Origin of the sequence: Loigolactobacillus coryniformis subsp. coryniformis KCTC 3167 = DSM 20001 (assembly GCF_002706425.1) — a bacterium.
Taxonomy (GTDB): Bacteria; Bacillota; Bacilli; order Lactobacillales; family Lactobacillaceae; genus Loigolactobacillus; species Loigolactobacillus coryniformis.
Map to the genome: position 1 here is coordinate 288,358 of NZ_CP017713.1, position 57,671 is coordinate 346,028.

58 protein-coding genes, 1 pseudogene and 1 riboswitch (1 of these 60 running past the window's edge) are annotated in these 57,671 nt (G+C 42.6%); of the genes and pseudogenes, 44 read left to right on the forward strand and 15 right to left on the reverse strand.

Annotated features, from left to right (window positions below; translation table 11 throughout):
- The first annotated feature begins 314 nt into the window (after window positions 1-314).
- The 3 genes from LC20001_RS01415 (at window position 315) to LC20001_RS01425 (ending at window position 3,468) form a co-directional block, all read left to right on the forward strand.
- The gene (locus tag LC20001_RS01415) at window positions 315-2,387 is read left to right on the forward strand and encodes an LTA synthase family protein (RefSeq protein WP_010011384.1); all 2,073 of its coding nucleotides are present in this window, start codon (window positions 315-317) and stop codon (window positions 2,385-2,387) included.
- 92 nt (window positions 2,388-2,479) lie between these two features.
- Window positions 2,480-3,040 carry a hypothetical protein gene (locus LC20001_RS01420; RefSeq protein ID WP_010011385.1) on the forward strand — a complete coding sequence of 187 codons (561 nt, stop codon included), beginning with the start codon at window positions 2,480-2,482 and terminating at the stop codon, window positions 3,038-3,040.
- 74 nt (window positions 3,041-3,114) lie between these two features.
- The gene (locus LC20001_RS01425) at window positions 3,115-3,468 is read left to right on the forward strand and encodes a YxeA family protein (protein ID WP_010011387.1); all 354 of its coding nucleotides are present in this window, start codon (window positions 3,115-3,117) and stop codon (window positions 3,466-3,468) included.
- Window positions 3,469-3,538: 70 nt separating this feature from the next.
- On the opposite strand, the gene LC20001_RS01430 is transcribed toward LC20001_RS01425, so the two are convergent.
- Window positions 3,539-4,492 (reverse strand): ketopantoate reductase family protein, encoded by a 954-nt coding sequence (locus tag LC20001_RS01430; protein ID WP_010011388.1) that lies wholly within the window; start codon window positions 4,490-4,492, stop codon window positions 3,539-3,541.
- Between the two features lie 474 nt (window positions 4,493-4,966).
- Window positions 4,967-5,998, reverse strand: a complete 1,032-nt coding sequence (locus LC20001_RS01435; protein ID WP_169925057.1) for an IS30 family transposase — start codon at window positions 5,996-5,998, stop codon at window positions 4,967-4,969.
- Window positions 5,999-6,143: 145 nt separating this feature from the next.
- Here LC20001_RS01435 and proS point away from each other — a divergent pair, with 145 nt between their 5' ends.
- The 4 genes from proS to LC20001_RS01455 all read left to right on the forward strand — a co-directional run bounded on the left by proS (window position 6,144) and on the right by LC20001_RS01455 (window position 10,967).
- Window positions 6,144-7,547 carry a proline--tRNA ligase gene (gene proS / locus LC20001_RS01440; protein WP_029508035.1) on the forward strand — a complete coding sequence of 468 codons (1,404 nt, stop codon included), beginning with the start codon at window positions 6,144-6,146 and terminating at the stop codon, window positions 7,545-7,547.
- Window positions 7,548-7,588: 41 nt separating this feature from the next.
- Window positions 7,589-9,292 (forward strand): FAD-dependent oxidoreductase, encoded by a 1,704-nt coding sequence (locus LC20001_RS01445; protein WP_010011390.1) that lies wholly within the window; start codon window positions 7,589-7,591, stop codon window positions 9,290-9,292.
- 230 nt (window positions 9,293-9,522) lie between these two features.
- Window positions 9,523-10,122: a helix-turn-helix domain-containing protein gene (locus LC20001_RS01450; protein ID WP_010011392.1), complete on the forward strand. Its 600-nt coding sequence runs from the start codon at window positions 9,523-9,525 to the stop codon at window positions 10,120-10,122.
- Window positions 10,059-10,967: an IS3 family transposase gene (locus LC20001_RS01455; protein ID WP_125552322.1), complete on the forward strand. Its 909-nt coding sequence runs from the start codon at window positions 10,059-10,061 to the stop codon at window positions 10,965-10,967. Before LC20001_RS01450 ends, LC20001_RS01455 begins: the two co-directional genes overlap by 64 nt.
- Before the next feature lie 417 nt (window positions 10,968-11,384).
- Here LC20001_RS01455 and LC20001_RS01460 read toward each other — a convergent pair whose 3' ends face one another.
- Entirely contained in the window at window positions 11,385-12,695 is a 1,311-nt protein-coding gene (locus LC20001_RS01460; protein WP_099267094.1) for an IS1380 family transposase, read from the reverse strand.
- Window positions 12,696-12,936: 241 nt separating this feature from the next.
- Entirely contained in the window at window positions 12,937-13,557 is a 621-nt protein-coding gene (locus LC20001_RS01465; RefSeq protein WP_010011393.1) for a GntR family transcriptional regulator, read from the reverse strand.
- Window positions 13,558-13,719: 162 nt separating this feature from the next.
- Here LC20001_RS01465 and garR point away from each other — a divergent pair, with 162 nt between their 5' ends.
- The 3 genes from garR to LC20001_RS01480 are packed head-to-tail and all read left to right on the forward strand — an operon-like array spanning window position 13,720 to window position 17,392.
- Window positions 13,720-14,619 carry a 2-hydroxy-3-oxopropionate reductase gene (gene garR / locus LC20001_RS01470; RefSeq protein ID WP_056943344.1) on the forward strand — a complete coding sequence of 300 codons (900 nt, stop codon included), beginning with the start codon at window positions 13,720-13,722 and terminating at the stop codon, window positions 14,617-14,619.
- Window positions 14,612-16,036: a four-carbon acid sugar kinase family protein gene (locus LC20001_RS01475; protein ID WP_010011395.1), complete on the forward strand. Its 1,425-nt coding sequence runs from the start codon at window positions 14,612-14,614 to the stop codon at window positions 16,034-16,036. Before garR ends, LC20001_RS01475 begins: the two co-directional genes overlap by 8 nt.
- A 27-nt stretch (window positions 16,037-16,063) precedes the next feature.
- Window positions 16,064-17,392 (forward strand): gluconate:H+ symporter, encoded by a 1,329-nt coding sequence (locus tag LC20001_RS01480; protein ID WP_010011396.1) that lies wholly within the window; start codon window positions 16,064-16,066, stop codon window positions 17,390-17,392.
- A 58-nt stretch (window positions 17,393-17,450) separates the two neighbouring features.
- On the opposite strand, the gene LC20001_RS01485 is transcribed toward LC20001_RS01480, so the two are convergent.
- The 3 genes and pseudogenes from LC20001_RS01485 to LC20001_RS01495 all read right to left on the reverse strand — a co-directional run bounded on the left by LC20001_RS01485 (window position 17,451) and on the right by LC20001_RS01495 (window position 22,253).
- Window positions 17,451-18,524, reverse strand: a complete 1,074-nt coding sequence (locus tag LC20001_RS01485) for an IS30 family transposase (RefSeq protein ID WP_003679977.1) — start codon at window positions 18,522-18,524, stop codon at window positions 17,451-17,453.
- 351 nt (window positions 18,525-18,875) lie between these two features.
- Entirely contained in the window at window positions 18,876-21,206 is a 2,331-nt protein-coding gene (locus LC20001_RS01490) for a phosphoketolase family protein (RefSeq protein WP_082602283.1), read from the reverse strand.
- Between the two features lie 16 nt (window positions 21,207-21,222).
- Window positions 21,223-22,253, reverse strand: a pseudogene (locus LC20001_RS01495) (IS30 family transposase).
- Window positions 22,254-22,516: 263 nt separating this feature from the next.
- Here LC20001_RS01495 and LC20001_RS01500 point away from each other — a divergent pair.
- The 3 genes from LC20001_RS01500 to LC20001_RS01510 all read left to right on the forward strand — a co-directional run bounded on the left by LC20001_RS01500 (window position 22,517) and on the right by LC20001_RS01510 (window position 24,749).
- Window positions 22,517-23,515, forward strand: coding sequence for an acyltransferase family protein (locus LC20001_RS01500; protein WP_010011398.1), 999 nt, complete (start codon window positions 22,517-22,519; stop codon window positions 23,513-23,515).
- A gap of 60 nt (window positions 23,516-23,575) precedes the next feature.
- Window positions 23,576-24,457, forward strand: a complete 882-nt coding sequence (locus LC20001_RS01505; RefSeq protein ID WP_010011399.1) for an alpha/beta hydrolase — start codon at window positions 23,576-23,578, stop codon at window positions 24,455-24,457.
- A gap of 97 nt (window positions 24,458-24,554) precedes the next feature.
- Complete coding sequence (locus LC20001_RS01510) at window positions 24,555-24,749, forward strand: hypothetical protein (protein ID WP_010011400.1); 195 nt, start codon at window positions 24,555-24,557, stop codon at window positions 24,747-24,749.
- Between the two features lie 70 nt (window positions 24,750-24,819).
- Here LC20001_RS01510 and LC20001_RS01515 read toward each other — a convergent pair whose 3' ends face one another.
- Window positions 24,820-25,296, reverse strand: a complete 477-nt coding sequence (locus LC20001_RS01515) for a universal stress protein (protein ID WP_003676809.1) — start codon at window positions 25,294-25,296, stop codon at window positions 24,820-24,822.
- A 343-nt stretch (window positions 25,297-25,639) separates the two neighbouring features.
- On the opposite strand from LC20001_RS01515, the gene LC20001_RS01520 reads away from it, so the two are divergent.
- The 18 genes from LC20001_RS01520 (at window position 25,640) to LC20001_RS14345 (ending at window position 40,818) form a co-directional block, all read left to right on the forward strand.
- On the forward strand, window positions 25,640-25,822 hold the full coding sequence (locus LC20001_RS01520) for a PspC domain-containing protein (protein WP_010011402.1): 183 nt from the start codon (window positions 25,640-25,642) through the stop codon (window positions 25,820-25,822).
- Between the two features lie 118 nt (window positions 25,823-25,940).
- The gene (locus LC20001_RS01525) at window positions 25,941-26,348 is read left to right on the forward strand and encodes an ArsC/Spx/MgsR family protein (RefSeq protein ID WP_010011404.1); all 408 of its coding nucleotides are present in this window, start codon (window positions 25,941-25,943) and stop codon (window positions 26,346-26,348) included.
- Window positions 26,349-26,538: 190 nt separating this feature from the next.
- On the forward strand, window positions 26,539-29,799 hold the full coding sequence (locus LC20001_RS01530; protein WP_010011405.1) for a YhgE/Pip domain-containing protein: 3,261 nt from the start codon (window positions 26,539-26,541) through the stop codon (window positions 29,797-29,799).
- Between the two features lie 225 nt (window positions 29,800-30,024).
- A complete protein-coding gene (gene fabZ / locus LC20001_RS01535) occupies window positions 30,025-30,465 on the forward strand; it encodes a 3-hydroxyacyl-ACP dehydratase FabZ (protein WP_003676806.1) in 441 nt (146 codons plus the stop codon).
- Window positions 30,466-30,528: 63 nt separating this feature from the next.
- Window positions 30,529-30,969, forward strand: a complete 441-nt coding sequence (locus LC20001_RS01540; RefSeq protein WP_003676804.1) for a MarR family winged helix-turn-helix transcriptional regulator — start codon at window positions 30,529-30,531, stop codon at window positions 30,967-30,969.
- 17 nt (window positions 30,970-30,986) lie between these two features.
- Window positions 30,987-31,955 (forward strand): beta-ketoacyl-ACP synthase III, encoded by a 969-nt coding sequence (locus LC20001_RS01545; protein ID WP_010011406.1) that lies wholly within the window; start codon window positions 30,987-30,989, stop codon window positions 31,953-31,955.
- 154 nt (window positions 31,956-32,109) lie between these two features.
- A complete protein-coding gene (gene acpP, locus LC20001_RS01550; RefSeq protein ID WP_010011407.1) occupies window positions 32,110-32,346 on the forward strand; it encodes an acyl carrier protein in 237 nt (78 codons plus the stop codon).
- A gap of 95 nt (window positions 32,347-32,441) precedes the next feature.
- The gene (gene fabK, locus LC20001_RS01555) at window positions 32,442-33,398 is read left to right on the forward strand and encodes an enoyl-[acyl-carrier-protein] reductase FabK (RefSeq protein ID WP_003676802.1); all 957 of its coding nucleotides are present in this window, start codon (window positions 32,442-32,444) and stop codon (window positions 33,396-33,398) included.
- Between the two features lie 42 nt (window positions 33,399-33,440).
- Window positions 33,441-34,385 (forward strand): ACP S-malonyltransferase, encoded by a 945-nt coding sequence (gene fabD / locus LC20001_RS01560; RefSeq protein WP_010011410.1) that lies wholly within the window; start codon window positions 33,441-33,443, stop codon window positions 34,383-34,385.
- Window positions 34,369-35,097, forward strand: a complete 729-nt coding sequence (locus LC20001_RS01565) for a 3-oxoacyl-ACP reductase family protein (RefSeq protein WP_010011412.1) — start codon at window positions 34,369-34,371, stop codon at window positions 35,095-35,097. Before fabD ends, LC20001_RS01565 begins: the two co-directional genes overlap by 17 nt.
- Before the next feature lie 27 nt (window positions 35,098-35,124).
- Entirely contained in the window at window positions 35,125-36,351 is a 1,227-nt protein-coding gene (fabF, locus tag LC20001_RS01570) for a beta-ketoacyl-ACP synthase II (protein WP_010011413.1), read from the forward strand.
- Window positions 36,352-36,355: 4 nt separating this feature from the next.
- On the forward strand, window positions 36,356-36,760 hold the full coding sequence (locus LC20001_RS01575; RefSeq protein ID WP_003676797.1) for an acetyl-CoA carboxylase biotin carboxyl carrier protein: 405 nt from the start codon (window positions 36,356-36,358) through the stop codon (window positions 36,758-36,760).
- A 34-nt stretch (window positions 36,761-36,794) separates the two neighbouring features.
- Window positions 36,795-37,217, forward strand: a complete 423-nt coding sequence (gene fabZ / locus LC20001_RS01580; RefSeq protein ID WP_010011414.1) for a 3-hydroxyacyl-ACP dehydratase FabZ — start codon at window positions 36,795-36,797, stop codon at window positions 37,215-37,217.
- Between the two features lie 8 nt (window positions 37,218-37,225).
- On the forward strand, window positions 37,226-38,620 hold the full coding sequence (locus LC20001_RS01585; RefSeq protein WP_010011416.1) for an acetyl-CoA carboxylase biotin carboxylase subunit: 1,395 nt from the start codon (window positions 37,226-37,228) through the stop codon (window positions 38,618-38,620).
- A complete protein-coding gene (accD, locus tag LC20001_RS01590) occupies window positions 38,607-39,461 on the forward strand; it encodes an acetyl-CoA carboxylase, carboxyltransferase subunit beta (RefSeq protein ID WP_010011417.1) in 855 nt (284 codons plus the stop codon). Before LC20001_RS01585 ends, accD begins: the two co-directional genes overlap by 14 nt.
- On the forward strand, window positions 39,448-40,233 hold the full coding sequence (accA, locus tag LC20001_RS01595) for a carboxyltransferase subunit alpha (protein WP_010011418.1): 786 nt from the start codon (window positions 39,448-39,450) through the stop codon (window positions 40,231-40,233). Before accD ends, accA begins: the two co-directional genes overlap by 14 nt.
- 104 nt (window positions 40,234-40,337) lie before the next feature.
- Window positions 40,338-40,559, forward strand: coding sequence for a hypothetical protein (locus LC20001_RS01600; RefSeq protein WP_010011419.1), 222 nt, complete (start codon window positions 40,338-40,340; stop codon window positions 40,557-40,559).
- A gap of 91 nt (window positions 40,560-40,650) precedes the next feature.
- The gene (locus LC20001_RS14345; RefSeq protein WP_010011420.1) at window positions 40,651-40,818 is read left to right on the forward strand and encodes a hypothetical protein; all 168 of its coding nucleotides are present in this window, start codon (window positions 40,651-40,653) and stop codon (window positions 40,816-40,818) included.
- Between the two features lie 57 nt (window positions 40,819-40,875).
- On the opposite strand, the gene LC20001_RS01605 is transcribed toward LC20001_RS14345, so the two are convergent.
- The 3 genes from LC20001_RS01605 to LC20001_RS01615 all read right to left on the reverse strand — a co-directional run bounded on the left by LC20001_RS01605 (window position 40,876) and on the right by LC20001_RS01615 (window position 42,681).
- Entirely contained in the window at window positions 40,876-41,334 is a 459-nt protein-coding gene (locus LC20001_RS01605) for a MarR family winged helix-turn-helix transcriptional regulator (RefSeq protein ID WP_010011421.1), read from the reverse strand.
- Between the two features lie 297 nt (window positions 41,335-41,631).
- Window positions 41,632-42,321, reverse strand: coding sequence for a helix-turn-helix domain-containing protein (locus tag LC20001_RS01610; protein WP_010011422.1), 690 nt, complete (start codon window positions 42,319-42,321; stop codon window positions 41,632-41,634).
- Window positions 42,322-42,441: 120 nt separating this feature from the next.
- Window positions 42,442-42,681 (reverse strand): hypothetical protein, encoded by a 240-nt coding sequence (locus LC20001_RS01615; protein ID WP_010011424.1) that lies wholly within the window; start codon window positions 42,679-42,681, stop codon window positions 42,442-42,444.
- 325 nt (window positions 42,682-43,006) lie between these two features.
- Here LC20001_RS01615 and LC20001_RS01620 point away from each other — a divergent pair, with 325 nt between their 5' ends.
- The 5 genes from LC20001_RS01620 to LC20001_RS01640 all read left to right on the forward strand — a co-directional run bounded on the left by LC20001_RS01620 (window position 43,007) and on the right by LC20001_RS01640 (window position 46,258).
- Window positions 43,007-43,531 carry a helix-turn-helix domain-containing protein gene (locus LC20001_RS01620; protein ID WP_010011426.1) on the forward strand — a complete coding sequence of 175 codons (525 nt, stop codon included), beginning with the start codon at window positions 43,007-43,009 and terminating at the stop codon, window positions 43,529-43,531.
- A 123-nt stretch (window positions 43,532-43,654) separates the two neighbouring features.
- Window positions 43,655-44,020, forward strand: a complete 366-nt coding sequence (locus tag LC20001_RS01625) for an iron-sulfur cluster biosynthesis family protein (RefSeq protein WP_056943253.1) — start codon at window positions 43,655-43,657, stop codon at window positions 44,018-44,020.
- A gap of 195 nt (window positions 44,021-44,215) precedes the next feature.
- Entirely contained in the window at window positions 44,216-44,437 is a 222-nt protein-coding gene (locus LC20001_RS01630) for a hypothetical protein (protein ID WP_010011428.1), read from the forward strand.
- 100 nt (window positions 44,438-44,537) lie between these two features.
- Window positions 44,538-45,356, forward strand: a complete 819-nt coding sequence (locus LC20001_RS01635; protein WP_010011430.1) for a Cof-type HAD-IIB family hydrolase — start codon at window positions 44,538-44,540, stop codon at window positions 45,354-45,356.
- A 53-nt stretch (window positions 45,357-45,409) separates the two neighbouring features.
- The gene (locus LC20001_RS01640; RefSeq protein WP_010011431.1) at window positions 45,410-46,258 is read left to right on the forward strand and encodes an aldo/keto reductase; all 849 of its coding nucleotides are present in this window, start codon (window positions 45,410-45,412) and stop codon (window positions 46,256-46,258) included.
- Window positions 46,259-46,297: 39 nt separating this feature from the next.
- Here LC20001_RS01640 and LC20001_RS01645 read toward each other — a convergent pair whose 3' ends face one another.
- The gene (locus LC20001_RS01645) at window positions 46,298-46,678 is read right to left on the reverse strand and encodes a DUF1634 domain-containing protein (RefSeq protein WP_003676787.1); all 381 of its coding nucleotides are present in this window, start codon (window positions 46,676-46,678) and stop codon (window positions 46,298-46,300) included.
- On the reverse strand, window positions 46,678-47,523 hold the full coding sequence (locus LC20001_RS01650) for a sulfite exporter TauE/SafE family protein (RefSeq protein WP_010011432.1): 846 nt from the start codon (window positions 47,521-47,523) through the stop codon (window positions 46,678-46,680). The genes LC20001_RS01645 and LC20001_RS01650 overlap by 1 nt, the downstream gene beginning before the upstream one ends.
- 347 nt (window positions 47,524-47,870) lie before the next feature.
- On the opposite strand from LC20001_RS01650, the gene LC20001_RS01655 reads away from it, so the two are divergent.
- The 3 genes from LC20001_RS01655 to LC20001_RS01665 all read left to right on the forward strand — a co-directional run bounded on the left by LC20001_RS01655 (window position 47,871) and on the right by LC20001_RS01665 (window position 49,807).
- Window positions 47,871-48,551 (forward strand): class A sortase, encoded by a 681-nt coding sequence (locus tag LC20001_RS01655; protein ID WP_010011433.1) that lies wholly within the window; start codon window positions 47,871-47,873, stop codon window positions 48,549-48,551.
- A gap of 44 nt (window positions 48,552-48,595) precedes the next feature.
- Window positions 48,596-49,540 carry a ferrochelatase gene (gene hemH / locus LC20001_RS01660; protein ID WP_010011434.1) on the forward strand — a complete coding sequence of 315 codons (945 nt, stop codon included), beginning with the start codon at window positions 48,596-48,598 and terminating at the stop codon, window positions 49,538-49,540.
- Between the two features lie 72 nt (window positions 49,541-49,612).
- Window positions 49,613-49,807: an LBP_cg2779 family protein gene (locus LC20001_RS01665; protein WP_010011435.1), complete on the forward strand. Its 195-nt coding sequence runs from the start codon at window positions 49,613-49,615 to the stop codon at window positions 49,805-49,807.
- A gap of 44 nt (window positions 49,808-49,851) precedes the next feature.
- Here the strand turns inward: LC20001_RS01665 and LC20001_RS14350 are convergent, their stop codons facing one another.
- Window positions 49,852-50,001, reverse strand: coding sequence for a hypothetical protein (locus LC20001_RS14350; protein ID WP_010011436.1), 150 nt, complete (start codon window positions 49,999-50,001; stop codon window positions 49,852-49,854).
- 87 nt (window positions 50,002-50,088) lie between these two features.
- Window positions 50,089-50,190, reverse strand: a riboswitch (SAM riboswitch).
- Window positions 50,191-50,382: 192 nt separating this feature from the next.
- On the opposite strand from LC20001_RS14350, the gene LC20001_RS01670 reads away from it, so the two are divergent.
- The 3 genes from LC20001_RS01670 (at window position 50,383) to pnuC (ending at window position 52,484) form a co-directional block, all read left to right on the forward strand.
- Entirely contained in the window at window positions 50,383-51,096 is a 714-nt protein-coding gene (locus LC20001_RS01670) for a hypothetical protein (RefSeq protein WP_373878848.1), read from the forward strand.
- Between the two features lie 171 nt (window positions 51,097-51,267).
- On the forward strand, window positions 51,268-51,468 hold the full coding sequence (locus tag LC20001_RS01675; protein WP_010011439.1) for a hypothetical protein: 201 nt from the start codon (window positions 51,268-51,270) through the stop codon (window positions 51,466-51,468).
- A 254-nt stretch (window positions 51,469-51,722) separates the two neighbouring features.
- Window positions 51,723-52,484 (forward strand): nicotinamide riboside transporter PnuC, encoded by a 762-nt coding sequence (gene pnuC, locus LC20001_RS01680; protein WP_010011440.1) that lies wholly within the window; start codon window positions 51,723-51,725, stop codon window positions 52,482-52,484.
- A 56-nt stretch (window positions 52,485-52,540) separates the two neighbouring features.
- Here the strand turns inward: pnuC and LC20001_RS01685 are convergent, their stop codons facing one another.
- Window positions 52,541-53,143 carry a CadD family cadmium resistance transporter gene (locus tag LC20001_RS01685; protein WP_003678238.1) on the reverse strand — a complete coding sequence of 201 codons (603 nt, stop codon included), beginning with the start codon at window positions 53,141-53,143 and terminating at the stop codon, window positions 52,541-52,543.
- A gap of 432 nt (window positions 53,144-53,575) precedes the next feature.
- Between LC20001_RS01685 and metE the strand changes: the two genes are divergently transcribed.
- Both metE and LC20001_RS01695 read left to right on the forward strand, forming a co-directional pair.
- Entirely contained in the window at window positions 53,576-55,864 is a 2,289-nt protein-coding gene (gene metE, locus LC20001_RS01690) for a 5-methyltetrahydropteroyltriglutamate--homocysteine S-methyltransferase (RefSeq protein ID WP_010011441.1), read from the forward strand.
- A 79-nt stretch (window positions 55,865-55,943) separates the two neighbouring features.
- Window positions 55,944-57,671: the 5' portion of a bifunctional homocysteine S-methyltransferase/methylenetetrahydrofolate reductase gene (locus LC20001_RS01695; protein WP_056943254.1), read on the forward strand. It continues 126 nt past the right edge of the window; 1,728 of the gene's 1,854 nt are visible here — the first part of the coding sequence; its start codon is at window positions 55,944-55,946; its stop codon lies beyond the right edge, outside the window.

Consider the following 57,671-nt stretch of genomic DNA (forward strand, 5'->3'; position numbering starts at 1 on the left):
AGAACGTGTTTAAAAAGGCGCTTAGATTTTTGAACGCTAAGTAGGTAATAAGCAACCTAGATTGATGTGTTTAACTTACGTCGCTAAGCAAAGCAATCGGCCTTTTAGACACGATTAGTTGAAATAAGATAAGCAAAAAAGCTTCAGAACCTATTTTTAGGGGCTTTTTTAAGAACACTTAGCTTAGTTTACTGGTAAAATTTATTTTGTCAAGTGATTTTGTTCTTGCTAAATCAACGAAATTCGACTTTGACTAAGCTTGAATAACTAATTTAGTTTCCTTGAAAACAATTAATTAAGAAAGTGTGAATGCTTTGTTAACAGCGATCAGGCACCGTGTAAATAGTCGGCTAGGCTTTTTTGGCCTCGTTGTGATTTTGTTTTGGCTAAAAACACTTTTAGCTTATACGCTTGATTTTTCATTAGGCGTCAGTGGCATTTACCAATATTTCATTTTGATCATCAATCCATTGGCGACTACGCTTATTTTTTTTGGCATTGCTTTGTATATCAAAAAACCGTGGTGGTCATACCTGACTCTGCTGGTTTTACACGCGGCCAACACGGCGCTGCTGTATTTTAATGTGATCTATTATCGTGAATTTACCGACTTTATGACGATCAACACGATCACCGGTTTTTCCAAAGTTTCTAATGGGATCAGTGGTAGTTCGTTGGCGCTAACTAAGGGTCACGACGTGTTTTATTGGCTAGATATCGTTGTGTTACTAGTTTTGCTTTTGGCGCGCTTGATCAAGGTTGATAAAAAGCCACTACCGCGTCGGTTACCTTGGGCGCTGACTTCGTTGGGCGTCGTTTTATTTGCGTTTAATCTGACTTTAGGTGAAATCGATCGGCCACAGTTGTTGACACGGACGTTTGATCGTAATTATATTGTTAAGTATTTAGGCATCGATGCTTATACGATCAATGATGCCTTCAAAACTGCCCGCAATGATCAGGTGCGCGCATCAGCTAGTACTTCGGATCTGGCTAGTGTGCAGCAGTATATTAAGCAGCACTACGCTGCAGCTGATCCGCAAATGTTTGGTTTGGCGAAAGGTAGAAACGTGATCGTGATCCATTTAGAGAGTTTTGAACAATTTTTGATCGATGATAAAATTGATGGTAAAGAAGTTACCCCGTTTTTGAATAGTCTCTATCATGACAAACAAACCTATGCCTTTGCTAATTTTTTCCATCAAGTCGGGCAGGGGAAAACTAGCGATGCGGAGAATTTGTTGGAGACCAGTACTTATGGCTTGCCGGAAGGCTCGCTATTTTCCCAATTAGGCAGCGATAATACGTTTCAAGCGGCACCAGCGATCTTACAGCAAACGCAAGGCTACTCATCGGCAGTTTTTCATGGTGATGTGGCTAGTTTTTGGAATCGCAATAATGTGTATAAGAATATGGGCTACCAAAACTTCTTTGATAAGAGCTATTTTGATGCGGCTGGCGATCGCAGTATTGGTTATGGCTTGAAGGATAAACTGCTGTTCAAAGACTCAGTCAAATATTTGGAACAAATGCAGCAGCCATTTTATGCGAAATTTATTACGGTTACCAATCATTTTCCATTTGAAATGGACAGCGAAGATACTGACTTTCCTAAGGCGGATACCGCTGACAGCTCGGTCAATAATTACTTTCAATCGGCGCATTATCTAGATCAATCAGTTGAAGAATTCTTCGCTTATTTGAAGGCCTCCGGTTTATATGATAAGTCGATCATCGTGTTATACGGTGATCATTACGGTATTTCTAATACACGTAATCTGGACTTGGCACCTTTGCTAGGAAAGTCCGCTGATGATTGGACGGCATACGATGATGCACAAATGCAGCGGGTTCCGTTTATGATCCACATTCCTGGGGTGAAAACTGGTAGTGTTCAGCAGCAATACGCTGGTGAAGTCGATGTTTTGCCAACAATCGAGCATTTGTTAGGAATCAAGACTAAGCGTTATCTGCAATTTGGAACGGACGTTTTTTCGTCGCAGCATGATCAAGTGGTGGCGTTCCGCGATGGCGATTGGGTCAGTCCGCAGTACACTAAGGCGGCGGGGAATGTTTATGATCAAAAAACTGGGACTGAATTGACTAAGCTGACTAAAACGCAACAAACGCAGGTCGATGACAATCAGAATAGAGTGACAACGGCATTGCGCTTATCGGATAAATTGAATAACGGTAATTTATTGCGCTTTTACACGCCAAAGGGCTTTAAACCGGTGCAACCACAGAATTATAATTATACGGATGGCTTCACTAAGCTGGCCCAACTGCGTGAAACCTTAGGTCAAAAGTCAACTAGCTTGTATTCGCAAAATCATGATCATTCCACTGCTGATCTGTACCAAACGGACGCACCAGAGGCAAAGTAACGTAATCTTCTATCTTGCGGTCAAATTAGTAGTAAAAATAATAGAACAAGAACACTTTAATAAAGTAGGATAAAACGATACGGAGGGGTAAAATGGCGATCAGTAAAACGACACAGTCAGAATTACAACGTTTCGCGCGGGCGCAAACGCGTTTGCGGTTAGTCAAAAATGAACGGACTTATTTTGAACAATTAGGTGCACGCGTCGGCCGCGATATTCATTATCACGGAATTTTACGTTTCACGCCGAAAACCCATTTGGTCGAAGCCGATGAGTTGGCTGGCTATATGATCGATTATATTCAAGCACGGACGGCCGCGGGAATGGATGAAGCCGATGCATTGGCGCAAGCGGAAACGGTTTTTATGGTCGATGCACCGGAAAATCCTTTGGTAGTCAATCCTGATTATCGCCAGTGGCAAACTTATTATGCGCAGTTAGAGCAGGTAACGTATAAATTACTTTGGCTCGTCTTCAGTAGCCGCTTATTGATTGGAACGGTGGTCGGTGCAATGCTCGGGGTTTTAGCTGAAAGCCGTTATGCTGACCGTGCGTTAGGCTGGCTTTTCTGGCTACTCTTGGCGCTTGGGGCTTTGTTAGGCCTAGGGCTAGGTACTGCCAGCATGCTGAAAGTCGCGTGGTCAGAGCGCTGAGCTTACAAAACTGTCACTGGTAATTCAGTCTGTAAATTCGTATACTAATGAAAAAGTGTTGGAGGTAAGCGAATATGCGTAAATGGATCTATGCCTTAGTGGCGCTGATCGTTGTTGGATTAGGCTTTGGCTGGTACCAGTATGAATACGGTGGTCAGAGTTATTACACTAAAATTACAACTAAAGGTGAACGCCAGGTGCGCACCGCAGATAATGGTGATAAATATATTGATTATCAGTATAAATTACCCGCTTACAATAAAGCCGGTGATAAACGAACCGTTGATTTTAATGGCAACAAAGAACGGCCGTTGAAACGCAATGCATATCTGCAATTAAAGGTCAGCCGTCAAAAAGGTGTGATCAGTTGGCAAGCTGTTACCAAGGGTGACGTGCCAGCTAAAGCGACGGCTAAACTAGATGAATGATTAAATAGAAGAAAATACAACAAAAAGTCCACGATATTTTACGTCGTGGACTTTTACTTATGCAGGGAAATTATTTTTTGTATTTACGCATCATTTCGGCTAAATGAACTTCATGAGTAATGAATTCGTGGGTGCGGCAAACATAATCATGTTCACGACCTAATTTAGCGATGTAACCGTTGATGTAATCAACTTCAGTGGGCCGCCCTTTAGAGAAATCCTGGTACATCGATGGGTAATGCAATGGATTGCCTATGCGACTAACGTAATCCACGGAATCGATCTCTTCTTGGCGGGTGGAAATCATTTGAATGCCGGCACGTTCACAGGCGTCATAGGATTCATTCATCAACTGAGTGGCCATTTCTTTGGCGCCAGGGTATTCGATGAATTGGCCCATGGTCAGTTCGAACATCGTGCATAATGTATTAACAACGGCATTGAAAACGACTTTGGCCATTAGAGTACCCATAAAGTTGTCAGTGACGATCGGATTTAAGTTAGCGGCTTTAAAGTCCGCTTCAACGGCCTTGATCTGCGGATTGATCTCTTCGGTATAGTTAGCCATATGCATTTCACCAGCACCAGCTTCACCAATAAAGTCAACATCACCAGGGCCGTTTAAAACAGTGGCGATCATAGCTGTGCCACCGATTATTTTGTCATCAGCGAAGTACTGGCGAATTTTATCAATATGGCCCATACCGTTCATTGCTGAAAAGGCGATCTGTTGGTCATTGAAGAGAGGGGCACAACGTTTTAACACGTCAGCTAATTGCATCTGTTTAACGAAGATGATCCAGGCGTCAGGCTGGCCTTTGTATTCCTCTGGATAAAAAATATCAATTGGGACTAAATGACGATTCTCGTGGTTGCGGGCGGCATAGACACCACCTTGTTCACGTACTTTTTCCACGTTTGGTTGCCAAGCATCGATAAAATCAACTTTGACCCCTGCGTTTTCTTGTAATAATACCCCAAATCGATAGCCCATTGCACCGGCACCAATAATTCCATAATGCATAATAATCGTCCTCTCTGTTAATTAGATTAATTTTAAATGAAAAAAGCCCTAGAGAGTTTAAACTCTCCAGGGCGACTAGCGCGGTACCACCTGTATCATTCAACATCACTTACATGATATTGCTCAGTAAGCGTTTATTAAAAACGCTTATGCTTGATATTGGCAGCTAACCAGCACTCCTCATAAAGACTGCATGTTCAACGACTTTTGGCATTAGGTAAGGTATCTTCTCAGCAGCGATACTTTCTGGCAACATTACCTAACGCCGACTCCTCAATTGAATTCACATTTTATTTTCATTTATTTTTAATGATTATTAGTTTATCGGTTGAATTAAAGAATGTCAATTACTTTTTTGGAAATATCAGTCACGGCGCAATGATAATTCTCCCCAAATTGCAAGAACAAATTAGCCACACGATAAATCCTATTAAATCAGTATTTTCATTAATATTCATATTTTATGGACTTAACTTAACCGGCGGAAGCAGCGGAGAAAAGCTCTTTGGGTGTTTGATAGCCAGTTTGCCGGCGCGGTAAATTGTTTAGCTTTGACTCAACTGCTTGGATATCATGAGGACCCAAAATATCCATGGATAGACCCTTGGGTACATCGCGGCGGATCATTCGATTATGCGCTTCGTTAGTCCCACGCTCAGAGGAACGATATGGATGGGCATAATAAAGGTCAGCGACACCGGTAAGTACAGCGCCAACTTCCGAGAACTCAGCGCCATTATCGGCAGTAACTGACTTCATGATTGATCCGTATTCTTGACAGATCTTGGCCAGCTCATAGTTGACTGAATCGGCATCACGACCATCGATCAAACGTAGAATTTGGCAGCGGGATTGACGCTCGATCAGCGTTAAGATCACACTCTCTTGACCGTTGCGCTTGCCCACCACGGTGTCCAATTCGAAATGGCCGAACTCTTGGCGCTGGTCGATACTTTTAGGCCGTTCATCAATACTCCGTCCGGCCAGACGCTTGTGCTTGATCGAGTGATGATGTTTAGCACGGTGGCGCGTTTTTTCGAGTAGATCAAGATTACGGACTTCAAGTAACTGGGCATCAATATAGTGGTATAGCGTCTTGGTCGAGACCATCTCCTCAGGTTGATATAAGCCTTCAAGTTGGGCCCGTCCTACTGCTGCATCAGGCGACCAACCATCTTGACGCAAATGAGTCGTAAAATAGTCGATAAAATCAGCGACACCGACGAGTTTCAAAGGTCGATGACAGTGGGCTCGATTAGCTTCGTACTTAGCTTGTGCTGTTTCTGGTGAGTATACAGCGTAATATTGGCGTTGACTATTCACTTTTTTTACTTGGTCGATCTCGCCGCGGCACAATTCATTATTGATTGTTTGATGACAAACATTAAGCGCTCTGGCAATTGCACGATTGGAATAGCCTTGGCTGTGCAGCGTAGCAATTCTGCCTCGTTCAAACGAAGTTAGGTGCTGACCTTTTTTTCTGACTGTGGTATTCTGTTCTTGCATCAAGACAATAACCTCTTTCATTGTTTGTGTAGGAACATCAATGATAACAGAGATTTGTCTGGGTGTTTTTTATTTTATCAATTAGCTAAAAGTATTTGGCTAACTTGATTATAAAACGCGCGATAAGAAAGATTTCGTAAAAGAAATAACGGCACGTGACGACGATTTTGCTAAATGGTATACCGACACTGTTTTAAAAGCGGGTATGGCTGATTATTCACCAGTTCGAGGCGCAATGATTATTTTACCTTATGGCTATCAAATTTGGGAGAATATCAAACAAGAGTTTGACGGTATGTTGAAAGAAACTGGGCATGAAGATATGGCGATGCCGTTATTGATCCCAGAAAGCTTATTAGCTAAGGAAAGTGAATTGATCAAGGGTTTTGCTCCTGAAGTTGCGTGGGTAACTCAAGGTGGTACAGAAAAGCTTCAAGAGCGTTTAGCGATTCGGCCAACTTCGGAAGTTCTTTTTAGTGATTATTATGCTCGAGCAGTACATTCCTATCGAGATCTACCACTTAAATATAATCAATGGGTCAGCGTCATGCGCTGGGAAAAAACGACCCGACCATTTTTAAGGACGTCAGAATTCTACTGGCAAGAAGGCCATACGGTTCATGCGACAGCGCAAGAATCTCATGAAGAGACGATTGCAATACTGAATATGTATGAAAAAGTAATTAATCAGTTTTTAGCTATTCCCACACTTAAAGGTCAAAAGACGGAAAGTGAAAAGTTTGCTGGCGCTTATCAAACTTTCACCCTTGAATCAATGATGGCTGATGGTCGGGCGTTACAATCAGCCACGTCGCATGATTTTAACGATAAGTTTGCTAAAGCTTTTAATATTAAATATTTAGATAATAAAGGTCAGCAGCAGTATGCTTATCAGACATCGTGGGGTTTATCGACACGAATTATTGGTGGTTTAATTATGGTTCATGGCGATGATCGTGGTTTGAAATTACCACCACGTGTAGCACCAACACAAGTTGTTATCATCCCAATTGCGCCAAATGATGAAGTTGTCCAAGCCGCTACTGAAATTATGACTGATCTACAAGCTGATACTCGGGTCAAAATGGATCAAAGTGATAAAAAACCGGGTTGGAAATTTAATGAATATGAAATGCGTGGTGTACCGCTTCGATTAGAAATAGGGCCACGTGATTTAAAGCAACAGCAAGTCGTGCTTGTGCGCCGTGATACGGGTGAGAAGATTGTAACGCCAATTGCTAATGTGCATACCAAGGTCAATGAATTATTAGAAGCAATTCAAGCTAATCTTTATCAAATGGCTAAGGATCACTTAGAGGCTAATATATTTACCGCAACCGATATGACTGAATTTAAAAAGAATTTAGGTAATCATCGTGGTTTCGTTAAAGCAATGTGGTGTGGTGATCCTAAATGCGAAGCTGCTATTCATTCAGAAACCAAAGCGACTGCACGCTGTCTTCCTTTTGAACAGGAACAACTATCTGATAAATGTGTTTATTGTGGTCAGCCAGCTGAAAAATTAGTTACTTGGGCACAGGCTTATTAGACGACGCGAAATCGACGGAGTCTTATTTTAGGAGGGTTAACGTGGGAAAGAAAATAGTTATCGTTGGCGGTGTAGCTGGGGGTGCCTCAGTAGCAGCACGAGTACGTCGCTTAGATGGAGCGGCAGAAATCACAATGTTTGAAAAAGGACCCAATGTCTCATTCTCAAATTGTGCGTTACCGTATTATCTTAGCGGAACTGTTGAAAATGCCGATGATATCGTATTAATGACACCAGAAAAATTTAAACAACGGTACAATATTAATGCACGAACAGAAACTGAAGTTACCGATGTGGATGCAGAACGACAAATGGTTACGTACATTGATCAACGTACAGGTGAGCAAGCACAACAAAGTTATGACGAACTTTTTCTTGCTCCAGGTGCGACGCCAATATTGCCAAAAGCAATTAAAGGAATTACAAGTCCAAATGTCTTTACTGTCCGTAATGTTCCTGATATTGAAAAACTACAGAATTATTTGATCAGTAATGATATCCAAAAAGTGACAGTGATCGGTGGCGGCTTTATTGGCTTAGAAATTGCAGAAAATTTAATTAAGGCTGGTCGCAAAGTGGCTTTGATCGAAGCCACATCGCATGTTATGCAACCACTAGATGAAGACATGGCACAGATCCTGCACAAAGAATTGATCGATAATGGTGTTAATTTAATTGTATCTGATGCTGTTGCTGAAATCAGCAAGGATGAAGTTACTTTAAAATCAGGTAAAAAGATTGCAACTGAAGCCGTTATTGCTGCTATTGGTGTACAACCAGAAGTTACCTTGGCCCAAAAAATAGGGGTTCGTTTAGGTGAAACTGGTGCGATTGCAGTTAATCATCATTACCAAACTAATTTGCCACATATCTACGCTGTTGGTGATGCAATTGAAGTCACTAATATGATAACTCGGAAAAAGCAACGACTAGATCTAGCTTTTCCTGCGCAAATGGAAGCGCGGCATGCAGCTGATCATATTTATGGTCGGACAACCCAACAGCGAGGCGTTTTGGGGTCACAAGTGATCCGACTATTCCATTTGAATGCTGCTTCAACTGGCCTAACTGAAAAACAGTGTGATGAGCAAGGTATTAACTATAGTGCGGTTACGGTTATTCCCAAAGATAAAGTTGGCTTAATGCCCAATGCACATTCATTATTCTTAAAATTGATTTTTGGGTGCCCAACAGGAGAAATTCTCGGTGCGCAAGCAATTGGAATGAGTGAAGTTGATAAGCAAATTAACGTTATTGCAACTGCAATAACGTTACATGCCCATGTTGAAGATCTACAAGATTTAGAGCTTTGTTATCAACCGCTTTTTAGTACAACCAAAAATGCGGTGAATTTTGCTGGTTTAGTAGCCACTAATATTTTGAATGATGAATACAAGCAGGTGCCAGTGAGCGCTGTGAGACAGTTAGTTAAGGATAAGGCGTTTATTATTGATGCTCGTGAACGGGACGAATATACGCAAGGTCACGTTGAAGTGGCCGTTAATATTCCACTTAGCGAATTCAGAGATCGCTTGAGTGAAATCCCTAATGACCAGCCAGTTTATGTACACTATCTAACTAGTCTTCGTAGTTACAATATGGTTAGAGCATTGGTTAATTTAGGTTACACAAATGTACACAATATTGTTGGATCCTTCCTTGGTATATCAGAGTATAATTATTACCACGATTTAGTTGATGATCGTGAACCGATCGTGGATCATTATAAATTCGATTTAGAATAAGGCTGAATCGAATTTATAGTAGCCGTAAAATATCATTAAGGGATGTGTTATTCTCTACGTACAATACCCCTTAGGGTTGACACTTTAAATAATAAAAGTGTGAATCCTAGGGGGTGTTTTGCATTGTAAGTTATTCAACTATTGAAAAGCTTAAATTACTTCATGATTATCAGAAATCGGATTATGGTTTAACGGTGTACTCCGATTACCATGGTGTCCGACCAGCAAACATGAGTAAGTGGATTAAGCAATTCCTACTCGCTGGATTGGCGGGATTAATTAGACCTAAGCATAATCAGAAGTACTCATTAGAGACTAAGTTAACTGCTGTAAAAGCTTATCTTTCTGGCAAGTATACTAATCAAGCAATTCTCCAGCAGTATCAAATTAGAAATATTTCTCAACTACATCAATGGGTTATCAGTTACAATAATGACAAACTCCGAGTTAATCAGACAACGAGAAAGCGAGTCAGAAAAATGGGACGAAAAGTAACCTTTGATGAAAAGAGGCAGATTGTCCGATGGACAATTGAACATAACAATAACTATAAAGCGGCTGCAGAGAAGTATGATATTAGTTACCAACGAGTTTATTCTTGGGTACGGAAGTACCGAGTAAATAGCGACTGGGAAGTACTAAAAGATAACCGTGGGCGTAATAAAGGAAAAGAGCCCACTAATGAACTAGAAAGACTAAGGAAACGAGTTCGTGAGCTAGAAGCTCGTGACCGTGAACGGGAGCTGCAAATCGCTTTTGCAAAAAAATTAGTCGAAATACGCAATCGGGAGGTGAAACGACCGGACGATATCAAGCGATTCAAGAAATGAACAATGAAGGTTATTCTATTAGTGAATTGACCAAGGTCGCTGGAATTACTAGACAAGCTTACTACAAATGGCTGAAACATGAACCGACTAAATATGAGATTGAAGAATCGGAGATTCTCCAATTGATTAAACAGTTAGAAAATGAACACAAGCAAAGCGTTGGCTATGACAAAATGACTAGGTTAATCAAGTTAAGTCATCAGATTCCTTATACCGTCAATAAGAAACGAGTCATTCGCATTATGAAAGACCATAGTATCAAAGCTGACTATCGTCAGCCAACCCATAAACGTATTCAAGCCCAGCAAACTTATGAAGCTGAAAATATTCTTAACCGACAATTTGACCAAACCGCAGCTAACCAAGTTTGGGTTACGGATACGACGGAACTAAATTACGGAATCCGGCTTAATAAAGTTCGTCTACATGTAGTATTAGATTTATATGGTCAATATCCAGTAAGCTGGTTAATTACACCTACAGAAACCGCTGAAGGAGTAGTTCAAGTGTTCGAGCAAGCACGGATGAAGGAAGGAGCACTAGCTCCGTTAATTCATACTGATCGTGGTGCGGCGTATACTTCCAAAGCATTTAATCAGTATTTAGTAGTTAATGATGCCCAACACAGTTATTCAGCACCAGGGACACCGGCTGACAATGCCGTAATAGAACATTGGTGGGCAGATTTTAAGGCTATTTGGATCGCACACCTGCCTAAAGCACAAACATTATTAGAACTAGAAGGACAAGTTAGAGAAGGAATTACCTATTTCACTGAAAAATTTATCTCAGCGAAGAGAAATGACCTTACCGCAGCGGAATACCGTTTTGGCAAAGCCAACTAATTTTTATTATTTAATGTGTAAACTTGACAGGGCACAGTACCCTATCCAATCCAAAGCAATTATGATTTGAAATCTTAGAATAGTTGTGTAGGCTTGGCATCGTCTTCAAAATAGCAAAAAAATATATGGCATAAATTCTCAAAAGTAAATGGCCTACCTTAAAACATTCATGTTTTAAGGTAGGCCATTTTTGTAATAAAAGGTGTCGCTTAGAACCCGAATTATTCATACGAGGTTTAATATCGGCATACCGCACAATTTTGGACCAATTCTCGTGCTGCTATGGTGTAGTCAAACCAAGATGTACTGTTTTTGCTAAAGGCTACCAAATTATGGGGCTGGATAAATTTTTGATCCTCAATTTTGAGCATACTTGCCCCTTGGCCGAACCGACTTTTTTTGATTTATTGCACCAGTTTAGCCCCACTGTAGCGCTTGGATTCGAGCTAACAGTTGATAAAACAAATCCTGATAGACGTGGTGGCGGCTTAATTTTAGATAAAGTTGCCGGCCGCTGGTCACCAGCTTACCCGCTACTTTAAACAGCCATAAGCGCAAGGTGGTAACCTGTAATCGCTGATGTTGTACAGGCAACAATTGGCGCATCAAGCTGACTAAATTATAAGCGAGGACACTGAGCATCATGCGGGCATAATTTGGTATAAATTGCGAGCTAGTCATTTTATCCAGGTAAAAGCCAGCCTTGGCTTCCTTGATATAATTTTCCATTTGGCCCCGTTGATGATAGGCGTGAAACGCATCTTCGGCGACAAAACTCGTTAAATTGGACACAAGGTATTCATGTTGAAATAACAATTCACCAGCTGGTCGAGTTGATTTAATATAGATCTGGCGCGGCTTAGGCCATGATTGGGCTTGATAAGACGCGCGATAATAATGGACCTCGGTCTCAGTCCAATTCTGCTCATCACTGATCTGAACAAAACGTTCAGCCAGTTGGTTCAGCCGCCGATTGGCTTTCAGGCGGATCAAGTAAAAAGTGTCGTTGGCTTCACAAGTTTCGTATAATTCTGGAGTCGCAAAGCCACTATCCCCGCGGACCAAGATATCAGCGTTCGGTTTGACTTGATGATAGTGCTGTAGTAGTGGTGTGATAAAGGGGGCAATATCCGTACTGGTATAAACATTACCTGGGCGCAATCGAGCCTTTAAACAGTGGCCCGTTTGTCCGTCAAAAGCGACCAGCGGATGGTAACCCGTGGTACCGTAATGCGCGTTAAAGGCGGCTTTTTCCTGATGACCATGAGTATCGGCATGGGTCGAGTCAATATCGAGAATTAGCTGTTGTTGCTTGGCGCCAGTCCACGCTTGGTCAAGCAATGCTTGATTCAACGTTTGTAATGAGATGATGGTCTGCTCGTCACAGCGTTGCCAAAAACGGGATAACGACGGTTGTGAGGCCAATTGCGGTTGTGCCAATAGTAATTTAAATGTGGGGTCATCGCGCAAACTAGTGGCAGCTAGATCGGCCGGGTAGCCGGCGATCAACTGCAGCACGACCTGCTCTAGTAGACTAACGTTGCTGTAACGAGCGTAATGGCGCTGGTCATCAAAATGGACTAATTGATACGCTAAGGTCGTGAAATTGAGTTGCGCCATTAATTCTTTGACCAACACTAGCCCAGCATCAGTGGAAAGTTCACCACCAGTGTGCGAAATATGTAATTTAGGATTGAAATTAACTCGTTTTTCCGGTAAAGTTGCCATGAAAAGGACCTCTTTCTTTTGGTGGATAGCTGACTTGTGGTGAATCAACTATACCAAATCGGAGGTTCTTTTTCTGCACTAAAAAGGTGAAAAATAAAAAACACAGTACCGCCCATGATACCGGGGTGACACTGTGCTTGGAGAACTTATGGTGAATAATTCAGGTAGAATATAATAAAGCTCTGGTTATTTAGATTGATCCAATCGTCAAGAGACGTTACATCAATTAAGGACACAAGATTTATTCTAATCTAGGCAAGCGATTAACGCTAAATTCCAAATCTTTTTCTAAGTGCTTGTGGATTAATTTTTCAGCTAAGCAACCATCATTTGATTGGATCGCTAATAAAATTTCTTGATGTTCTTCAACTAATTGAGGCCGTTTGTGCAAAGTTACTGTAGTACGTAATAGGTGAATGATTGATTGCATTCGATTGATAATTTTAACGATTTCGGGATTATGAGTCTCTTCAACAATTAATTGGTGAAATAAATAATTTGCTTGCAATTTTTCCTCATTATTACCATGGAAACCAGTATCAACACATTTAGAAAGTTTCTGCAAAGTATCGTCAGAAATGAACTCAGAACAATATCTGGCCGCGTAACCTTCTAAAATAGACCGAACTTGAAAAATATGTCGGATATCCGTTTCGGTTGGTACATAGATATGTTTATTTTTAATGAGTCCCTCGTCTTCTAATTTTGCAATTGCTGATCTAACGGGAGTACGACTAATTTTTAGATCGTCAGCTAGCTTGGTTTCAGTTAATTTAACACTAGCGTCTATTTTCCCAGATAATATTTGATCGCGTAAAAGTTCGTAGGCGTGAATGTAAATATGGGTTTCTTTTTTTTTCATAAGGCTGCTCCTTTTGCTAGTTTTTTACATTATACGCGTAAAGCTCACATTTTAACATAGTATACAAAAAATAAAAAAATGTATACATTTTAAAAAAGGTGGGTTATACTGAGCCTGTTAATAAGAAAGCGCTTTATATATAATCTAAAAGGAGTGATTTAGATGCAAAAAATTGGTTTTATTGGTTTAGGTATTATGGGTAGACCAATGGCGAGAAATTTAATTGAAGCTGGTTTCTCTGTTTCTGTATTTGATATCAATACTACTGCAGTCGATAGCTTGGTTGCAGATGGGGCAACAGCCAGTACGGCTGCAGAAATGGCAAAATCAGTTGACTTTATTATCACTATGTTACCTGCCGCTAAGCATGTCCGATCTGTACTTGAAGGTACTGATGGTGTTTTTGCCAATGCTCATTCTGGATTAGTCGTTATTGATATGAGCTCAATAGGTCCAACAGATGCCCAAGCCTTCGCTGAAGAAGCTAAAAAATATCAAATCGCAACTTTAGATGCTCCAGTCAGCGGTGGTGAACCGGGGGCTATTGCGGGGACACTATCAATTATGGTTGGTGGTGAACAAGAGACTTTTAAGCAAAGTTTGCCAGTATTCCAGGGTGTTGGTAAAGATGTCGTACTCGTTGGTGGACATGGTAGCGGGGTTACTGCTAAATTGGCTAATCAAGTTATTGTCAATTTAAATATTGCGGCAATGTCTGAGGCTTTGGTGTTGGCGGCCAAGGCAGGAATTGATATTGAAAAAATGTATCATGCTATTCGCGGTGGTTTAGCAGGTAGCTCTGTACTAGATGCTAAAGTTCCACTGATTTTAGATCGTAACTTTAAACCTGGCGGGACAATTGCCATTAACATGAAAGATCTAACTAATGTGATGCAAACTGCACATGATTTGGATGTTCCGTTACCATTATCTAGTCAGCTATTAGAGATTTTTCACGCTTTGAAGGCTGACGGTAAGGTAATGAACGATCATGGTGGTATTGTTCAATATTATGAAAAAATAGCCAATGTTGAAGTGAACAGAGGTGACGATAATGAGTAATATTCCGGTGCAAGAAGCTTTTACGAAAATTCCTACAGCACCTAGCCAGCAACAAGTCAACGAATTATTAAACTCAGAATTGAAACAGCTGAATAAAAAAATTGTGGTACTCGATGATGATCCAACAGGTGTTCAAACAGTGCACGATATCTCTGTCTATACCAATTGGGAAAAATCTAGCATTGAGCAAGGATTTGCCGAAAAAAATTCAATGTTTTTTATTCTAACTAATTCGCGTAGTCTCACAGCTGCGGAAACCGAACAAGTTCATCGCGAAATCGCGACAAGAGTTAGTGAAGTTGCTCAAGCCACTAAACAAGAATTTCTTTTTATTAGTCGAAGTGATTCTACTTTGCGGGGACATTATCCGTTGGAAACCGAAATACTAAGAAAAGTGGTAACAGACGAAACAGGTAGCATCTTTGATGGTGAGGTTATTTTACCCTTTTTTAAGGAAGGTGGCCGCTTTACAATTGATGATACTCATTTTGTTCAGATAGATGATCAATTAGTACCAGCTGGGGAAACCGAATTTGCTAAAGACAAGACCTTTGGTTACCATGCGTCTAACTTAAAACAGTGGATAGAGGAAAAAACTGATGGACAATATCGGGCAGCTAATGTAACTTCAATTTCACTGACTGATCTACGCAACTTAAATCTCGATAAGATCACTGATCAACTGATACAAGTTACGGATTTCAATAAAGTTATTGTCAATGCCGTTGATTATATTGATGTACAGGTATTTGTAATCGCTTTAATACGGGCGCTTCGTCAAGGTAAATTATTTATGTTTCGTAGTGCTGCAGCATTAACTAAAGTATTAGGCGGCGTTAGCGATCAACCACTGTTAACAAAAGCAGACCTGATCGATTCAACGACAACTGCTGGCGGTCTGGTAGTGATTGGTTCTCATGTTCAAAAAACAACGGATCAATTGAAAGCGTTACAACAATTAAATAATGTTTTATTTATTGAATTTGATGTCAAAACGGTTTTGGCTGAGAGTACATTAGTGCAGGAAGAACAACGCGTGGCAAAGGCGGTTAATGCAGCCTTGAAGCAAGGTCGAACGGTGACGGTTTATACTTCACGCCAACGCTTAGATCTAGGTGACGATAAGGAAGCTGCATTGAAACTATCGGTAAATGTTTCTAAGGCATTGACAAACTTAGTTAAACAATTACCATTACGGCCTAAATTCATTATTGCTAAGGGCGGTATTACTTCAAGCGATATTGGGACGGTTGGCTTAGCTGTAGATCACGCTTTAGTGGCCGGACAAGTTAAACCTGGTATTCCAGTTTGGTATACCGGTGATGATTCTAAATTCCCACAGTTACCATATATTATATTTCCGGGTAATGTTGGCGAAAAGAACACCTTACGTGAGATAGTCGCCTTGTTAGACTAATAAAAAGGTTAGCAAAGGAGTATATTTATGCCATTTATTTCAGTTATCCTCGGGGTACTATTACTGTTAGTTTTGATGATGGTATTAAAGATGAATGCGTTTATTGCCTTGGTTCTGTCGTCTTTAGCGGTCGGTTTACTTGAAGGAATGTCGCCGAATGATGTGATGACCTCAATTCAAAATGGATTAGGATCATCGGCAGGTAGTCTGATGCTAGTCATTATTTTTGGAGCAGCAGTCGGTAAGTTATTAACTGATACAGGCGGTGCGCAACGTATTGCTTTAACTATGGTGCATGTGTTTGGTAAAAAACATGTTCAAGCCGCTGCTGTGATCACAGCAATTGTCGTTGGTATTGCTATGTTTTTTGAGACTGGCGTTGTTGTATTGATTCCATTAGTCTTTTCAATTGCGATGGTAGCAGAAGTTCCAATTTTATATATAGGATTACCTGTAATTGCTGCATTAATTACAATGCATGGTTTTGTGCCACCTCATCCTGGACCAACAGCGGTTGCCGGAATCCTTCATGCTAGTGTAGGTAAAACTTTAATGTTAGGATTACCAATTGCTATTCCGGCGATTATAATTGCTGGACCACTATATACTAGGTTATTTAAAAAAAGTTTCTTAGAAGTCGAAATTCCTAAGGGATTATATACAGAGAAAAAGTTTACTGAAGCAGAAATGCCTAGTTTCTTTTTAAGTATTCTCAGTGCAACGTTGCCTATTATATTTATTTTTATCAAAACAATTGTTGAGATAGTTTGGCCTAATTCTAGTTTGCGGAGTTATACCGATTTTATTGGTAATGCAGGGACTGCGCTATTGATCACTTTTATCGTTTCATTGTTTACATTAGGGTTGAGCCGCGGTCATAAAATTAAAGAGTTAATGGATTCTTTTGCTAACTCCGTTTCTGGAATTGCCATGATTTTATTGATTATCGCGGGTGGGGGTGCATTTAAACAGGTGTTGATCGATAGTAAAATCGATCAATATATAGCACATCTGATGGAGGGATCAGCTATTTCACCATTAATTCTGACTTGGCTGATTGCTGCCGTATTGCGGGTATCATTAGGCTCAGCTACTGTTGCTGGAATGACTGCGGCAGGAATTGTGGCCCCTGTTGCTATAGCAACAGGGGTTAGTCCTGAATTAATGACGTTGGCAGCTGGTGCAGGCAGTATTGGTTTCTCACATGTCAACGATGCCGGTTTTTGGATCATCAAGGAATATTTTAATATGTCGCTTATCAAGACATTTAAAACTTGGACGGCATTAACCTCGATTATTTCTATCATTGGTCTTTTAGGGATATTATTGTTTACGCAAATTGCAATAGTAAGTTAGCCAGTGCCGATAAAGCACACAGACGAAAGGGCTCATGGGAGTTCCAGGTGGATCAGGATTAGGCGGCGCGGCCTTTACGCGCACGTGCTAATTCCTTTCGAAATACTTCAGCTGGTGTACAGAACTTAAGTAAGCGGCGCGGGAGATGGTTGAGCCGAGATTCAGCTTGACGGACCAGACTGGGTGTAGCTAGATCGAGTGATTGCCCCTTAGGAAAGTAACGTCTGAGTATACGATTGTGGACCTCATTAGTGGCGCGTTCGGCCGAGCTATAAGGGTGGGCATAATAAGTCTCGGCAATACCCTCAAGCGCAGCCGTTAGCGTGGTGAACTCTGTTCCGTTATCCGCCGTAACTGTCCGCATAACGTCACCGAATTCAGCCGTAATATTTTGCATGGCATAAGCCACAGATTCAGCGTCTTTACCCTCGATCAAGCGGACAATCTCATAGCGCGTTTTACGTTCGGTAAACGTTAATAGGACACTCTCGCTACCAGCACGTTTGCCAATGACAGTATCGATCTCAAAATGACCAAACTCGTGGCGCGTTTCTACTCGCTTTGGCCGTTCTTCAATACTACGACCGAGTAGGCGCTGATGTTGGTGCGAGTGGTGCTGGGTCGTCCGGCGTTTTGTTTTTTCCAGCAGATCAAGGTTACGGATCTCCAATAGTTGCGCATCGATATAGTTGTACAAAGTCTTCGTACAGACCATTTTGGCCGGCTTAAATAACCGGTGCTTACGGGCATAACCAACAGCAGCGTCCGGCGACCAGCCCTCATGGCAGAACTTATCATCAAAGTAGGCTAAGAAGGCCGTCACTTGGCTAAGTTTTAATGGACGTCCACAGTTTTGCCGCTTTATTTCATAGCGATTCTGAGCGGCTTCAGGGCTGTAAATTTCAAAGTAGTGTTTCTGATTATTAACGCGTTTAACTTGCGTGACTCGACCACGCTTGAGCTCATTATTGACGGTCTGGTGGCAGACGCCTAATCGAATCGCTATTTGCCGTGCTGAGCATCCTTCAATGTGCCAAGCGGCGATTTGACCGCGTTCGATTTCCGATAAATGGTGACCTTTTGGGCGTGGTGTGATAGACTGTTCTTGCATCAAGACGAAAACTTCTTTCATTGTTTGTTGTAGGAACTTCAATGATACCTGAATTTTTCGTCTTGGTGTCTTTTTTTTACCATTTTGGCTGGGTGGCTAACTTAATTATAAAACGCGCGATATTATTGTTTAGCTTCTTTATTTAAATTAAATCATACTTGAAGCGTGGTTATTGCCGAACTCGCTAACTAAGTTGGAGAAATATCACTCAATGAAGGTATCTAATTAAACGTTGCCGTAAAAATATAGAGTGTATTTTATAATCGCTGTCTAAATCATATGTAGTGCAACAAAAAAGGTCTGAGATTTTTCTCAGGCCTTTTTTGCGGCTGTAATTCTAAAGGAGGAATCATGTAACAGAAACTACTTTAATTATTTCAGTGGTTGCCATTTCCAATCTTCAACTTCAGGTAAATCTTGACCTTCAGCACGAATATAAGCATTATGCTTAGCTAACATATTGTCCATTTCTTGAATCAAATGAGCACCTTTGTTTTCGTAGCCTGGGGTAACTTGCATTACTGCCTTAGTTAAGTGGAAACGATCGAGGCAGTTACGAACACGCATATCGAATGAGGTCGTAATGTCGCCTTCTTCACGATAACCATGAACATGAACATTATGGTTATGGCGATCAAAGAAGAGGGTCTTAACTAAGTCATCATAGCCGTGGTAAGCGAAAATAACTGGCTTGTCAGTGGTGAAGTAAGTGTCGAATTCACGATCAGATAAACCGCGTGGGTCATCTTTCTTCAGACGTAATAAGTCAACCACGTTAACGAAGCGAATCTTCAATTCGGGCACATTCTTGTGCAGAATTGAAATGGCAGCTAAACTTTCATAAGTTGGTTCAGATCCAGCGGCTGCAAAGACAACGTCGGGTTCTTCACCATTATCAGTACTTGCCCAGTCAATGATGCCTAAGCCATTATCGACTAATTCCTTAGCTTCATCAGCTTGGAACCATTGTGGCCGTGATTGTTTACTAGCAACGACTAAGTTGATAACTTGTTTAGTCTTCAAAGACTTGTCGAAAGCAGCAACCAAGGTGTTAGCATCAGCAGGTAAGTATTCACGAATATATTCGGTTTTCTTCTCTGCCAAATGAGTGATGACACCAGGATCTTGATGTGAGTAACCATTATGATCTTGCTGGAACGCAGTTGAAGTGGCAATGATGTTTAGTGAAGGCACATCATCACGCCAAGGTGTTTCTTCGTGTGAGTTGCGTAACCACTTGAAGTGCTGAGTCAACATTGAATCGACAACACGCAAGAATGATTCATAACTGGAGAAGAAACCATGGCGACCAGTTAAGTTATAAGTTTCCAACATACCTTCATCTAAATGTTCAGATAACATCGAGTCGATCATGCGACCTTCGGGAGCGAGAAGCGCATCATTATTTTCCTTGATAGGTTCCATCCATTGACGGTTTGTCTTTTCAAAAATTGGTGCTAAACGGTTAGACAAGGTTTCATCTGGACCGAAGCCACGGAAATTTTTGTTCTTGTCGTTTAAGACGAAGACGTCACGAATGTAGTTACCTAAAACGGTCATATCTGAAGCTTCGTTAGCACCGCGTTCGGTATTATCCAAAGCATAGTCAGCAACGTTAGGTAAGATCAAGTCCTTAGTTAAGCGGCCACCGTTTGTGACTGGGTTAGCAGCCATCCGGTGAGTACCTTTAGGCGTTAAAGCAGCAATTTCTGCTTTAAGTTTGCCATTTTTATCAAATAATTCGTCAGGACGGTATGATTTCAACCAAGTGACTAATTCGTCAATGTCTTCAGTATGGTTACGATCAACTGCGATCGGAATCTGATGAGCACGGAATGAGCCTTCGATCGGTGCGTTAGCTGGGCCTTTAGGACCTTTCCAGCCTTTAGGAGCGCGGAAAACAATCATTGGCCATACAGGACGTGATTCATCATTAGCTTCTTTAGCGTGTTCCCGAATAGCATGGATCTCTTCAATAACTTGATCCAAAGTCTCTGCCATCTTAGGGTGCATGATTTTAGGATCAGTACCTTCAACGAAGTAAGGTTTCCAGCCAAGCCCCTTGAAATAGCTAGTTAACTCTTCTTTAGAAAGGCGAGACAAAATAGTTGGATTAGAAATCTTAAAACCGTTTAAGTTCAAGATTGGTAAAACAGTACCATCAGTTACTGGGTTCAAGAATTTGTTAACATGCCAAGAAGTTGCCAACGGGCCAGTTTCAGATTCGCCATCACCGACAACAGTAGCGGCAATCAAACCAGGATTGTCCAAGACAGCACCGGCACCATGAAGAATCGAATAACCTAATTCGCCACCTTCATGAATTGAACCAGGTGTTTTAGGATCAGCATGAGATGCCACACCACCTGGGAACGAGAACTGTTTGAACAACTTCTTCATACCAGCTTCATCTTCTGTAATTGATGGGTAAGTTTCAGTGTAGCTACCATCAAGATATGAATTAGAAACCATGACTTGGCCACCATGACCTGGACCTTCAATGTAGAACATGTTCAAGTTGTATTTATTAATAACTCGGTTTAAGTGGGCGTAAATAAAGTTCTGCCCAGAAATAGTACCCCAGTGACCGATTGGATGGACTTTTAAATCGGCTGCGGTCAATTCTTTTCTTAATCCCAAATTGCAAGAACAAATTAGCCACACGATAAATCCTATTAAATCAGTATTTTCATTAATATTCATATTTTATGGATTTAACTTAACCGGCGGAAGCAGCAGAGAAAAGCTCTTTGGGTGTTTGATAGCCAGTTTGCCGGCGCGGTAAATTGTTTAGCTTTGACTCAACTGCTTGGATATCATGAGGACCCAAAATATCCATGGATAGACCCTTGGGTACATCGCGGCGGATCATTCGATTATGCGCTTCGTTAGTCCCACGCTCAGAGGAACGATATGGATGGGCATAATAAAGGTCAGCGACACCGGTAAGTACAGCGCCAACTTCCGAGAACTCAGCGCCATTATCGGCAGTAACTGACTTCATGATTGATCCGTATTCTTGACAGATCTTGGCCAGCTCATAGTTGACTGAATCGGCATCACGACCATCGATCAAACGTAGAATTTGGCAGCGGGATTGACGCTCGATCAGCGTTAAGATCACACTCTCTTGACCGTTGCGCTTGCCCACCACGGTGTCCAATTCGAAATGGCCGAACTCTTGGCGCTGGTCGATACTTTTAGGCCGTTCATCAATACTCCGTCCGGCCAGACGCTTGTGCTTGATCGAGTGATGATGTTTGGCACGGTGGCGAGTTTTTTCGAGTAGATCAAGATTGCGGACTTCAAGTAACTGGGCATCAATATAGTGGTATAGCGTCTTGGTCGAGACCATCTCCTCAGGTTGATATAAGCCTTCAAGTTTGGCCCGTCCTACTACTGCATCAGGCGACCAACCATCTTGACGCAAATGAGTCGTAAAATAGTCGATAAAATCAGCGACACCGACGAGTTTCAAGGTCGATGACAGTGGGCTCGATTAGCTTCGTACTTAGCTTGTGCTGTTTCTGGTGAGTATACAGCGTAATATTGGCGTTGACCATTCACTTTTTTTACTTGGTCGATCTCGCCGCGGCACAATTCATTATTGATTGTTTGATGACAAACATTAAGCGCTCTGGCAATTGCACGATTGGAATAGCCTTGGCTGTGCAGCGTAGCAATTCTGCCTCGTTCAAACGAAGTTAGGTGCTGACCTTTTTTTCTGACTGTGGTATTCTGTTCTTGCATCAAGACAATAACCTCTTTCATTGTTTGTGTAGGAACATCAATGATAACAGAGATTTGTCTTGGTGTTTTTTATTTTATCAATTAGCTAAAAGTATTTGGCTAACTTGATTATAAAACGCGCGAATGATAATTCTCTGAAAATTACGGTATTTTTTTCATACTTCATTCAAATTTAGGGACTACAATGGAAAATAACTAAAAAACTAATTTAACCTATCTTTTTAAATAGATTGTCTGTTGTGCATAAGGGAGGAGTTATTTTAATGAGCGGGAAACGCCGGATTGCATGGATCGATATTGCCAAAGCAATCGGAATTATTGCTGTAGTTGTTGGACATGCATATCCCGAACACGATACTTTTTATAACGTTTTATATTGGTGGCACATGCCACTGTTTTTCATGATCGGTGGTTTTTTTCTCCGACCATTGCAAGTGGGACAGTTCAAAACCTTTGCTCAGCATAAATTAGTTCCGCTGCTACGTGAGTATTTTGGTTTTGGCTTGTTTCTGACTTTAGTCAGTGCTTGGGTCACACCAGAAAAGCGGCAGGGTCTGGCACAAGGTCTAAGTGATTTGCTATATGGTGGTACGCATCTAAATGGCGTGCTAAGCGCTTTTTGGTACATGACGGTTTACCTGCTGGCGGTCACGTTGTTGACTGTGATCATCTCCTTTGTACCGCAAAATTGGTTGCGTTGGCTGATCATTACAGTTGCTTTTTTAGTGGGCACGGCGTACTCTAATGCCGGTGATTTATTCGGCTTTGCTTTGCCTGGGGATGCGGATGTCACACTGTGTGCGCTATTTTATATGTACGCTGGTCGCGAGTTGTTCCGCTATCAGCGGCAGCGACTGCGTTCCAATTGGTGGCTGAGTGTGATTGTTGCGTTAAGTAGCGCTGGGATTATGGCCCAACAACTCGGTGTGATCGATCTACACTTGTACATGAAATCCCATGAGATCACGAGTCAATCATTGGCGCTGATCTTACCGTTAATTTTGTGCAGTGCCATTTTTATGTTAGCTTATTGGCTGCAATTTACACCTTTTGTTAATGGGCTGACTTTTGTCGGTAAACATACGATGATCATCATGTATCTGCATAAATTAGTTTTCGCTATTTTTGAACGCTTGGCCGGCGGGTCATGGTTGCTTTTAGCAATAGCGGGGCTTATGATACCAATAATGGTGATGGTATCATTTGAGCGGTTAAAAGAGAGTCGACAGCGCTTGTTCTGGTTAACACCGCGCTTGCAATAACCTATCGCTCAAGCCAAATGCAACAACTGCGAAATATTTATGAACAGGTGTGATCAAGCGATGAAGAAGTGGCGGTTATGGGTGATCGGTTTATTTGGCACGTTTTGTTTAGCCGCGCTACTATTAACGTGGTATCAGCGACAGCAACAAAACATGCGCTATTTGAGTGCGCATACGCCAACCCTTTTTGTGCATGGGTGGCGGGGAACTGCCCATTCAACGGATCAAATGATCAGTGCTGCAGAAGAAGCGGGTGCGGCTAAGAAAGTTTTAACAGTGACAGTTACGCCGCAGGGTAAGCTGATCTATAGTGGTTATTGGCGCAAAAATCAGCGTAATCCAATCATTCAGGTGATCTTCAGCAATAATCGCGCTGGCGAAGTACAGTATACGCGTTGGTTGATCAAATTAATGCGCGATTTAAAGCAACGTTACCAAGTCGCACAAGTGAATCTGGTGGGACACTCGATGGGCGCTTACGCTGTGGTCGCCTATGCATTGAAGGTGGGTAATCAGGCTGCTTATCCGCGCTTGCATAAATTAGTTGCGATCGCAGGCCCATTTGATGGGATTGCTGGTCAAAAGTCAGCCACACATCCCGCTGATGGCACGACTTGGACTGACCGTTTCCATGAAAACCACTTGATGGCAAACGGGGAACCGTTGATCGTGCATTCTGAATATTTGCGATTAGAACACTTACGGCAAAATTTTCCGCGGCAAGCCAAGGTTCTGAATATTTATGGTGACCTCAAGGATGGTACTGATTCAGATAAGGTGGTTACTTTAGTATCAGCCACCTCGCTCCGTTATTTAGTTGCCAAGCGCGCCGCCAGCTATCAAACGCAGAAAGTCACTGGGCCTAACGCTGAGCACAGTCGGTTACATCAAAATAATCCTGTCGTTGACGGTGCTTTGATCGCGTTTCTGTGGGGAAAATGAGGGCAATTTTGCAAGCAAGCGCCGAATATGCTAAGATAGCTCTTGTTTTTACTATTCACGAAAACGACCTGTTAAAAAAGCAAAGGTGGCTTAATTGATGAAGACAAAATGGAAGATTGCATTTGCGGCCTGCGTTTGTTTAGTCGTCTTGCTCGGAATTTTGGCAACCTTGCAGTTGCCCTGGGCGTTGACGCTAGTAAGCGTGGTTGCAACTTTACTGCTAGTCAGTATTGTTGTCGCGATCATCTCTTACGTTTTCGGCGTAATCGAGTCGAGTATTCGACGAAACTAGAATGACGATAAAATAAAAGCAAGTAGCTGACGTACATAACGCCGCTGCTTGCTTTTTTGCTACAATCGATTTATTTTTCTAACGCTGTATGGTTATCCAGCTTAGTTTTAACCACTAAAACATCAGGTAACGCATGCCGGTTAACGTATTCGGTTACTGAACCGACTAACACACGCTCCACCGCGTTTAAACCAGTGGCACCAATCATGATTAGATCATTATGGTGTTCTGCTGGAAAATCTTGTGCAATAACAGTTTTGGGACTACCAAAACGTACATGGATCGCGATATCATCAAAGTTATCTGTTTCCTTAACTTTTTTAACGGTGTCTTCCAAATATTGTTGTGCATCTTCAGACATCTTATAAATTACATCGCCATCGATCAAGCCAGAATAATTATAGCTGTACTGCTTGGTATCGAGAATATTTAATAAGTCAATGTGAGCTTGATTCCGCTTGGCAACAGAAACTGCTTTCTCTAAAGCTAATTCCGCTTCGTCGGAGCCATCCATGGGCACTAAAATGTTGCGATATTCTTGTAACATAATACTTCCCCCGCTTTCGTAATGTGGTAACAATTCTATTATAGTCTAATTAGGGTCAACTTTTCAGCAAAAAAGTATAAAAAATGCCCACTAGCAAGTAGCAGGCACATCATCTTAAGAAGTGAGGATAAGCAGTCCTCGCTTCAAATTTACCATTAAATTCAGCACAGGTAAATCTTTTTTGCTAAAATTTCAGCCCGCAGCGCAAGATGAAACTCGGTCGGAAGCATGATGTTGGCAAGTGCAACCGGCTTTATAATAAACTTATCAAGTAAAGTTAGACGGCAAGCATGTGCTAGTTTTTTGCATTTGCATCTTGCTTGTCAAGCAGAGGAGGCTAATTATGGAAAGATTACACAAATCAGCGACTAACCGGATGGTTGCTGGCGTACTTGGCGGCTTTGCTGAGCGCTATGGGATCGATGCTACCGTATTAAGAATTATTTTCGCAGTTCTGGCCGTTGTGACTGTAGGTTTCCCAATGGTCGTTCTCTACGCAATTGCAGCTTTGATCATGCCCGATTAGTTATTGATCATTTTCACCACCGCGCAAGGTTGCGCGGTTTTTTGTATTACTTGATACTTATCAAGTTGTTTTCCCACCAGATTCGATATATTAGGAAAAAGAGAGCGAGGCTAGACTTATGATCAATATGTATTTTCACACTAGTGATCCAGCAAAAAATAAAATGGTTCGTTGGTTTAAACGCCAGCATTTGAGTTTGCAGATCCGTAATATTTTGCAAAAACCGTTGAGTAAAGCGGAGATCACAAAACTTTTTTTAATGTCTGATAACGGTACTGATGATTTATTGGCGCAGCGTGCTAAGGCAACCCAGGCATTAGCGTTAGGTGATGATTTAACTTTTAACGAAATGGTCGAGGTTGTCCAGGCACATCCACAGATTTTAAAAAATCCGATCGTGTTTGATGAACATAGTTTGATCACTGGCTTTAACTTGGAAAAAGTCGGCGTCTTCATTCCACAAAAGGAGCGCAAACGGGAGCGGTTATCTTTGTTTGGCCAACTTTATATGGCTGATTTGATCTAGTTTTTTATCGTTGGGAGTTAGGGTGTAAGCTAAAATGAAATCGTTTTTTTATTGTAGCCGGACACTAAGTGCAAAGTGTCCGGCTACAAAACGCTAGTTTATTTGTAAAATGTTCTCTAGAGAAGTTTATGGATATTAAAAGTAGAGATTTGATTTTTAGATGAGTTTTAGGTGGGAAGGAATTTAAGTTATGAAAATGGTCAAAAATGAGTGGCGGTTTATCCGGCACAACCGATTAATTCTGCTATCAGTGATCGTAATGACACTGATTCCGTTTCTTTACAGTGTCTTCTTCTTGAAGTCAGTTTGGGATCCTTATGGCGAAACAAAGAGTTTGCCAGTGGCGGTGGTCAATCAAGATCAGCCAGTCAAATACAATGGGGAAACCTTGAACGTCGGTAAACAAACGGTGCAAAAACTGAAAAATAATAACCAATTGGGCTGGCGCTTTGTTTCCGCTAAGCAAGCCGCTCAAGGGTTAAAAGATAAAAAATACTATACGGTCATCACGCTGCCGAAGAATTTTTCGGCCAACGCAACGACCGCTTTGAATAAGAACCCTAAGAAAATGCAACTAACCTATAAAACCAATGATTCGCTGAACTATATTGGTGAAGTCATTAGTTCAGTCGGTGCTTCTTCCTTGGATAAAGAGATCCGCGCGGCAGTGACCAATGCTTATGCCAGTGCGATGTTCGATCAATTACATGTGGTTGGTAAAGGGATGAACACCGCTGCCAAAGGCGCCACTCAACTGGATAATGGTTTAGTCACATTGAATGATGGCCTAGGCCAGTACACTGTGGCCGTTTCACAAGTTAACGATGGTGTACAGACTTTGAACGTTAGTGTGAAACCATTAGCGACTGGTGTGCAGCAATTGGCGACTGGCGGTAATCAATTAGCAACTGGGGTCAGCGCCTACACTGCCGGCGTTGGCCAATTAGCTAACGGGATTGGTACACTACAAAGTAGTGTTGGTCCGTTGGCTAGTGGTGTGCAGCAGTTGGCAACGGGTGGCAATAAACTAAATGCTGGCGTTGGTACGTACACTGCTGGTGTTAGTCAATTGGCTGGTGGCATTGGCACGTTGCAAAGCAGTGTTGGTCCGTTGGCTAGTGGTGTGCAACAGTTGGCTGATGGCGGTAATCAATTAACTGCCAAATCAAGTCAATTGAATAGTGGGGCACAACAAGTTTCTGGTGGACTTAGTACGTTACAAAGTAATGTGGGCCCATTAGCGACTGGGGTCGAAGGTTTAACGAAAGGTGCACAAAAACTAAGTGATAATTCCACTAGTTTATCCACTGGTAGTCAGCAAGTTGCTGATGGTCTAAGTCAATTAAATGAAAAAACACCAGAGTTAACAGCTAAGGTTGACACACTAGACTCGGGTCTACAGGATTTATCGAGTGGTAGTCAAGAGTTAGTTAAAGGTATTCAAGCTATTAATTCTGGGATTGCTAAGAAAGATGATCAGTTGACTCAACTGCAAAGTGGTCTTGATAAGACCAATGCTGGAATCCAGGCTTTATACGCAGGTGTTAATGATTCTGCAACAACAGAAACCTTAAATAATTTGAGCGGACAGTTAACTAAGATCAGTGCAGCAATTGCAACAACTAAAACGGGTTTGGCAACAATTGAGACTAACACATCGACTACTGCTAATGCATTACAGGAGATTGACACACAGGCAATTCAATCTAGTGATTTAACGGCTAGTCAAAAACAATCAATTTTAGGTGCGGTTGGCACTATTGCAAAGGCACAATCAAGTAATCAAACACAATTACAAGCTTTACAAACTGCCTTGACGCCACTTTCGCAAATTAATACCAATGATTTAACTACTTTAATGCAGCGTGTTGCTACCCTTAAATCAGGGATTAATCAACTTTATACAGTCTATACTACTGGTAGTGGGGCAACCCCAAGTCTTTATAGTGGGGCATCGAGCACAATTACATCACTGAAGAGTATTGAAACTGCGACTTCCAGTGAAAGCGAGTTGTACGGTGGTACTAAAAAATTAAGCACGGGTTTGGCAACGGCATCTGCTGGTGTAACTAGTTTGAATACGACTGTGTTACCGTCACTTACGACTGCTATTAGCCGACTCTCTACTGGTGCCGGTGAAGTTAATAATGGTATTACGACTTATACAAATGGTGTCAGCACGCTTAATGGTGGATTAACTAAATTAAATAATTCTGTTCCAACCTTGACTAACGGTGTTAGCCAATTGGCCACAGGCTCTAATCAATTAGCATCTGGGGTCAGCCAATATACAAATGGTACCAATAAGGTTGCGTCTGGCTTAAACACCATGAATGGCCAAGTACCAACATTAGTTTCCGGTGTCGGTCAGCTTTATACTGGTTCGCAAACATTGAATGCTAATTCAGGTACACTGAAATCTGGTACTAGTCAGTTAGCTTCCGGTTTAAACACTATGAACAGCCAAGTGCCAACGCTGGTTTCCGGTGTCGGTCAACTTTACACTGGGTCGCAAACATTAAATGCTAACTCAAGTACATTGAATTCTGGTACTAATCAATTAGCTGCTGGCTTGAATACGATGAACGCACAGGTACCAACTTTAACCGCTGGTGTAGCTAAGTTAGCTGATGGTACTAGTCAGTTGAACAGCAAATCGGCTGAATTAACCGCTGGTGGCGATAAATTAAACGCAGGTTCTAATACCTTAGCAGTTGCTTTAACTGCCGGTGGTAAGAAAGTCAACGGTATTCAAACGACTGCTAAGACAGCCGATATGTTTGCTAGTCCGACTAAGTTAAGTCATAAGACGTATAGTTATGTACCTAACTATGGTCATGCCTTGGCGCCTTATGTTCTGTCACTGGCCTTATATGTTGGTGCGATCGTCTTTAACTTTGCTTATCCGATCCGGAAAATCTCAACCAAAGGCCAATCAGCAACTGCTTGGTTCTTCAGTAAGGTTTCTGTTGGTGGCGTTGTTGCTATCATGATGGCCGTCATAGAAGCTAGCTTGATGTTAGCCTTTGGTCTACAAGTCGATCATATTGGGGCCTTTTATCTGATCGCAATCATCTTTGCTTTAGCATCGATGTTCCTTGTCATGTTGCTATCAATGGCCTTCGATAATCCAGGTCGCTTCGTGGCGATGGTCTTGTTGATGCTACAATTAGGTGGTTCTGGTGGGACGTTCCCAATGGAAATCACTAACTCGTTCTATAATGCGATTCATCCGTATATTCCGATGACGTACTCGATCCTTGGCTTCCGTCAAGCTATCACGTCTGGCTTAGGTAGTGGCCAGATATGGAGTTCGACTGGCGTCTTAGTGGGTATTCTAGTGGTCAGTCTCTTGTTATTATGGTGGATCATGCAGATCTTACAACGAATTCATTTAAGTGGTGTGTCCCAATTAGATGAAAATCAAAAATTACAAAAACTTGAACAATAAATTTACAGCTTAGCCGTTAAATCGGCTAAGCTTTTTTTTGACAAATTTACTTGTTGAAATGTTAAATTTGAAAAAATTTTTGACTGTATTTTTCCAAGTATAGCAAGCTTTTTTGGCGCTCGGCTTTGTGAAAAATAAAATTTAATTTGACTTTTTTAAATCACTGCAATAAACTTTGAACATCAAACTATTTCAGTTTGAAATTAAAGGTACGAGGTGAGATATTTGTGCGTACTACAGGCAGCAGAGATTCAGCAATTGATCCCCAATCGGTTTCCGATTTGTTATATTGATCAAGTTGATGAGTTGGTGCCAGACCAACGAATTGTCGCAACTAAAAATGTTACGATCAATGAGGATTTTCTGCAAGGTTACTTTCCAGGACGACCGGAAATGCCAGGAACTTTGATCGTTGAAACTCTAGCTCAAGCAGCGTCAATTTTGATTTTAAAGTCACCGCAGTTTGCACAACGAACAGCGTATATTGGCAGTATTCGTAATGCGATTTTTCACAAGCGTGTTCGCCCAGGCGCACGCTTACGCCTTGAAGTGGAATTGACTAAAGTCAAGGCGAATATGGGAATCGTCGCAACTAAAGCATCGGTTGACGGTGAGGTTGTTTGCACAGTAGAGTTACATTTTGTTGTGCAGCCAACAGTTGGTTGACATCCACGTCCAACACGGCTAATATTTTGAATATCAAAGTAATTAGCTGGGGAGATAAAAATAATGACACCACAAGGACAGCGTATCAACGACAAGCTTGTCGCCGTTTATAACGACATTGTTCAGCTAGAAGAAATTGAAATAAAGAAAAGTCAGTTCAAAGATTTATCGATCAAAGAGATCCATACGATCAATGCGATCGGGATGTATCATCGTAAAACCTCATCAGAAGTGGCACGAGCGCTGAAGGTAACACCAGGAACGTTAAGTGTTTCGATCAATAACTTAGTGCGTAAAGGTTATGCTGAACGGTTGCGCAGTGATGACGATCGCCGCATCATTCATCTTGGTCTGACCCGCAAAGGGCGCTTGATGTATCGGCTGCATCAGTCATTTCATCGCCAAATGGTGCAGAGCTTTCTTAAGGATCTAAATGAGCAAGAAGTAACGTTGGTGGAAAAAGCGTTAGATAATCTGCAACATTTCTTAGATGAGCATTCTTAAATAAAGGTGGTGATGTCGTGGGCGTAAAAATTGTCCAAACCGCACATGCCGTCCCAACTAAAATTATGACCAATTATGATCTTAGTCAGATCATGGATACTTCAGATGAATGGATTCGCAGCCGCACTGGTATTAGCCAGCGGCACATTGCGACCACGGAAACAACCAGCAGTCTTTGTGGCCAAGTTGCAGAACAATTATTACAACAGGCACAGTTACCAGCGACCGCATTGGATTTTATTGTCGTTTGTACAATGTCGCCGGATTATTTTACACCCGCAACGGCCGCGGTCGTTCAAGGAATGATCGGTGCTACCAACGCGTTTGCTTTTGATTTAAATGCGGCTTGCTCTGGCTTTGTTTATGGCTTGAGCGTCGTACAGCATTATTTTCAGACTAATAAAGAGACCTATGGCTTGCTGATTGGTGGTGAAGTTCTATCGCGACTGATCAATTGGCAGGATCGTTCTACCGCAGTTCTATTCGGTGATGGCGCTGCTGGTGTTTTGCTAAAAAATAGTCACACACCGCATTTACTAGCTAGTGACTTAGCAACCTTCGGGGATCGTGGGGGGCAGTTGACAGCTGGTTATCGCGGTGGTGCCTCACAAATGGTTAATGGCATTAATCAAATTATGCCGTATTTTCAGATGGATGGGCGCGGTATTTATAGCTTTGCAACACGAGGCGTGCCGGCTTCAATTGAACGAGCTTTGCAACAGGCTAACTTAGTGGCCGACCAAGTGGATCATTTTATTTTACACCAAGCTAATACCCGGATCGTTGCACAAGTCGCTAAAAGACTGCAACAACCGCTAAGTAAATTTCCACAGAATATGGCAGCTTATGGTAATACCTCAGCTGCTAGTATCCCATTATTGCTAGATGAATGTGTCCATGCTGGCCAGATCAAGCCAGGAGACGTACTAGTGTTAAGCGGCTTCGGTGGTGGCTTAACTGTGGGTACACAAATTATGATTTATTAAAACATGTCTAAAAAAGGTGTTCAGATTATGAAAATAAGCGAATATAGTGGTCCGCTCGACCAGCGGCGCTACACGTAATAATTTCCCTTTTTTAGCACGATTAGACCAGGTTATAAAAAAACTTTAAAACGATTCAACAATGGAGGCAACAAACATGGAAAAAACAGAAATCTTTAATCAAGTACAAGCAATCATTATGGAACAATTGGACAAAAGTGCGAATGAAGTCACTATGACTACTAATTTCAAAGAAAACTTAAATGCTGATAGTCTGGATGTTTTTGAAATTATTAATGAAATCGAAGACGAATTTGATGTCAAAATCGAAACTGATGAAGAAATCGCTACTGTCAGTGATTTAGTGGATTTCGTTGCTAAACAAATTGCTTAGAGTTTGCTGAAAAAGCGTTTAGGTTAAGTTTGACTGTAAGAACTTTTCCAAACACGAGTTAGTTATTTTTATTGAGATAGAAAGAAGGTGGGCCTGTGAGTCCTTTTATGCAATCGTTGGGCTTAAAGTACCCAATTTTTCAAGGTGGCATGGCCTGGGTAGCTAATGGTGAGTTGGCAGCGGCCGTTTCTAATGCCGGCGGTTTAGGTATTATTGGCAGTGGTCACGCACCGGCAACCGTAGTGGCGAAAGAGATCGCCACGGCTAAAGCGTTAACTGATAAACCGTTTGGCGTTAATGTAATGTTGCTTTCACCACATGTTGAAGAAGTAGTGCAGGTGATTTTACAAGCACACGTTGCCGTGGTAACAACGGGCGCTGGTAATCCGGCAAAGTACATCGCGGCATTTAAAGCAGCAGGAATCAAAGTAGTCCCGGTGGTACCTTCGGTTGGCTTAGCGCGAATTATGGCCCGAATCGGTGTCGATGCGGTAGTTGCTGAAGGCATGGAATCCGGTGGGCACATTGGTAGTATGACGACCATGACACTAGTGCCACAAGTCGTTGATGCAGTGGATATTCCAGTGATTGCAGCTGGCGGAATCGGCGATGGTCGCGGAGTTGCGGCAGCATTGATGCTAGGAGCAGCTGGCGTGCAAATGGGCACGCGCTTTTTAGCCGCTAAAGAATGTCACATTCATGAAAAATATAAAAATGCGGTTTTAAAAGCGAAAGATATCGACACACTAGTCACTGGGGCCTATATTGGGCATCCAGCCCGAGTATTAAAAAATAAAATGAGTCGTCAATTTTTAGTCGCAGAAAAAGCGGCAGCGTTGCAAGATGATCCTGATTTTGCGGCAGTAGAAGAGTTAGGCAATGGTAGTCTGCGGCGCGCAGTAGAAACCGGCGATGAAGTTACCGGTTCATATATGGCTGGTCAAATTGCCGGCCTGATCAAAACAGAAACCAGTTGTGCCACGATTTTGCAAGAGACAGCAGCCCAAGCGCAAGCCTGCTTACAAAAAGGGCAAGCAGAGAATTATTTTTAACGTGAATCATTATTAGTAGTGAAGTAGAAAGGAGCAATCACTATGCAAGTTGCCTATTTATTTAGCGGCCAAGGTGCCGAGCGTGCGGGTATGGGTGCGGCCTTTTATCAGCAGAATGCGCAGTTTAAGCAAGCTTTTGATCAGGCCAGCCAAATTTTGGGAATCGATTTACCGCAGTTATGTTTTACGGCTGATCAACGTTTGCAGACAACGGCATACGCACAACCGGCGTTAGTCGCTCTGAATTGGGCCATCTATCAGGCAGTTCAGGCCGAATTACCATCAGCTCAAGCGTTATTAGGTCTGAGTTTAGGGGAGTACGGTGCGTTGATTGCTGGTGGTCAGCTTTCGGTAGTTAATGGCTTAACGCTAGTCAAAGCCCGGGGTCGGTTAATGGCACAAGCCTGCCAAACTAATCCTGGAGCGATGGCAGTTGTCTTAAAAGCTAGGGCAGAACAAATTGAAGCTGCCTGTGTAGTAGGCCAACAAAGTGGTTTGGTGGCGGTGGCTAATTATAATTCACCACAACAGGTCGTCCTCAGTGGGACAACAGCCGGGGTGACAGCGGCCAGTAATTACTTACGTGAGCATGGTGTTAAACGCGTGTTGCCATTGGCAGTTAGCGGTGCATTCCATACGCCATTAATGCAGTCCGCTGCTACCGCATTTAAACCATACTTAACGCAAAGTCGCTTTGCTACCGGTACGGTTCCAGTTTGGAGTAACACTACAGTAGCGCCATTTACAGCAACTAAGCTAGCGGCTACTTTGAACCGACAAATGGTGCAACCAACTCATTTTGCGGCTTGTGTCACTGGATTGTCCAATCAAGGGATCGATACTTTTATTGAGTTAGGACCAGCACCAGTTCTGTCACGTTTAGTCAAACAGACCTTGCCAACGGCGAAAATCTATCAGATCGCAGATCCACAGACCTTAGCGGTGACCGTTACAGAATTGGAGGTAGCACATGGATCTAACCGGTAAAACAGTGTTGATCACTGGCAGTTCGCGTGGTATTGGCGCGGCAATTGCGCTAGCATTTGCCCAAAAAGGAGCTAACATTGCGTTGAATAGCCGCCATGCTTTAGCTTCAGAACAAGTGGCTGCCATTCAGGCTTATGGTGTTGACTGTGTGGGGACCGTTGGCGATGTCACCCAGGATGCAGCGCAGATCATTGATCAAGTTCTAGCCCATTTTGGTCATTTGGATGTGCTGGTCAATAATGCGGGTATCACGGCCGATAAATTATTGATCCGCATGCAGCCAGCAGATTTTGCGCAAACGATACAAACTAATTTGGTGGGCACTTTTAATATGATCCAGCATAGTTTGAAGCCACTGTTTAAACAGCGTTCAGGCTGCATTATCAATTTAGCTAGTGTGGTTGCGTTGACCGGCAATATTGGTCAAGCCAATTATGCGGCTAGCAAAGCAGGTATTATCGGCTTAACTAAATCAGTGGCTCGTGAGGCGGCGTTGCGGCAAGTACGCTGTAATGCGCTAGCTCCAGGCATGATCACAACTGCTATGACAAAAGATTTAAGTACAAAAGTAAAAACACAAATTGAAACTGAGATTCCGCTAAAAAGATTTGGCACGCCAGAAGAAGTGGCCCAAGCTGCTATCTTTTTAGCCGAAAATGATTATATGACAGGACAAACGATCGCCATTGACGGCGGAATGACCATGTATTAAGTCCTAATTATGAAGGAGGTTTTCCGCATGACGCAACGAGTAGTTGTCACCGGAATGGGCGCGGTCACACCTTTAGGTAACGATGTGACCACAACAATGAAAAATATTACTGCTGGGCAAGTCGGTTTTGCGCCAATCACCAAATTTGCAGCAGCGGCCACAGGAATCACTTTAGCTGGTGAGCTAAAAAACTTCGACGTGACTATGCGCTTGGATAAACGGTTAAGCAAACGCCTAGATCTTTTTTCCCAGTACGCACTTTATAGTGCATTGGAAGCCGCAGAACAAGCCGGCTTAACGGCCGAGACCGTTGCACCAGAACGCTTAGGTGTAATGATCGGCTCTGGGATCGGAGGCTTGACTACAATCGAGGCGCAGGTCACTAAGATGAATGCTAAGGGACCGCAACGCGTTTCGCCACTTTTTGTGCCGGAGTCGATTGCTAATATGGCGGCAGGTAACGTCGCACTACAATTCAATGCACGCAATATTTGTACGGCAGTAGTCACAGCTTGTTCTTCAGGGACTAACGCAATCGGCGATGCTTTTCGTGAAGTTCAAAGTGGGCGTGCAGATATGATGATTGCAGGGGGTGCTGAAGCGCCAATCAATCAAATTGGTATCGCTGGTTTTGCTGCTTTATCAGCGTTATCGCCAGCAACTGATCCACAACGCGCCTCGATTCCATTTGATCAGGATCGTGCGGGTTTTGTGATGGGTGAAGGTGCAGGCATGTTGATTTTGGAAAGCTTAGCACATGCACAGCAGCGTGGTGCCACGATCTATGGTGAAATAACCGGTTACGGCAGTACTTGCGATGCTTTTCATATGACGGCACCTGATCCGGCTGGAACGCAGGCGGCGCGCGCAATGCAGTTAGCGATCGATGAATCCGGCGCAACCGCAGCTGACTTTGGTTATGTTAACGCGCACGGAACTAGTACTAAAGCCAACGATGCAGCCGAATCTGCGGCAATTAATCATGTTTTTACAACCCCAGTGTTGGTCAGCAGTACCAAAAGTATGACGGGCCATTTGCTCGGAGCTGCAGGGGCAATCGAGGCAGTGATCACATTAGCGGCCTTACGGCAAAAGCAATTGCCAGTCAACGTTGGCGTACAACAGCAAGATCCTGCTTGCCCAGTAACACTGGTGACAGCGGAAAATTGCCAGCAAGAAGTGACTAATGCGTTGAGCAATTCATTTGGTTTTGGCGGTCATAATGCGGTACTAGCTTTGAGAAAGTGGGCGTGATCACGTGACTAAAGATGAAGTCCAACAGTTGCTGCAGCAATTTGACCAAAGTAGTTTAAACGAGTTTGCGTTGAAAGATAATAATTTTGAGCTACATTTTGGTAAGCAAAGTGGTGCGGTTGTTAAGGATGATGCAACATTACCGCCAGCGGCAACTAATACGGATACAACAACGATCAAAGCGCCTTTAGTTGGTGTTGTTTACTTAGCGGCGGCACCAGAGCAGCCCGTTTATAAAAAAGTGGGCGATCACGTTGCTGCTGGTGAAGTGATCTGCGTCATTGAAGCGATGAAAATGATGAATGAAGTTAAAAGTGATGTTAGTGGCACAGTGACTGCTATTTTAGTTGAAAATGAAGCTATGGTTGATTTTCACCAACCTTTATTTGAAATTGATCCTGAGTCCTAGTCACAAAATTTAATTATGCAAGGAGGAAATGATGATGTTAAATACAACTGAGATCCAAGCGATTATTCCCCATCGTTATCCCATGTTATTAGTCGATAAGGTGTTGGAACTTGTACCCGGTGAACGGGTCGTGGCCCAAAAAAATGTGACGATCAATGAACCTTTTTTTCAAGGCCATTTTCCTGGCAATCCAGTAATGCCCGGTGTTTTACAAGTTGAAGCTTTAGCCCAAGCAGGTGCGATCGCGATTTTGAGTTTGCCTGAGTTTACCGGGAAAACCGCTTATTTTGGTGGAATCACTAAAGCTAAGTTCCGACAAATGGTTCGGCCTGGTGATGTACTTCAATTAGAATTAACACTGACCAAGTTGCGCGATCATGCCGGTTGCGGTAAAGGGACAATCAAAGTCGCCGATAAAGTAGTTTGTGCTGCCGAGCTTGTTTTTGCAATTGAGTAGGTGATTAAATGTTTCAAAAAGTTTTAGTGGCTAATCGCGGTGAAATTGCCGTGCGCATTATTCGCACGTTACGTGAACTAGGTATCGCCAGCGTTGCAATCTATTCTGAGGCTGATGTAGAAAGTTTACACGTGCAGTTGGCAGATGAGGCAGTCTGCGTGGGCGATGCCGCTGCGCAAGCATCGTACTTAAATCGTCAGAATATACTAAGTGCAGCTATTTTAACGGGCGCCGATGCGATTCATCCAGGCTTTGGCTTTCTAGCTGAAAATGCGGGTTTTGCCGAAATGTGCGCTGCTTGTCAGATTACATTTATTGGCCCACAGCCAGCGACGATTGAATTGATGGGCAATAAGGCGAATGCGCGCGAGTTTATGCGTCAAGCCAATATCCCGGTCATTCCTGGCAGTGACGGTTTCATTGCCGATGTGGCTGCTGCCAAAGCGGTTGCTGCTAAAATTGGCTACCCATTCTTACTAAAAGCCGCTGCTGGCGGCGGTGGGAAGGGTATTCGCAAGGTGACCTGTGCTGCTGATGTAGCACCGCAGTTTATGGCGGCGCAACAAGAGGCGGAGTTGTCATTTGGCGATCAGCGGATGTATATCGAAAAAGTGATGACGGCTGCCAAGCATATTGAAGTTCAAGTCTTTCGTGATCAGCAAGGACACGTTGTTACTTTTCCTGAACGTGATTGCTCAGCACAGCGGCATCATCAGAAAGTTTTAGAAGAAAGCCCATGCGTTCTACTGACGCCATCTAAGCGCGAACAGTTGCTGGCACTCGCGCGTAAAGCCACAACAGCAATGGCCTATCTGAATACTGGTACGTTGGAATTCTTAATGGATCAGCAGCAAAATTTCTATTTTATGGAAATGAATACGCGGATTCAGGTTGAGCATCCAGTGACTGAAATGGTCACCGGTATCGATCTGGTCCGTGAACAAATTTTGGTGGCTAGTGGCGCCGCGTTATCATTTCGCCAGCAGGATATTCAAATTCGCGGCCATGCAATTGAATGCCGGTTAAATGCTGAAGATCCGCTGCAAAACTTTTTACCGGCTGCTGGGACAATCGATTATCTTTACTGGCCGTTAGGTGGATTGGGAATACGAATTGATAGCGGAGTTTATGCTGGTAGCACGGTTCCGCCATTTTATGATTCAATGATTGCTAAATTGATCACCTTTGCGCCAGAACGAACGCAGGCAATCGTTAAAATGTCACGTTTATTGCAAGAATTAGTAATTCACGGCATCACTACTAATCAACAGTTTTCGGCGGCTTTATTGACTGATTCAAGTTATTTGGCCGGTACGCTAACGACCAATGAAATTAGTCAGCGCTTTTTGCCACAGTGGTTAGCGCAACAAAAGCTAGGGGATGAGCAACATGCGGCTGTTTAAACGACGGCGTTACATCAAACTTCCAGCGCATGCTGAATTACAGCGACGCCGGGATCAAGTGCCAACAAATTTATGGCAACGTTGCCCAATTTGTCAGCAAACTTGCTATACCAAAGAACTCGGCCCTTTTAAAGTTTGCCCTCATTGTCATTATGGTCTGCGGCTAACAGCATGGGCGCGGTTAAAGCAATTGACCGCAACATTCACACCGTGGGATGAACAATTGACTACACAGGATCCGCTGAACTTTCCGGGCTATGCAGAAAAGTTAGCCCGTGCTCAGGTAGTAACGCAATTAAATGATAGTGTGCTGACTGGACGTGCTAAAATTGGAACTTCGTTTTGTGCGCTAGGAATCATGGATGCTTATTTTATGATGGGCAGCATGGGGACGGTCACTGGTGAAAAAATCACACGTTTATTTGAGCGCGCGACCCAAGCGCGCTTACCGGTAGTGTTGTTCACTGCTTCTGGCGGTGCACGCATGCAGGAAGGCATTCATTCACTAATGCAAATGACAAAAATAAGTCAAGCGGTAGCGGCACATAGCGCAGCTGGCTTACTTTATGTTGTGGTGTTGACGGATCCAACAACTGGTGGCGTGACGGCAAGTTTTGCCATGGAAGGCGATATTATTTTGGCTGAACCACATGCACTAGTTGGGTTTGCTGGTCGCCGAGTGATTGAGCAAACGATCAATGAACAATTGCCAGCTGATTTTCAGCGCGCTGAGCAGGTGCTGCAAGCAGGATTTATTGATCGTATCGTGCCCCGTGAACACTTGAAAGGTGAGTTAGCGCAGTTACTACAGTTGCATATTAGTGGAGGTGAGGTCAATTAAATGGGGTAAAAAAACGGCTAACGAAATCGTTGCTGCCGCGCGTGCCACGACCAAAATAACACCGCTAGAATTGGCGTCGTTGCTCTTCACTAATTTTATTGAATTACATGGCGATCGTGCTTTAGGGGATGATCCGGCAATTTGTGGCGGCTTGGCTTACTTGGGCGCACAACCAGTAACGGTGATTGCAACCGTTAAAGGCCAACAGTTGGATCAGAAGATCACCACGCATTTTGGTAGTCCAGAACCAGCGGGTTATCGTAAAGCATTGCGGTTAATGCAACAAGCTGCTAAATTTAATCGGCCAGTGATCAACTTAGTGGATACGCCTGGTGCTTATCCAGGTAAGGAAGCTGAGCAACATGGTCAAGGGGCCGCAATTGCGCAAACTATTTTAGCGGCCAGTCAGTTACCGGTACCGTTGATCACTATCATTACCGGTGAAGGTGGTAGTGGCGGTGCACTAGCTTTAGCCAGTGCTGATCAAGTTTGGATGTTGGAAAATAGCATTTACGCGATTCTATCACCAGAAGGTTTTGCATCAATTTTGTGGAAGGATGCCGCGCGTGCACCCGAAGCTGCTGAATTAATGCAATTAACGCCGACCAAACTTTATCAACATGGTATTATTGATGCCATTATTCCTGAGCGGTCGCCAAAGCGTTTGGCGGCTGTGCTGCAAAAAAAGTTACAGCACGAGTTAAGTCAATTGCAATCATTGACGCCAGCGTCTTTATTGGCACAACGACAGCAAAGGTTTCGACAATATTAAAAGGCAGCGGAAAATTTTCCGCGCCTTTTTTTAGTCTAAAAAGTAAAGCAAACCGCTTTCTTTGGTATAATATAGCTATTGTAACAGAATGGAGGCAAAATTTAATGGCAGTCTATCAATCATCCGTCGTACTTTCACCACAGGATTATGCACATTTAGGTGTAACCGCAGACGATTACGCAAAGCAACTAATGGCGCAACAATTCACTGAATTACTTGCTCGGACCATCACCAGCACAGAAGTGGAAGTCTACGACCGGCAAGCGCTACCAGGTAAAACAGAAGCAGTCGAATATTTTGGTCAATTAGCAGCCAAGCAATCATAATTTGTATATTGATTCTCGCTTAACGGCAACCTATAATAGACACATCCAGCAAAAATAGGTGGGCGATTAGTTCGTAGTTGGAGGCGAGAATATGCGGAAGATCCATTTAAGGAATCGGGCTAAGGATCGTAAGTTATCTGAAACTGGGTCACACGATTTTAAAGATATGGTGCGCGCGTCGCAGCAATCAAGTCACGATTTTCGTCGCTTACAAGATAAATTTGCTAAATTGATCGTTAATTATAAAAAGAAACCATAGAATTAAAAAGAAGAGCCGCTGACAATATTATGCCAGTAGCTCTTCTTTTTAACTGATTTAGATTTTTAGTGTATCGGTGTTTTCTGTAAATTGTTGTAAGTGAGCAGTGATCAGATCGACTTCTTTTTTCAGGTCGTTATACTGTTCCGGCGTGAAGTTAAGGTGAGTCAAACAGTTATTAACCCGATCGTAAATTGTATCGCGTTGTGATAATGCTTTTTGTGTCAAATGGATCAAGACACGACGTTCATCCACCGTATCCCGCCGCCGTTCGACCCAATCGTCCTTCTCTAAGCGCTTCAATAGCGGGGTCAGTGTACCGCTATCAAGGTTAAGGTAATGACCAAGATCATTGACGGTTAAGGTATCATGTTCCCACAACGTTAATAACACAATAAATTGCGGATAAGTTAAATGGAAAGGTGCCAAGGCAGTTGCATAGTATTTATTATATTGTTTTTGCGCCGTGTAAAGTGAAAAGCAAAGTTGCTCTTCCAAACGAATTGGCTTTGTCATAATATGTCCCCCTATTTCACAATTAAGGCTGTCGATCAGTAAAAACTACTGATAAATGCTGTGACCATTCTTGTGCCGAAAATCATGTCACAAAAAACTCGGCTCGATTAGCTGGTCACAAAGTACCTTTTGTGACTTAAAAAACGGTTCAACTTGGCTCTGTATTATATTTTACACAACTTTATTGTATTAGTCAGCACCTTTGCTCAATTATTATTGAAAACTCAATTAGTAACGCTTTTGCATGAAAAAAACTGGGTCATATTTAATGGCCCAGTTTTACTGATGACGTTATCTTTAATCGCGCCCAAAAAATTTCGCCCAAAAGCTTTTCTTTGGAGCAGTGATTGCGGAAGAGCTGGCCATTGATAGGCTGGACGCCGAAGCCGGCTTAGGCGCTTGACTTGCAGTGCTGGTTGCCGAAGCAGCACTTGGTGCAACCGCTGCGCTGCTAGTAGCAACTGATTGACTGGCTGCAGTGGTGCTAGCGGCATTACGAACTTCGATTGCTTTCAGCAAATGTTCGTAATTATGATTGGTTTCGTCTAATTGTGTTTTCAATTGGTGGATCTGGGTGACTACTTCAGCGTTTTGATCAGTCAGCTGTTTCAATGTATAAAGAATCGGCGCTAGACTATCGCTGCTGATCTGTGGCGTTGCACTAGTAGCTGCAGTAGTTGCTGGTACTGTTGCGGCGCTAGATTCTGCAGGCTCAGCAGATTTAATGATCTGTTGTTCAAAAACCTCACTGATTGCGTCTTTTAAAGTCTTGCTATGTTCTTTTTTTATTTGATTCACTCGGGCGAGATCAGCAATGTTTTGCGCCGAATATAGGCGACCGTTGTTCTGATCACGATGAAAATAATCCGCACGTCCAGTTGTTTTCTCAACTAATCCAGAATAAGCACGCAAAGTTTGAGGGCTAATATCTAATTCGTCGGCTGCTTGTCTAGGTGTTTGATACTCCTGACCCGAAACGTTTTTCATGAAAAATCATCCTTTTTAATTAATAGCTGGTTAAGCGCGCTTAGAACGGCGCTTGATTAATTATACCGCACTAACTAAGACTTGTCAGGCAGTTTTGGCTAAAGAAATCACCTAGCGCGCTTAGTTTTGCTTTTGGCGCTGACGATAAAAGCTGATCAAGGTCATCAAGATAACAAAACTGAAGCCAAAGAAAACCGCGACAGCCTTACCAACCGCAACCAAGCCATTGATCTCTAAGGCACAATAATAAGCAAAATAAGCAATGACATTAACAACTAGACTGGCTAAACTATTCAATTTAAGTGTGGTCAGGATACCAATAATAATAAAACCGATCGTACATAATAAGGATAAAAGCATACATAAACACCTCTCTGCTCATTTTTGTGTCTAAAATACTGGCTATTACAGTGCTGCGACTTAAACTTGCCGGGTTTTTAACGAAGACTAATCTGCGCCTACTTATTATTTTTTACCCTGTTGCTAGAATGGCCGGCATCTGTAATGTAAAAGTTAACTGCGTTATTATTTTCTAATAGTGTTAGGATGAACGTATTGAAAATTATATTTTTAATATTCTTTAGCTAGCGTAACAGGATTCGTGAAAAAATTCCATAGGTAGCTGCTTTCTGTTACAATGGAGTAAGCGCTTAAGCTGAAATTCATAAATAGTGAGGTTTTTTCGATGGCAGAAGTTTCGGGCATTGAGGGCTTGAGCAGACGGCAAGAGAATATATTAGAACTTGCAGCGCAACTAGTAAAATTACGTGAACAAAAAGGCATTTCTCGTGAAGAATTGGCGAAAAAAACTAATATGACACCGGCGATGGTCGCACGAGTAGAAAACTTAGAATATTTACCAACGCTCAAGACATTATCTAAAATGGCGATCGGGCTTGATTTAAAATTAGGCTGGATCGATAATACGACTGGCCAACAATCGATTGCCAAAGTTGAACTACCACCAACTTGGAAAGACGAAAATTTGGCGATCGATCGTGTAGAATTGGCGCGCGCGGAGGATAATTTACAGCGCTTAACGCTTAGTCCCAGTGATCATTTACGAGTGAAGCCAGCACCAGTACAAGCCGACGTTGCGGATCTGATTTTGGAACAAAAAGGTCAGGTCCGGATGATTGCGAGTGCCATTCCGCTGCTTCAAGCCGAATTACTGCAGCGACGTCTAACTCGCCAATATGAACTTAAATAATTGAGCAGAACATTTGCTGGTAAAATTTGTGTTGTGTACAATGTAATTGCTGGATGAGAATAACTTCAGTCGCAACGGTTAAACTATGGGCAATGATCATAGTGAGAGAATGGAGGAATCTGAATGTTTTTAACTATTACAGATGCAGCAAAAGAAAAATTAGCAAAATATTTAGTCGCCGATAAACAAATTATCTTAGATCTTGATGATGGTGTTGGTAAATTTTCCAAGGTTGGCTCCTGTGCGTTAAATCTCAGTTATCGCTTATTGATCGTTGATGCAGCTGAAGATATCAGTGAAGATTATTCTGGTACGCTGGACAGCACAGTTGGCACTTTGCGCATTAAGCCGTACTCGACACAATATCTGGATGAAGATATGCGGTTGGATGTTAATCCGCGGCTTAATACATTAGGCTTATTCAGTGAAAGTGAACAAATGGACCCTAACGTGAATATTGTTGATATTACTAAAGAAATCAATGCTTAAATTGGTGATAATAAGCGGCTGCCTATGAGGTAGTCGTTTTTTTTGCTGCGTTTTGTTTTTTTATAATGAAATCGATTGCATTTTAAATGGAATAGACTATGCTGGGTGTAGCTTTAGTTTATGTCGTGTTTTTTGCCGCAATAACGGTCGATACTAGGCACACTTAAATTTTTAACTTTAAAAGGAGGCTTCATGATGAAATTACTTGGGAGTTTAGTGATCATTGTTGCTAGTTTAGGCATTATCTATGGTGGATTACGTTATATACGTTTCAGTAAAGCTGCTTTTGCTAAAGCCAACGTTAAAGTTGATTTTACTAAAACGCCAGCTGCGGTCGGTTTTGCGCCGGGTATTATTGGTGCGATCATCATGCTAGTCGGTTTTGCAGGCTGTGTTTGGGGCTTAATGTTATTCTAATCTTGTTTTGGGAACCAGCATTAGTTGGTCCTTTTTTATTTTCTTAGTTCTATGCTATGATTAAATTTATGAAAGCGGATCAATATTTGGAGGATGAGTAATGTATAAACTGATCGTATGTGATTTAGATGAAACTTTATTGGATCGTGACGCACGAATTTCGAAACAAAATGAACAGGCAATCAAGACGTTTGTTGCGCAAGGTGGCCATTTTGTGCCGAATACTGGGCGTAGTTTTTTATCGATCCAAGATGATTTGCAGCAATTAGGCTTGTTGCAGCAGCCAGGTCAATACGTTATTTCCTATAATGGCGGTGCAATTGTGGAGAATGCCGGTAACCAGGTTTTGACGACCAATCCGCTTGATTTTGCCACCGTTAAGAAGATCTATGATATTGCCCGTGCAGAGCAGGTCAGCGGGCATATTTACACGTTGGAAAATCTGTATGTTTGGCAGCCAAGTGTGGCGGAACGGCAGTATTTGGATCAGCGTGGGGTTAAATATATGCCGGTGCCTGATGACAGCTTAGACTTTTTGCGCACGCAACCGTTGATGAAAATTATTTTACAGGATGACGATCCGGCACGACGTGAAGCGCTTGGTCAAGCAATTCCTAAACAGGTAACAACACCGCTAGCAACGACTTTTTCATCAGGTCGTTATGTTGAATTTAATCACGTGGCTGCGGATAAAGGTAAGGCAACGCTGCAATTGGCAGCTAAATTAGGGGTTAAGCCGGATGAGATCATGGCGCTAGGCGATAATAGTAATGATCTGGCCATGATCACTGCCGCTGGGCTAGGCGTTAGTGTGCAAAATGGAACAGATGTGGTCAAGGCGGCGGCTGACTATGTGACGACCGCAGACCATGCGCATAGTGCCGTGGCTGAGGCAATTGAAAAGTTTGCCTTGCACTAAAAAATTGGTTATGCTGAAACTGGTTTGAAACAACACAGAAGGGAAGTTATTTTATGGGACAAACGATTCCAGAAGTTACGCTAAATAATGGTGTTAAAATGCCACAATTTGGTTTAGGTGTATTTAAAGTTGATAATGCCGCTGATATTAAAAATTCGATCAAGTGGGCGTTGGCTGACGGTTATCGCCTGATCGATACGGCTATGATCTATCAAAATGAGCAATGGGTTGGCGAAGCAATCAAGGAAAGTGGCGTGCCACGTGAAGACTTGTTTATCACTTCAAAATTGTGGAACTCAGATCGTGGCTATGAGGGCACAAAGGCAGCATTCGCAGCAAGTTTACAGCGTTTAGGCTTAGATTACTTGGATCTATATTTGATCCACTGGCCAGCTGATGGTTATGTTGAATCGTGGCGGGCAATGACTGATCTCTATCATGAAGGTAAAATTCGGGCGATCGGTGTTTCTAATTTTGAACCCCATCATATCGATGACTTATTAGCACATTCCGATGTGGTTCCAGTGGTTGATCAGATCGAAACGCATCCACTCTTCCAGCAAAAGGAATTGCATCGTTATTTAGCCAATCATCAGATCGTCCATGAAGCTTGGGGACCTCTAGGCCAAGGTAAGAGTAATATTTTGGTGGATCCGGTTTTAACTAAGATCGCTGCTAAATATAATAAAACCACCGCACAAGTTGTTTTGCGCTGGCATATTGACCGTGGGGTAATCGTTATTCCTAAGTCGATTCATGAACAACGTCTGGCCGAAAATGCCAATATTTTTGACTTCGCGTTAACTGATGAAGAAATGCAGGCTATCGCTGGATTAGATCAAAATAAGCGTTTAAGCCGTGATCCAGACGATACAGAATGGTTGAAAAAAACGCAAGAATAAGTAAAATGGGCCGCTGACTTAATGTCAGTGACCCATTTTTTAAATATCGAGATAACCAAGAAACATCGCGACAACTAAGATGATCAGAACGGTGCTAGTGATCGCCACGTACAGGCGGTCATTTTCTTTAGCAAACGCGTAGATCGAAACCACAACCCGCAACACTGGCGTTAAAATTAAACAAAATATGCCTAACATAATAATGGCGAAGGGTTTGAATTGAATCAAGCCGTGAAAAATAGCGCCAAAATGCGTAGGAAAATTCTGACCACTATAACCACTATGGCCGGTAAACAAAAGGAGGAGTAGACCGATGCCGATAATGATTGCTGAGATCAGCACGCCAATCTGTAAGATGACGCCAATGATCTTCTCAACTTGTGCCATTTCTGTATTTGTTTGTTCTTTATTTGGCTGCATTAGAAGCTCACCCCGAATCCTTTAAGAATCATTTCGCCGCCAATATAGATCAGTAAGGGGACGAAAATGATCCGAATCCATCGTGCTGGTAATCGTTGCATGATCCGTGTACCTAACGTGGCACCAATCAGTACGCCAACGGCCAATGGTGCTGCGATCTGCGGTAAAATTGAGCCATTAAAAAAGTAAACGGTCGCGCTAGCTGCTGCGGTAACACCCATCATCAAATTGCTGGTGGCACTAGAGGGTTTTAACGGCATCTTCATGACAGTATCCATCGCCATAACTTTGAATGGCCCGCTACCGATACCTAACATGCCACTAGCTAAACCAGCACCAAACATAACGCTTAAACCACCAGGAATATGCTCGACTTGATAATCGACTTGCTGTTGCGTATTTTTATCATAATAACTGCTGTTGAGCCGCAACTTTTCTGCCAGTGGGTCCGGCTGTGTCTTATGCAACACTTCACTGCCGGCACGTAATTTGCGGTACATATTCCAAGAAGAAAAAAGTAATAGACCGCCAAATAAAACATATAGAAAATTAGGGTGTACCACACCGACTAAAATGGCGCCGACGATTGCGCCGACAGTTGTTGCAATTTCCAAAAACATTGCAACACGCAAATTTAATAAATCATCTTTAATATAAGCGATAGTTGCACCAGAGCTAGTCGCAATGACTGAAATTACACTGGCACCAATTGCGTATTTGATATCTAAACCAAAGCCTAGCGTTAAAATCGGCGTAATGATAATGCCACCGCCAATACCAAGAATCGCGCCTAAAATACCGGCTAAAATACCGATACCAAAAATAATCAATACTGTTTGTAACATAGTCGCCCCTCTTTTTATAGTTGATCAAGCGTGACCAAACACGACACGCCAATTAATAAGGATGGTTTGCCATATTCTAGTTTAACATATTCCTGTAATAACGCACTTTTTTCCGGCTGAGCAAGTTGATAGAAGTAATGGACAACTCATGTTAAAATCTAGCCATATTTAGCAGGTAACACTTATTGTTAGATTTTACTTGCTGTTAAGTACGGCGTGGGGGAATATTTTAGTAACGCTGCGCTTGATAATTAGTGAATAAATTATAGTCTAAATATTAATAACGCTTTTGTTACTTTTTTAGTACAATATGTAAGGGCAAACAAAGCGAAAGGTCGTGAATAGAAATGTCTAAGCGAGTTCGTAAATGGATCATAAATATTGGTATCGGAATCTTATTGATTGTTGGTTTAGCACTGGTATTTAATGAGCCAATCAAGAATTGGGTCATCAGTAACATGACACAAAATCACATTGAGCAGTTGACTAAAAAGAAAGTGACTGCTAATGCTAAGAAGAAGACCACGTTTAATTTTAAACAAGTTAAATCCTTAGGCGTTAATGAGGTGGCTCATGCTGCGGTAAATCAGGATGGCGTTTTGACCATTGGTAAGATGGCTATACCAAGTATCGACATGCGTTTACCGATTGTTAAGGGCTTGTCAAATGATGCACTGGCAACTGGTGGGGCAACGATGAAAGAAGATCAGAAAATGGGTCAAGGCAATTATGCATTGGCTGGTCACTACATGTTGAATAATGGTGCTAATTTATTTTCACCATTGGATAATATTCAAATAGGCACAACTATGTACATTACGGACTTGACAAAAGTTTATCAATATAAAGTGACGTTCAAAAAAGTGGTCAACCCGTATGCAACTGAACTGATCGATGATGTGCCTGGTAAAAAGTTATTAACGTTGATTACTTGTGCGGACGGTGGGGTCAATCGGTTAGCGGTTCAAGGAAAGCTGATTGCGACAACTAAAGCAACCAAGACTAATCTTGTAGTGTTCAATAAATAATAGTCGTATGAATTGGTGTTTGCGTGCGCTAAGGGAGTATAGATATGAAAAAAGGCGTCTTGTTGGTCAATTTAGGAACACCGGAAACGCCGACAGCAGCGGCTGTGCGCACTTATTTAAGTCGTTTTCTGGCTGATCGACGGGTGATCGATTTGCCACGACCGCTATGGCTACCGATTCTGTATGGCATGATTTTACCCATGCGGCCGCCGCGTTCAGCAGCCTTATATCGGAAAATCTGGACCAAGCAGGGGTCGCCGCTGCTACTTTATACACAAGCACAGGCACGACAGTTACAAGCCTTGTTGCCGGAATCTGTTGTACGTTACGCGATGTGCTATAGTGAGCCGACTGTAGCCACGGCATTGCAAGAGATGCAGGCCGACGGAGTCACTGATCTGACGGTAATTCCACAATATCCGCAGTATTCGACCACGACTGTTGGTTCAGTGTTTGACCAAGTTACAGCGTATTTTAGGCAAACGGCGACATCGCCGCAATTGCATTTTGTGAGTTCTTTTTATCAGGAACCAAGTTATATCCATGCATTGGCGAATCAAATTAAACGAGCTCTAAAACAGCAGCCAGCGGGGCATTTAGTTTTTTCATACCATGGTATTCCGCAACGATACGCTGACCAAGGTGACCCATACCCGCAACAATGTGAGCAGACAACAAAACGGGTAATGGCGTTGGTCGGGGACGTACCATATACGCAGTCCTACCAATCTAAATTTGGCCCCGGACAATGGCTACAGCCAGCTACCGCGCAAGTGATGCGTACATTGCCCCAACAAGGTGTTAAGCAAGTGATCGTGATCACACCAGGATTTGTTGCTGATTGTTTGGAGACCTTGCAGGAAATCGATCACGAAAATCGCGGTTATTTTATGCAAAGTGGTGGTAGCGAGTTTACCTATTTACACCCATTCAACGGTAGTCCTACTTTTACCCGTCTGTTAGCCACGATTGCAGTTGGTCAAGCGTAACCATTTTGAAGTGATTGTGGTACACTTAAAAGTAGTTATTGCGATTAAATTGGTGAAGGATGGTGCATTGACATGAGTGAATCACGGGAATTAAGTGCGTTAGCGGAACAGATTATTCAATACCAAAAACGTCACGATCAGACTGATAATGAATTGGCATTTAATAGTCACGTTTCGGTAGAACATATTCACGCTATAAAAGCGATGGAGATGACGCCGCCGGCCGATGACGTTAAACGCATTCAAGAGTATATTCAAGGTAAATAAACAAAAAGCGTGGACTGAAAATTAATTCGGTCCACGCTTTATTTCTATTTATCACTAACTTTTTTAGTTTGCTCGTGAGCAACTAAGGCTGCTTTTAGAGCCTGCTGAATTAGGTGTGCAGTCACATCATTGTTGATCTTTTTGTCTGTCCGTCCGGTAATTTTCCGCCGGAAATTCTCTTCAACTAAACGCATTGTAAATTCCTCCAATCAAAAATGATTGAAAATAAAAACGCCCCTTTAGCCTTGGCTGAAAGAAGCGCTGGAATACGTACATTGTGCTCCTTATCTACTCAGCTACTTGCTGCTGGAATTAGCACCTTGCTTTGTGGTAGGTTGCTGTGCTGTCATCGGGCCAGATCCCTCAAGCACTCTGGATAAAGACGTTCTTAATTTCACTGTTAGTGTAGCAAGTTTTATTTGTAAATGCAAACGCTATCCATTATGCGGAATAGTGATGGGAATTTTTACCGTAATATAATTTTAAAGTTATGTAAAAAGTAGCTTTTTATATAGCAAGTGCTACAATTAAGAATTAAGTAAGCGATTTCTTATATCTGTTATTTTGGTACGGAGGTGATCGGTTTGCGTAAAATTAGTTTTGCGGCTAAGGGTTCAGCTGAAGAGCAAGATTGGTTGAATGACTGGGCAAAGTTAGGCTGGAATTTGCGGCATGTTTCAGGATATGTTTATTCGTTTAAGCAGCAAAGTTTTCCAGTATTCATTGCCACACGTTATTTAACGACGTTACCAGAACGGACAACTGATGATAATATCATTCAAGATGTGGCATTGAAGACACCGCAACTATTTGTGCAGTATGCAGCGGTGGCCAAGCGCGCGCATGCTAGTCCGAAAACAGCCGCTGATGACATCGTCAGCGGGAAAATCATAGCGGCAGCGCGGCAACGTCTGTTGAAAGCAGAGTTACTGTGGGCTTTGTTGGGGTTTCTGGCAATATTTAGCCGGATGGTTTATTTGAATGTTAGTGGGTTTACAGCACCTAGTGGGATGGGTATTTTAGGTAGCCTGATGTCTAGTGTCCCGTTTTTAGGCGGCTTATTACTCTGGCTAGTAGGTCTTGCTGGACTCATAAGTATCAATCATCAAATCGGGCAGCGTGATCGACAGTATCGCCTGCTCAACAATGACTTCGCAAATGCAGCGCTAACAGCGAAGTACGTAACACTTACCAGTACTGCCGCCCAAATCGACTTAACACCGGTAGCTGATCTGGGTCGGTGGCAACTATTATCAGTCAAGGCTGGCGATTTCCATTATCGCCTGTAAACTTTATTGACTGATGATGAAATCGAGCAACAAGTGACTGCTAAATTACCGACAGTACAACGGGTAACGGTCACTAAGTGGTTAGGATTTATGTATATACCAATCTAATATTCATAGGATAAGTTATAAACTAAAGTAATAACAGTAATTAATATACAGGAGGGGATTATTATGTTTGAACGTTTAGGCGGGATAGGTTTTTTATTGATTTCACTTTGGCAATTTTATGCTTTTTATAATTCATTTCGGACGATTCACCAAAAAGGAAATCAAGCTACTTCAGCTTTTGCTAGCTTAGCTATTTGGTACGGTCTTGCGTTCGGGATTGTTTTTTTCCTATTGGGAATTGCATTGTTAATGGGTGCTTTTTAGCTGTCTAATTACTGATAAAATTTGATCCAGGATCGGTTCATACCGGTGCTGGATTTTTTTATTGGCAAAATGCTGGTTGATTTAAGTAACAGTTTACCAAAATAATAATTTAAATTTTAATCATGCGCAGCTGATAATTTATGTTATACTAGAAAACGTCGCGAATAAATACACAACATGTTGTGCCTAAACTTTAAAATTATCAATTAGAATACTATATATTCTGGTTGATGTTTATATAGAGGAGACACATAATGAGCAATTATATTAAATTTTTATCCCATCAATTACAAGGCTGGCCGCAGCAAAATTACTATTTGTTTTTCTTTAGTTTAGGGTGTCAGGTCATGACTTTAGTCAATACACCGATCACGCCATTGACGATTTTGACCTTTATTGGTACGACACTAGGCGTTTTATGTGTCTTGGCGATCAATGCCGCTAAGTCGGTTAACGGTTGGTTAGGTATTTTATCAGCAATCTGCTTTATTATCACCGGCTATGCTGCTAAAAATTACCTTAGTATTGGTGAACAACTTGCGTACATGGTTACGCTAGATATTCCGGTGTTGCTTAGTGCTAGCTGGAATGTTAACATGGCCGCGAAAATTCGTAAATTTACAGCTAGCAGCTGGACCATTGCGGTAATCGCTACAGTGATCGTTTATGGGGTTTCTGGTTATTTGATTCAAGCATTCACAGATGATCCACGGCCATGGATCGATGCCATCAGTTTTTCAATTAGCTTAAGTGCTGGGGTGATCTGCTTCCTACGCTTCAACAATCAGTATTTTTGGTGGGTCGCTTCTGGTCTAGCGCAAATGGTACTTTGGTTTATTTCCTTCCGCCAAGGCTCCGCAACATTAGCTATGTTTATTAATAGTTCGATCTACTTGGCTAATGATGTTTTAGCGTTCACCGTTTCACCATGGTACAACAAAAAAGAGCGGGCGCGCGTTGTTGCGCAAGAAACTGAGTATGCCGCTAAATTAAATTTAGATAAATCTAGTCTATAGTAAAAAGACGTTTAGCAATTGATACCGTTGCTAAACGTCTTTTTAGTTCACTCAACTTATATAAAATGTTGAATCGTACCACTTTCCCAGATGATCAGACAACCTAGACCAATATAAATCAATGCCATGATCCAGTTGCCGTAGCGGGCTAGGAAAACTTTAACAAAGCTAAGATGAGCCGATTTTTCACCTAGCGTGACCAGAATGTAAATACAAATAATAAAAATTACTAAAGTGACCAATAATTGCCAAAAGGTCAAGGAAACAAAGTAGGGGACAAATAATCCGATATTATCGGCACCGCAAGAAGCTATCGTGGTAATTGCCACTGTTGCCACTAAGCTTTTGTTCTGGCGTTGATCTAATTTTTCATTGACTTCGGCGGCTTCGTCTTCATCGCTGAGTAAATACTTGATGCCAAAGAAAATTGGGATCAATCCCAATAAACCGAGCAGCCATTTTTGCGGGACATAGTGCAAAACAAAGGCAAAAAAGAGGCTGATGCCAATTAAACAAAGTGAGCCGATGTATTGGCCGATATAAATGTTACGTCGGGCGTTGCGGCCGGGATATTTAGAAAATAACAGCATTAGAATCACGAGTAGATCTAACGCAGTTGAGGTATAGAGAATAATGGCGGTAAGAATTGTTTTCAGCATAAAGTGTCCTCCTGTAACTGCCTACATTATAACGGGTTTTATAGTTCTCGCCTAGCGCTGAAAAAATATTTTTAGGTGTTGACAAGCTTAACTTGTGATGGTATTCTCTAGCCACTGATTAAAAATAAATGAGAACGTTAAGACGAGAAGAGTAATTGCTGAGAGCAACGGCAGAGAGTTCCGGTTAGTGAAAAGGAATGGTGCGATGGCAATGAAGATGAACTCCGAGCGTTTGGTAGCGAGCTACGGTTAGTTACCAACGGTTGTGCCCGATACAGCACCACAGTCTGTTGTTCATACAACGCACTGGTAGAGTCTAACGCTGTGAAACGTTAGAAAAATAAGGTGGTACCGCGATCGCGAAAGCGTCGTCCTTTGTTATACAAAGGATGGCGCTTTTTTTAGTGCAATTATATGGGAGGATGAGAAAATATGGTAAAAAGTAGTAATCAAGGTTATCCACGGTTAGGTGAAAAACGGGAATGGAAATTCTTACTGGAGCATTTATGGAGTCATAAAATTGATGAAGCTGAATTCACGGCACAAACGAAAGCTTTGCGGTTAGCAAACTTAAAGAAGCAGCAAACTGCTGGTGTTGATCTGATTCCAGTTGCTGATTATTCGAATTATGATCACGTATTGGATACGGCAGTTGCTTTTGGCGCTGTACCGCAACGTTTTGGTAAGTTCACAGAAAAGCTAAGTTTAGCTGACTATTACAGTGTTGCCCGCGGAACTAAGGATGCTGTCGCCGCAGAAATGACAAAATGGTTCAACACCAACTATCACTACATTGTTCCAGAACTCGACCACGTTCAATTTAAATTGTTAGATAATCGCTGGTTGACTTATTATAACGAAGCTAAAGCTGCGCTCGGTATTGATGGCAAACCAGTTATTCTTGGCCCAGTTAGTTTCTTGAAGTTGAGTAAAGTTAACGATGAATATGTCCGTGGTGAACTTTTAGCTCAATTACTGGATGAGTTACTGCCCCTTTATGTGCAGATCTTCCATGAATTAGCTGCCGCCGGGGCCAAATGGATCCAACTGGATGAACCAACTTTGGTCACTACTGATAAAGCGGAACTTGATCTGTATCGGCATGCGTTGGAAGTATTGCATGAAGCGGCACCTGAGGTCAATGTGCTAGTGCAAACTTACTTTGCCTCGTTGGATTATTACACGGAGATCGTTAATTTGCCGGCTGAAGGCTTTGGGCTTGATTTTGTCCATGACCATGGTGAAAACTTGCAAGCATTGCAAGCACATGGTTTCCCTGAAACTAAAGTGTTAGCTGCTGGTATCGTTGATGGGCGTAATATCTGGCGCAGTGACTTAACCGCTAAGCAAACTTTGGTCAGCCAGTTACGGAAAAAGGTAGCCAGCGCGCAATTATGGTTACAACCATCTAATTCATTATTGCATGTGCCGATCACTACCGCTAACGAACATAAGTTGGATCCAGTGATCAAAAATGGTTTAGCTTTTGCTGATCAAAAATTGGCTGAGATCGTTACTTTGACGAAAGCGGCTAACGGTGCTGATGTTACCGCCGACTTACAGGCGAGCCAGGCAGTATTAGATCAATTAAATCATTCAGAACACCGGAATAATCCAGAAGTCGCCCAAGCCGTCAAAGCCATTTTGGCTGCACCAACGGAACGGCATTCAGCTTACCCAGAGCGGGTCAAAGCACAGAAAGTATTGCACTTACCGCTGTTACCAACCACAACGATTGGTAGTTTCCCACAATCGGCTGAAGTCCGTTCTCACCGGAAAGCTTGGCGTAAAGGGGACTTATCGACAGCCGACTATCAAGCCTTTTTGGATCAAGAAGCTAAGCGTTGGCTTAAAATCCAAGAAGATCTCGACATCGACGTGCTGGTTCATGGTGAATTTGAACGGACTGACATGGTCGAATACTTTGGTCAAAAATTGAAAGGCTTCACGACTACGCAAAATGGTTGGGTGCAAAGTTATGGTTCCCGCGGCGTTAAGCCACCAGTTGTCTTTGGGGATGTACAATGGACGGAACCAATTACCGTGCGCGATACGGTTTTTGCCCAAGAGCAGACTGACCGTTTAGTTAAAGGGATGCTGACTTCGGCCGTAACCATCATTAACTGGAGTTTTGTTCGTGATGATTTGGCGAAGAATCTTGTTGCTGATCAAATCGGGCTGGCTTTACGTCATGAAGTGCAGGCGTTAGAGGATGCTGGTATTAAGATCATTCAAGTTGACGAACCAGCCTTACGCGAAGGCTTACCACTGAAGCCGCGTTACCGGGCTGACTACTTGGCTAACGCTGTCAAAGCGTTCAAGATCACCACAACTGGAGTCAAAGACGAAACGCAGATCCATACGCATATGTGCTATTCCGATTTTGAAGATATTTTGCCGGCCATTAGTGCGTTGGATGCTGACGTGATCTCGATCGAATCGTCACGGTCACATGGTGAAAGTATCAAAGCATTTGAACAAACGAAATACGACAAGCAGATCGGCCTCGGTGTTTACGATATTCACAGTCCACGGGTGCCATCAGTTGAAGAAATTGAACAGAATATCGACCGCGCTTTACAAGTGATTGACGTTCATCAATTCTGGATCAACCCCGATTGCGGCTTGAAAACACGTAAAGAACCGGAAACCATCGCCGCATTACGCAACATGGTGCAAGCACGTAATCAAGTTTGCGCAAAATTAGGCGTAACTGAGTAGTGCGTGTTTGCGCAAATTGAGTTGCAGGCGGACTTAGCTTGCGCCGATTGTAGAACCAATCAAGGAAGGGGGATTAGGGATGAGTTTCAAGGAAGCACTGCAACAACAAGTATTGATCGCTGATGGTGCGATGGGGACCCTTTTATATAGTCAATATGACGTTAACTCTGCATTTGAAGGTTTAAATTTGACCCACGGTGGCGATATTCTCAAGATTCATCAAGCCTACATTGCGGCAGGCGCCGATGTGATCCAAACTAATACGTATGCGGCCAATCGCATCAAGCTTAATCGCTACGGTCTAGCCGATAAAACGAAAGCAATCAACGAGGCCGCGGTTAGTTTGGCCCATACTGCGCAGATCGCTGCTGAACATCCAGTGTATGTTTTAGGCACGATCGGTGGCATCGCTGGGGTCACGGATACGGAGATCGAACCGTTGACGGCGGAAGAAATTGATGCTGGTGTACAAGAACAGGCAACCTATTTATTGCAGACTCAAGCTATTGATGGTCTTTTGCTGGAAACTTACTATGATATCAATGAATTGAAGCGGGCGCTCAAAATCGTGCGCGCGCTGACTGATCTGCCAGTGGTTGCTAATGTGACAATGTATGAGCCAGGGGTATTGCAGGATGGTACGCCATTAAATACTGCGCTACAAGATCTGGCTGCATTAGGTGCTGATGTGGTGGGGGCCAACTGTCGCTTAGGACCGTACAATATGAGTCGTGCTTTTGAAAGTGTTGCGTTACCGAAAACAGCTGCTTTAGCGATCTACCCTAATGCAGGCTTACCCGATGTCCAAAACGGTAAAACGGTTTACGATAGCCCAGCTGAATATTTTGAAAATTATAGTGATACCTTCCGGCGGCAGGGGGCACATTTGATTGGTGGCTGTTGTGGAACGACACCAGCGCACATCAAAGGCTTAGTTGCGGGATTACAGTCACGCCAACCGGTAACCACTAAAAAAGTGACCTTGCCTGCAGCTGAGGCGGTGCCAACAGCAGCCGACCCGCGGCAACATGATTTTCTCCAACGGGTGCAACATGAAAAAGTAGCGTTGGTCGAACTTGATCCACCGAAAACTTTTACTACAGCGAAGTTTTTCCGCGGCGCTCAAACGTTAAGTCAAGCTGGGGCTGGTGCGATCACGTTATCGGACGGTCCGTTGGCCAATCCAACGATCAGTAATGTAGCGTTGGCGGCACAGCTAAAATACCAATACGGCATCACGCCGCTGGTTCACCTGACCACCCGCGATCATAATTTGATCGGCTTACAGTCGGAGATCATGGGGCTACACACGTTAGGTATCGCTAATATTTTAGTAATCACTGGTGATCCAGCTAAAGTCGGCGATCTACCGGGGGCAACTTCGGTTTATGATTTACATTCAGTTGAATTGATGCAGATGATCAAGAAATTCAATGCCGGTATTTCCCCAACGGGCCGTAATTTACAGGAAAAAACTAATTTTGCTGTCGGCGGGGCTTTTAATCCTAATGTCCGCAACGTTGAACGCGCCTGCAAAATGATCACCCGAAAAACGGCGTACGGCGCCGACTTTATTATTACGCAACCAATTTTTGATATTACCAAGGTTCACGAATTGCGTTTAGCCTTGGACGAACAGGGCATCACCACACCGATTTTTGTTGGCGTTATGCCATTATTATCCTTCCGCAATGCCAATTTTTTGCATCATGAAGTTCCGGGAATTCGTTTAGCTGACGATACGTTGGCACGGATGCAACAAGCAGAGGCGGATGGTAATGAACGCGAGGTTGGTTTGCAGATTGCC

Coding starts and splice junctions, on each gene's coding strand:
- LC20001_RS01420 (WP_010011385.1), top strand. CDS start 2,480: ATGGCGATCAGTAAAACGACACAGTCAGAATTACAACGTTTCGCGCGG.
- LC20001_RS01425 (WP_010011387.1), top strand. CDS start 3,115: ATGCGTAAATGGATCTATGCCTTAGTGGCGCTGATCGTTGTTGGATTA.
- LC20001_RS01430 (WP_010011388.1), bottom strand. CDS start 4,492: ATGCATTATGGAATTATTGGTGCCGGTGCAATGGGCTATCGATTTGGG.
- LC20001_RS01435 (WP_169925057.1), bottom strand. CDS start 5,998: ATGCAAGAACAGAATACCACAGTCAGAAAAAAAGGTCAGCACCTAACT.
- LC20001_RS01450 (WP_010011392.1), top strand. CDS start 9,523: ATGAGTAAGTGGATTAAGCAATTCCTACTCGCTGGATTGGCGGGATTA.
- LC20001_RS01460 (WP_099267094.1), bottom strand. CDS start 12,695: ATGGCAACTTTACCGGAAAAACGAGTTAATTTCAATCCTAAATTACAT.
- LC20001_RS01465 (WP_010011393.1), bottom strand. CDS start 13,557: ATGAAAAAAAAAGAAACCCATATTTACATTCACGCCTACGAACTTTTA.
- garR (WP_056943344.1), top strand. CDS start 13,720: ATGCAAAAAATTGGTTTTATTGGTTTAGGTATTATGGGTAGACCAATG.
- LC20001_RS01475 (WP_010011395.1), top strand. CDS start 14,612: ATGAGTAATATTCCGGTGCAAGAAGCTTTTACGAAAATTCCTACAGCA.
- LC20001_RS01480 (WP_010011396.1), top strand. CDS start 16,064: ATGCCATTTATTTCAGTTATCCTCGGGGTACTATTACTGTTAGTTTTG.
- LC20001_RS01485 (WP_003679977.1), bottom strand. CDS start 18,524: ATGAAAGAAGTTTTCGTCTTGATGCAAGAACAGTCTATCACACCACGC.
- LC20001_RS01490 (WP_082602283.1), bottom strand. CDS start 21,206: ATGAATATTAATGAAAATACTGATTTAATAGGATTTATCGTGTGGCTA.
- LC20001_RS01500 (WP_010011398.1), top strand. CDS start 22,517: ATGAGCGGGAAACGCCGGATTGCATGGATCGATATTGCCAAAGCAATC.
- LC20001_RS01505 (WP_010011399.1), top strand. CDS start 23,576: ATGAAGAAGTGGCGGTTATGGGTGATCGGTTTATTTGGCACGTTTTGT.
- LC20001_RS01510 (WP_010011400.1), top strand. CDS start 24,555: ATGAAGACAAAATGGAAGATTGCATTTGCGGCCTGCGTTTGTTTAGTC.
- LC20001_RS01515 (WP_003676809.1), bottom strand. CDS start 25,296: ATGTTACAAGAATATCGCAACATTTTAGTGCCCATGGATGGCTCCGAC.
- LC20001_RS01520 (WP_010011402.1), top strand. CDS start 25,640: ATGGAAAGATTACACAAATCAGCGACTAACCGGATGGTTGCTGGCGTA.
- LC20001_RS01525 (WP_010011404.1), top strand. CDS start 25,941: ATGATCAATATGTATTTTCACACTAGTGATCCAGCAAAAAATAAAATG.
- LC20001_RS01530 (WP_010011405.1), top strand. CDS start 26,539: ATGAAAATGGTCAAAAATGAGTGGCGGTTTATCCGGCACAACCGATTA.
- LC20001_RS01540 (WP_003676804.1), top strand. CDS start 30,529: ATGACACCACAAGGACAGCGTATCAACGACAAGCTTGTCGCCGTTTAT.
- acpP (WP_010011407.1), top strand. CDS start 32,110: ATGGAAAAAACAGAAATCTTTAATCAAGTACAAGCAATCATTATGGAA.
- fabD (WP_010011410.1), top strand. CDS start 33,441: ATGCAAGTTGCCTATTTATTTAGCGGCCAAGGTGCCGAGCGTGCGGGT.
- LC20001_RS01565 (WP_010011412.1), top strand. CDS start 34,369: ATGGATCTAACCGGTAAAACAGTGTTGATCACTGGCAGTTCGCGTGGT.
- fabF (WP_010011413.1), top strand. CDS start 35,125: ATGACGCAACGAGTAGTTGTCACCGGAATGGGCGCGGTCACACCTTTA.
- fabZ (WP_010011414.1), top strand. CDS start 36,795: ATGTTAAATACAACTGAGATCCAAGCGATTATTCCCCATCGTTATCCC.
- LC20001_RS01585 (WP_010011416.1), top strand. CDS start 37,226: ATGTTTCAAAAAGTTTTAGTGGCTAATCGCGGTGAAATTGCCGTGCGC.
- accD (WP_010011417.1), top strand. CDS start 38,607: ATGCGGCTGTTTAAACGACGGCGTTACATCAAACTTCCAGCGCATGCT.
- LC20001_RS01600 (WP_010011419.1), top strand. CDS start 40,338: ATGGCAGTCTATCAATCATCCGTCGTACTTTCACCACAGGATTATGCA.
- LC20001_RS14345 (WP_010011420.1), top strand. CDS start 40,651: ATGCGGAAGATCCATTTAAGGAATCGGGCTAAGGATCGTAAGTTATCT.
- LC20001_RS01605 (WP_010011421.1), bottom strand. CDS start 41,334: ATGACAAAGCCAATTCGTTTGGAAGAGCAACTTTGCTTTTCACTTTAC.
- LC20001_RS01610 (WP_010011422.1), bottom strand. CDS start 42,321: ATGAAAAACGTTTCGGGTCAGGAGTATCAAACACCTAGACAAGCAGCC.
- LC20001_RS01615 (WP_010011424.1), bottom strand. CDS start 42,681: ATGCTTTTATCCTTATTATGTACGATCGGTTTTATTATTATTGGTATC.
- LC20001_RS01620 (WP_010011426.1), top strand. CDS start 43,007: ATGGCAGAAGTTTCGGGCATTGAGGGCTTGAGCAGACGGCAAGAGAAT.
- LC20001_RS01625 (WP_056943253.1), top strand. CDS start 43,655: ATGTTTTTAACTATTACAGATGCAGCAAAAGAAAAATTAGCAAAATAT.
- LC20001_RS01630 (WP_010011428.1), top strand. CDS start 44,216: ATGAAATTACTTGGGAGTTTAGTGATCATTGTTGCTAGTTTAGGCATT.
- LC20001_RS01635 (WP_010011430.1), top strand. CDS start 44,538: ATGTATAAACTGATCGTATGTGATTTAGATGAAACTTTATTGGATCGT.
- LC20001_RS01640 (WP_010011431.1), top strand. CDS start 45,410: ATGGGACAAACGATTCCAGAAGTTACGCTAAATAATGGTGTTAAAATG.
- LC20001_RS01645 (WP_003676787.1), bottom strand. CDS start 46,678: ATGCAGCCAAATAAAGAACAAACAAATACAGAAATGGCACAAGTTGAG.
- LC20001_RS01650 (WP_010011432.1), bottom strand. CDS start 47,523: ATGTTACAAACAGTATTGATTATTTTTGGTATCGGTATTTTAGCCGGT.
- LC20001_RS01655 (WP_010011433.1), top strand. CDS start 47,871: ATGTCTAAGCGAGTTCGTAAATGGATCATAAATATTGGTATCGGAATC.
- hemH (WP_010011434.1), top strand. CDS start 48,596: ATGAAAAAAGGCGTCTTGTTGGTCAATTTAGGAACACCGGAAACGCCG.
- LC20001_RS01665 (WP_010011435.1), top strand. CDS start 49,613: ATGAGTGAATCACGGGAATTAAGTGCGTTAGCGGAACAGATTATTCAA.
- LC20001_RS14350 (WP_010011436.1), bottom strand. CDS start 50,001: ATGCGTTTAGTTGAAGAGAATTTCCGGCGGAAAATTACCGGACGGACA.
- LC20001_RS01675 (WP_010011439.1), top strand. CDS start 51,268: ATGTTTGAACGTTTAGGCGGGATAGGTTTTTTATTGATTTCACTTTGG.
- pnuC (WP_010011440.1), top strand. CDS start 51,723: ATGAGCAATTATATTAAATTTTTATCCCATCAATTACAAGGCTGGCCG.
- LC20001_RS01685 (WP_003678238.1), bottom strand. CDS start 53,143: ATGCTGAAAACAATTCTTACCGCCATTATTCTCTATACCTCAACTGCG.
- metE (WP_010011441.1), top strand. CDS start 53,576: ATGGTAAAAAGTAGTAATCAAGGTTATCCACGGTTAGGTGAAAAACGG.